The 55640-nt window shown below is 71.3% G+C and carries 50 protein-coding genes (2 of these 50 running past the window's edge); 32 read left to right on the top strand and 18 right to left on the bottom strand.

Annotated features, from left to right (window positions below; all coding sequences use genetic code 11):
• Positions 1–204, top strand: the 3' end of a protein-coding gene (locus ACIBU0_RS41995) for an amino acid permease (protein ID WP_398829558.1). It extends 1263 nt beyond the left edge of the window; 204 of the gene's 1467 nt are visible here — the last part of the coding sequence; its start codon lies beyond the left edge, outside the window; the stop codon is at positions 202–204.
• A gap of 63 nt (positions 205–267) precedes the next feature.
• On the opposite strand, the gene ACIBU0_RS41990 is transcribed toward ACIBU0_RS41995, so the two are convergent.
• Positions 268–2211 (bottom strand): serine/threonine-protein kinase, encoded by a 1944-nt coding sequence (locus tag ACIBU0_RS41990; RefSeq protein WP_398829555.1) that lies wholly within the window; start codon positions 2209–2211, stop codon positions 268–270.
• A 267-nt stretch (positions 2212–2478) separates the two neighbouring features.
• Here ACIBU0_RS41990 and ACIBU0_RS41985 point away from each other — a divergent pair, with 267 nt between their 5' ends.
• Positions 2479–3207, top strand: a complete 729-nt coding sequence (locus tag ACIBU0_RS41985) for a hypothetical protein (RefSeq protein WP_398829553.1) — start codon at positions 2479–2481, stop codon at positions 3205–3207.
• A gap of 101 nt (positions 3208–3308) precedes the next feature.
• Positions 3309–4601 (top strand): FAD-binding oxidoreductase, encoded by a 1293-nt coding sequence (locus ACIBU0_RS41980; protein WP_398829550.1) that lies wholly within the window; start codon positions 3309–3311, stop codon positions 4599–4601.
• Here the strand turns inward: ACIBU0_RS41980 and ACIBU0_RS41975 are convergent.
• Entirely contained in the window at positions 4591–5169 is a 579-nt protein-coding gene (locus tag ACIBU0_RS41975; RefSeq protein ID WP_398829548.1) for a biotin transporter BioY, read from the bottom strand. The two genes, ACIBU0_RS41980 and ACIBU0_RS41975, sit on opposite strands and share 11 nt — an antisense overlap.
• 427 nt (positions 5170–5596) lie before the next feature.
• Here ACIBU0_RS41975 and ACIBU0_RS41970 point away from each other — a divergent pair, with 427 nt between their 5' ends.
• The 7 genes from ACIBU0_RS41970 (at position 5597) to ACIBU0_RS41940 (ending at position 13567) form a co-directional block, all read left to right on the top strand.
• A complete protein-coding gene (locus ACIBU0_RS41970) occupies positions 5597–6808 on the top strand; it encodes an ROK family protein (RefSeq protein ID WP_398829545.1) in 1212 nt (403 codons plus the stop codon).
• Positions 6809–7017: 209 nt separating this feature from the next.
• The gene (locus ACIBU0_RS41965; protein ID WP_398829543.1) at positions 7018–8061 is read left to right on the top strand and encodes an ABC transporter substrate-binding protein; all 1044 of its coding nucleotides are present in this window, start codon (positions 7018–7020) and stop codon (positions 8059–8061) included.
• 5 nt (positions 8062–8066) lie between these two features.
• A complete protein-coding gene (locus tag ACIBU0_RS41960) occupies positions 8067–8906 on the top strand; it encodes an ABC transporter permease (protein WP_398829541.1) in 840 nt (279 codons plus the stop codon).
• Positions 8882–9616: an ABC transporter ATP-binding protein gene (locus ACIBU0_RS41955; RefSeq protein WP_398829538.1), complete on the top strand. Its 735-nt coding sequence runs from the start codon at positions 8882–8884 to the stop codon at positions 9614–9616. The genes ACIBU0_RS41960 and ACIBU0_RS41955 overlap by 25 nt, the downstream gene beginning before the upstream one ends.
• 184 nt (positions 9617–9800) lie before the next feature.
• Positions 9801–11153: an LLM class flavin-dependent oxidoreductase gene (locus tag ACIBU0_RS41950; RefSeq protein WP_398829536.1), complete on the top strand. Its 1353-nt coding sequence runs from the start codon at positions 9801–9803 to the stop codon at positions 11151–11153.
• Positions 11154–11165: 12 nt separating this feature from the next.
• On the top strand, positions 11166–12062 hold the full coding sequence (locus ACIBU0_RS41945; RefSeq protein ID WP_398829533.1) for a TauD/TfdA dioxygenase family protein: 897 nt from the start codon (positions 11166–11168) through the stop codon (positions 12060–12062).
• A gap of 113 nt (positions 12063–12175) precedes the next feature.
• Complete coding sequence (locus ACIBU0_RS41940; protein WP_398829531.1) at positions 12176–13567, top strand: amino acid permease; 1392 nt, start codon at positions 12176–12178, stop codon at positions 13565–13567.
• A 222-nt stretch (positions 13568–13789) separates the two neighbouring features.
• Here ACIBU0_RS41940 and ACIBU0_RS41935 read toward each other — a convergent pair whose 3' ends face one another.
• Both ACIBU0_RS41935 and ACIBU0_RS41930 read right to left on the bottom strand, forming a co-directional pair.
• Complete coding sequence (locus ACIBU0_RS41935; RefSeq protein WP_398829529.1) at positions 13790–14413, bottom strand: histidine phosphatase family protein; 624 nt, start codon at positions 14411–14413, stop codon at positions 13790–13792.
• On the bottom strand, positions 14410–15879 hold the full coding sequence (locus tag ACIBU0_RS41930) for an FGGY-family carbohydrate kinase (RefSeq protein ID WP_398829527.1): 1470 nt from the start codon (positions 15877–15879) through the stop codon (positions 14410–14412). The genes ACIBU0_RS41935 and ACIBU0_RS41930 overlap by 4 nt, the downstream gene beginning before the upstream one ends.
• Positions 15880–16177: 298 nt before the next feature.
• Between ACIBU0_RS41930 and ACIBU0_RS41925 the strand changes: the two genes are divergently transcribed.
• The 11 genes from ACIBU0_RS41925 to ACIBU0_RS41875 all read left to right on the top strand — a co-directional run bounded on the left by ACIBU0_RS41925 (position 16178) and on the right by ACIBU0_RS41875 (position 26567).
• Positions 16178–17599, top strand: a complete 1422-nt coding sequence (locus ACIBU0_RS41925; protein WP_398829525.1) for an ABC transporter substrate-binding protein — start codon at positions 16178–16180, stop codon at positions 17597–17599.
• Between the two features lie 4 nt (positions 17600–17603).
• Positions 17604–18491, top strand: coding sequence for a carbohydrate ABC transporter permease (locus tag ACIBU0_RS41920; RefSeq protein ID WP_398829523.1), 888 nt, complete (start codon positions 17604–17606; stop codon positions 18489–18491).
• On the top strand, positions 18488–19318 hold the full coding sequence (locus ACIBU0_RS41915; protein ID WP_398829521.1) for a carbohydrate ABC transporter permease: 831 nt from the start codon (positions 18488–18490) through the stop codon (positions 19316–19318). Before ACIBU0_RS41920 ends, ACIBU0_RS41915 begins: the two co-directional genes overlap by 4 nt.
• Complete coding sequence (locus tag ACIBU0_RS41910; RefSeq protein ID WP_398829518.1) at positions 19315–20415, top strand: ABC transporter ATP-binding protein; 1101 nt, start codon at positions 19315–19317, stop codon at positions 20413–20415. The genes ACIBU0_RS41915 and ACIBU0_RS41910 overlap by 4 nt, the downstream gene beginning before the upstream one ends.
• The gene (locus ACIBU0_RS41905; RefSeq protein ID WP_398829516.1) at positions 20412–21239 is read left to right on the top strand and encodes a DeoR/GlpR family DNA-binding transcription regulator; all 828 of its coding nucleotides are present in this window, start codon (positions 20412–20414) and stop codon (positions 21237–21239) included. Before ACIBU0_RS41910 ends, ACIBU0_RS41905 begins: the two co-directional genes overlap by 4 nt.
• Positions 21217–22302, top strand: coding sequence for an ABC transporter ATP-binding protein (locus ACIBU0_RS41900; protein WP_398829513.1), 1086 nt, complete (start codon positions 21217–21219; stop codon positions 22300–22302). The genes ACIBU0_RS41905 and ACIBU0_RS41900 overlap by 23 nt, the downstream gene beginning before the upstream one ends.
• On the top strand, positions 22299–23330 hold the full coding sequence (locus ACIBU0_RS41895; RefSeq protein ID WP_398829511.1) for a 2-hydroxyacid dehydrogenase: 1032 nt from the start codon (positions 22299–22301) through the stop codon (positions 23328–23330). Before ACIBU0_RS41900 ends, ACIBU0_RS41895 begins: the two co-directional genes overlap by 4 nt.
• Positions 23331–23502: 172 nt before the next feature.
• Entirely contained in the window at positions 23503–24927 is a 1425-nt protein-coding gene (locus ACIBU0_RS41890; RefSeq protein ID WP_398829508.1) for an FGGY family carbohydrate kinase, read from the top strand.
• 35 nt (positions 24928–24962) lie between these two features.
• A complete protein-coding gene (locus tag ACIBU0_RS41885) occupies positions 24963–26012 on the top strand; it encodes a glycerophosphodiester phosphodiesterase family protein (protein WP_398829506.1) in 1050 nt (349 codons plus the stop codon).
• Entirely contained in the window at positions 26012–26248 is a 237-nt protein-coding gene (locus tag ACIBU0_RS41880) for a hypothetical protein (protein WP_398829503.1), read from the top strand. Before ACIBU0_RS41885 ends, ACIBU0_RS41880 begins: the two co-directional genes overlap by 1 nt.
• Before the next feature lie 103 nt (positions 26249–26351).
• Positions 26352–26567 carry a hypothetical protein gene (locus tag ACIBU0_RS41875; protein ID WP_398829500.1) on the top strand — a complete coding sequence of 72 codons (216 nt, stop codon included), beginning with the start codon at positions 26352–26354 and terminating at the stop codon, positions 26565–26567.
• 2 nt (positions 26568–26569) lie between these two features.
• Here the strand turns inward: ACIBU0_RS41875 and ACIBU0_RS41870 are convergent, their stop codons facing one another.
• The gene (locus tag ACIBU0_RS41870) at positions 26570–27220 is read right to left on the bottom strand and encodes a DsbA family protein (protein ID WP_398829497.1); all 651 of its coding nucleotides are present in this window, start codon (positions 27218–27220) and stop codon (positions 26570–26572) included.
• Positions 27221–27339: 119 nt separating this feature from the next.
• On the opposite strand from ACIBU0_RS41870, the gene pepN (ACIBU0_RS41865) reads away from it, so the two are divergent.
• From pepN (ACIBU0_RS41865) to ACIBU0_RS41855, 3 genes are all read left to right on the top strand, one after another.
• Positions 27340–29925, top strand: a complete 2586-nt coding sequence (gene pepN / locus ACIBU0_RS41865; RefSeq protein ID WP_398829494.1) for an aminopeptidase N — start codon at positions 27340–27342, stop codon at positions 29923–29925.
• Between the two features lie 227 nt (positions 29926–30152).
• The gene (locus tag ACIBU0_RS41860; RefSeq protein ID WP_398829491.1) at positions 30153–31211 is read left to right on the top strand and encodes a hypothetical protein; all 1059 of its coding nucleotides are present in this window, start codon (positions 30153–30155) and stop codon (positions 31209–31211) included.
• 111 nt (positions 31212–31322) lie between these two features.
• Complete coding sequence (locus ACIBU0_RS41855) at positions 31323–31709, top strand: hypothetical protein (RefSeq protein ID WP_398829489.1); 387 nt, start codon at positions 31323–31325, stop codon at positions 31707–31709.
• Here the strand turns inward: ACIBU0_RS41855 and ACIBU0_RS41850 are convergent.
• The 3 genes from ACIBU0_RS41850 to ACIBU0_RS41840 form a co-directional block, all read right to left on the bottom strand.
• Positions 31697–32884 carry a serine hydrolase domain-containing protein gene (locus ACIBU0_RS41850; protein WP_398829487.1) on the bottom strand — a complete coding sequence of 396 codons (1188 nt, stop codon included), beginning with the start codon at positions 32882–32884 and terminating at the stop codon, positions 31697–31699. The two genes, ACIBU0_RS41855 and ACIBU0_RS41850, sit on opposite strands and share 13 nt — an antisense overlap.
• A 100-nt stretch (positions 32885–32984) precedes the next feature.
• Positions 32985–34760, bottom strand: coding sequence for a TIGR03767 family metallophosphoesterase (locus tag ACIBU0_RS41845; RefSeq protein ID WP_398829485.1), 1776 nt, complete (start codon positions 34758–34760; stop codon positions 32985–32987).
• 199 nt (positions 34761–34959) lie between these two features.
• Positions 34960–35430 (bottom strand): NUDIX hydrolase, encoded by a 471-nt coding sequence (locus tag ACIBU0_RS41840; protein ID WP_398829483.1) that lies wholly within the window; start codon positions 35428–35430, stop codon positions 34960–34962.
• A gap of 235 nt (positions 35431–35665) precedes the next feature.
• Here ACIBU0_RS41840 and ACIBU0_RS41835 point away from each other — a divergent pair, with 235 nt between their 5' ends.
• Entirely contained in the window at positions 35666–38938 is a 3273-nt protein-coding gene (locus tag ACIBU0_RS41835; RefSeq protein WP_398829480.1) for a S8 family serine peptidase, read from the top strand.
• A gap of 51 nt (positions 38939–38989) precedes the next feature.
• Here the strand turns inward: ACIBU0_RS41835 and ACIBU0_RS41830 are convergent, their stop codons facing one another.
• Together ACIBU0_RS41830 and ACIBU0_RS41825 are read right to left on the bottom strand one after the other, a co-directional pair.
• The gene (locus ACIBU0_RS41830; protein ID WP_398829477.1) at positions 38990–39751 is read right to left on the bottom strand and encodes a hypothetical protein; all 762 of its coding nucleotides are present in this window, start codon (positions 39749–39751) and stop codon (positions 38990–38992) included.
• 1 nt (position 39752) lies between these two features.
• On the bottom strand, positions 39753–40280 hold the full coding sequence (locus ACIBU0_RS41825; RefSeq protein WP_398829475.1) for an RNA polymerase sigma factor: 528 nt from the start codon (positions 40278–40280) through the stop codon (positions 39753–39755).
• Between the two features lie 315 nt (positions 40281–40595).
• On the opposite strand from ACIBU0_RS41825, the gene ACIBU0_RS41820 reads away from it, so the two are divergent.
• Entirely contained in the window at positions 40596–41612 is a 1017-nt protein-coding gene (locus ACIBU0_RS41820; protein ID WP_398829472.1) for an aspartate-semialdehyde dehydrogenase, read from the top strand.
• A 22-nt stretch (positions 41613–41634) separates the two neighbouring features.
• Here ACIBU0_RS41820 and ACIBU0_RS41815 read toward each other — a convergent pair whose 3' ends face one another.
• Complete coding sequence (locus ACIBU0_RS41815; RefSeq protein ID WP_398829470.1) at positions 41635–42105, bottom strand: DUF1203 domain-containing protein; 471 nt, start codon at positions 42103–42105, stop codon at positions 41635–41637.
• A 182-nt stretch (positions 42106–42287) separates the two neighbouring features.
• Between ACIBU0_RS41815 and pepN (ACIBU0_RS41810) the strand changes: the two genes are divergently transcribed.
• Positions 42288–44864, top strand: coding sequence for an aminopeptidase N (gene pepN, locus ACIBU0_RS41810; RefSeq protein ID WP_398829468.1), 2577 nt, complete (start codon positions 42288–42290; stop codon positions 44862–44864).
• A 586-nt stretch (positions 44865–45450) separates the two neighbouring features.
• Here pepN (ACIBU0_RS41810) and ACIBU0_RS41805 read toward each other — a convergent pair.
• The 3 genes from ACIBU0_RS41805 to ACIBU0_RS41795 are packed head-to-tail and all read right to left on the bottom strand — an operon-like array spanning position 45451 to position 48300.
• Positions 45451–46353 (bottom strand): LysR family transcriptional regulator, encoded by a 903-nt coding sequence (locus ACIBU0_RS41805; protein WP_398829465.1) that lies wholly within the window; start codon positions 46351–46353, stop codon positions 45451–45453.
• A 14-nt stretch (positions 46354–46367) separates the two neighbouring features.
• Complete coding sequence (locus tag ACIBU0_RS41800; RefSeq protein ID WP_398829463.1) at positions 46368–47285, bottom strand: DMT family transporter; 918 nt, start codon at positions 47283–47285, stop codon at positions 46368–46370.
• A gap of 37 nt (positions 47286–47322) precedes the next feature.
• Positions 47323–48300, bottom strand: a complete 978-nt coding sequence (locus ACIBU0_RS41795) for an EamA family transporter (RefSeq protein WP_398829461.1) — start codon at positions 48298–48300, stop codon at positions 47323–47325.
• Between the two features lie 106 nt (positions 48301–48406).
• Between ACIBU0_RS41795 and ACIBU0_RS41790 the strand changes: the two genes are divergently transcribed.
• The gene (locus ACIBU0_RS41790) at positions 48407–48919 is read left to right on the top strand and encodes a MarR family winged helix-turn-helix transcriptional regulator (RefSeq protein WP_398829458.1); all 513 of its coding nucleotides are present in this window, start codon (positions 48407–48409) and stop codon (positions 48917–48919) included.
• Positions 48920–48949: 30 nt separating this feature from the next.
• Here ACIBU0_RS41790 and ACIBU0_RS41785 read toward each other — a convergent pair whose 3' ends face one another.
• Complete coding sequence (locus tag ACIBU0_RS41785) at positions 48950–50416, bottom strand: FAD-dependent monooxygenase (protein ID WP_398829455.1); 1467 nt, start codon at positions 50414–50416, stop codon at positions 48950–48952.
• A 129-nt stretch (positions 50417–50545) separates the two neighbouring features.
• Between ACIBU0_RS41785 and ACIBU0_RS41780 the strand changes: the two genes are divergently transcribed.
• Positions 50546–51127: a TetR family transcriptional regulator gene (locus ACIBU0_RS41780; RefSeq protein WP_398829453.1), complete on the top strand. Its 582-nt coding sequence runs from the start codon at positions 50546–50548 to the stop codon at positions 51125–51127.
• 115 nt (positions 51128–51242) lie between these two features.
• Here ACIBU0_RS41780 and ACIBU0_RS41775 read toward each other — a convergent pair whose 3' ends face one another.
• The 3 genes from ACIBU0_RS41775 to ACIBU0_RS41765 form a co-directional block, all read right to left on the bottom strand.
• Positions 51243–51518 (bottom strand): hypothetical protein, encoded by a 276-nt coding sequence (locus ACIBU0_RS41775; protein WP_398829451.1) that lies wholly within the window; start codon positions 51516–51518, stop codon positions 51243–51245.
• A gap of 146 nt (positions 51519–51664) precedes the next feature.
• The gene (malQ, locus tag ACIBU0_RS41770) at positions 51665–53782 is read right to left on the bottom strand and encodes a 4-alpha-glucanotransferase (RefSeq protein ID WP_398829449.1); all 2118 of its coding nucleotides are present in this window, start codon (positions 53780–53782) and stop codon (positions 51665–51667) included.
• Positions 53783–54043 carry a hypothetical protein gene (locus ACIBU0_RS41765; protein ID WP_398829447.1) on the bottom strand — a complete coding sequence of 87 codons (261 nt, stop codon included), beginning with the start codon at positions 54041–54043 and terminating at the stop codon, positions 53783–53785.
• A 186-nt stretch (positions 54044–54229) separates the two neighbouring features.
• Here ACIBU0_RS41765 and ACIBU0_RS41760 point away from each other — a divergent pair, with 186 nt between their 5' ends.
• The 3 genes in view from ACIBU0_RS41760 to ACIBU0_RS41750 are tightly spaced (each overlapping or abutting the next) and all read left to right on the top strand, a layout consistent with a single transcriptional unit that may run on beyond the window.
• Positions 54230–54763, top strand: a complete 534-nt coding sequence (locus ACIBU0_RS41760) for a PadR family transcriptional regulator (RefSeq protein WP_398829444.1) — start codon at positions 54230–54232, stop codon at positions 54761–54763.
• Positions 54760–55458, top strand: a complete 699-nt coding sequence (locus ACIBU0_RS41755; protein ID WP_398829442.1) for an ABC transporter ATP-binding protein — start codon at positions 54760–54762, stop codon at positions 55456–55458. Before ACIBU0_RS41760 ends, ACIBU0_RS41755 begins: the two co-directional genes overlap by 4 nt.
• A protein-coding gene (locus ACIBU0_RS41750; protein ID WP_398829439.1) for an FtsX-like permease family protein crosses the window boundary here: on the top strand, positions 55455–55640 show its beginning. 1191 nt of this gene lie beyond the right edge of the window; the window shows 186 of its 1377 coding nt (coding positions 1–186); its start codon is at positions 55455–55457; the stop codon falls past the right edge of the window. The genes ACIBU0_RS41755 and ACIBU0_RS41750 overlap by 4 nt, the downstream gene beginning before the upstream one ends.

The raw sequence follows: 55640 nt of genomic DNA, 5'->3' as shown, positions 1-55640 counted from the left end.
ACGGCCGCGCTGATCGTGTTCGTCCTCGGCTACATGCTCACCGACACCGAGCACGACGGCCGCTCGACCGTGCTGCTGTCGCTGCTGGTGGCGGCGATCGTGCTGGTCATCGCCTTCGTGAAGGAGAAGGTCGTCGGCCGGCGCGCGACGCCGGTGGGAGCGGCCGCCCCCACCACGGCGCGTGACGAGGTCAAGACCGGCTGACATCGTCGATCGCTCGAGAGGGGCGGTGGGGTGCACACCCCGCCGCCCCTCTCTTCTGTCCTGTCACAACACCGTGAACGTGTCCTTGACCTTCTCGTAGATACCGAGGGCCTCGTCCTCCGTCTCCGGCCGGTACCACGTGTTGATCTGGTACGAGGTGCCGTCCACGGTGAAGCCCAGCAGCCGGGCGTGCCAGGGCTCGCCCTGGAGCGAGAAGGTGTACTCCCAGACCACCGCCGGGTGACTGCGGAACGTCGTCCGCTCCAGGCGGATCTTGCGGTACTGCTGCCCCTGCCGGGCGTTCTCCTCCGACTTCTGCCATGAGTCCATCAAGTCGTCGCGGGCCAGCGACGACTTGGCGGCGAGTTCCTGTGCGGCGTCCGGTGACGTGTAGTGCACCTCCGATCCCGTCTTGACGTCCCGCCGCCAGCCCTCGGGCGGCACCCACGCGAACCCGCCCGCCTCCCGGCGGGATCCGGGCGGCAGGGTCTGCGGTCTCGACGTGCCCTCGACCGTCGAGGACGGGCCGGGGCCCGGTGAGGACGCGGCCGAGGAGGACGGTGACGGCGAGGAACCGGCCTGTCTGTCCTCCGGCTTCCCGAAGTCGGTCGCGAGGACGACCGCCACGACAGCGCACGCGGCGCCGACACCGACGGCGGCGGCGATACGTCCCGTACGACGCCGCCCGCGCCGGGGTCCGGCCGGGACCGCGGGGCCGGGGAACTCGCCGGGCGACATGGACCCGTACGACCGGGAGCCACTGGGCATGAGCTCCGGCTCCGGGGTCGGCCGCCGCTCGGTCACCGCTTCGGCACGGGACAGGGAGACGCCGGGGCGGCGGGGGGCGGTGCCGTGGGAGCCGCGGGAAGGGGCGGCCGGGGTTTCGGAGCGGGCCACCGGGCGGGGTTCGGAGGCGAGTTCGGTGGAGGAGGAAGAGAAGGAAGGGGAGGCAGGCGAGGACGGGGAGGAAGGGGTGGGGACGGAGGTGGGGGCAGGGGCGGAGGGCGGTGAGGTGTGCGGTGGTATCGCGTCCTGTACGGGGTCCGGGCGGCGGGGGTCACGCGGAGTGGGGGGCGCCTCCAGGAGGGCGGGGGTGGGCCTCTCGGGGAGGGAGTCGGGTGCCGTCGTCGGTTCCGGGGGCGGCTCGGGCTGCGGCTCGGACTCGGGCTCCTGCTCCCGCTCCTCCACCTGCCCCGAGGGCTCCCCGACGCCTCGTCCGACCACCGGCATCGTCGGCGTGGGCTCCGGGAACGCCACCGGCTGCAGGGCCGTCTCCACATCGTCCAGGGCGGGGCGGGTGGACGGCTCCTTCTCCAGGAGAGCGGCGAGGAGGTCGCGCAACGGGCCTGCCGTCGGCGGCAGTTCGGGCTCCTCGTACAGGACGGCGTGCAGGGTCGCCAGGGTCGTGTCGCGGGAGAAAGGGGAGCGGCCGGCCAGGGCCGCGCTGAGGGTGGCGCCCAGGGACCAGATGTCGGAGGGCGGGCCCTGGGGGCGGCCGGAGATGCGCTCGGGGGCCATGTAGTCGGGTGAGCCGACCAGCATGCCGACCATGGTGAGGGCCTTCGCGTCCTGGATCGCCGCGATGCCGAAGTCCGTCAGGACCACCCGGCCGCGGCCGCCGGCCGCCTCCGACTCCACGAGGACGTTGCCCGGCTTGATGTCGCGGTGCAGGACACCGCGGGCGTGGACCTGGCGCAGTGCGGCCACCAGGCCCATGCCGATCCGGGCCGTTTCGCACGGGCCCAGGGGGCCCTCCTCCGCCATGATGCGTTCCAGGGAGCGGCCGGCCACCAACTCCATGACGATCCACAGGCGTTCGCCCTCGTCGACCACGTCGTAGACCCGGACGACGTTGGGGTGGTCGATCCGCGCCGTCGCCCGCGCCTCCCGCAGGGTGCGTTCGCGGCGTGTGCGGGTGTCCTCCGGGTCGAGGCCGTCGATGCGCATCTCCTTGACGGCGACCAGGCGGTCGAGCATTTCGTCGACGGCTCGCCACACGCGCCCCATTCCCCCCTGGCCGATACTCTCGACCAGTCGGTAGCGTCCCGTCACCAGTAAACCGGGAAGCCCGCCGCTCCTCGTGTTTCCCGCGGCTCCCGCATTTCCCGTGTTCTCCGCGTTCCCCGGCAATCCGCTGCACCCCCTCCGCCGTGCCTCAGACATCCCCGACTGAAACACAATGGTCACACTTCATGCCGTACCAGCATAGTGCGGAGAAATCTTGTGGTAGCTCTTCAAGTACTGCGAATTCAGGCGCAGGCAAGGGGGACGAACATGAGTTCTCGTCGCACGACGGCCATCGCGGGATCGCTGGTCGCGACATCCATCTCGGCAGTGATGATCCTTTCCTTCACCGCCAGTGCGGACGACCAGGGACCCGGCAGCAGCAAGGGGGGAAAGGTCATCGACGAGGCACCGGCAGGAGTGGAACTGACCACTGAACTGCCCGAAAAAATCTCGGTGGACAACAGTTCGGAAAAGGCCGACATCACTGCCACCGTCAAGAACGAAGGGACCAAGGACAGCGGGAAGATCCAGCTTTTGGTCGTCGGTTTCGACGGCCTCACGGTCAAAAACGTCGAGGGCTGCTCCGCGATTGCGAAAAACGGTCTTCCGGAGGGCTCGAACAGCGGTTTCTCCTGCCCCATCGACAATCTGCCGGCCGGCGAGTCGAAGTCGTACGCCGTCGACGCGACGTACGACCTGAGCAAGACCGGCAAGATCTGCCTTCCCGTCCAGACCGGTGACGGCAAGAAGACGTACTGGCAGCAGGGCCCGGTGCCGTTCGGTACGACGAACCCGTCGCCCGACGCCCCGGCCACCCCGCTGCTTCTCGGCACCGACAACAAGCCGGTCGCACCGGGCGCCGACGAGCTGCCCAAGACCGGTGTCGGCCGTGACGTCCTGCCGCTGGGCGCGGCCGGCGCGACGCTGATCGCGGCGGGCGCGGCAGGGCTGTGGTGGTCGCAGCTGCGGCGGCCGCGGCGGTCGCAGGAGGTCTGAGCACCACCGACCGGGGTGCGGGGCGGTCGCCGCGTCGCACCCCGGTACTTCGCCGGAAAACCTGACGGCACATGTCAGGTTATGCGGCCACCCTGGGAGTCATGAACAGCGAACGAGTCCTGAGCGACGAAGAGGAACTCGCCGGTTTCCAGACGGGTTTCGCCCAGCGCCCCGATGTCGTCTTCGCCGTCTCCTCGGCCGATGACGTGGTCGCCGCCGTGCGCCACGCGGCCGGCCGGGGCATGCCGATCGGCATCCACGCCACCGGTCACGGGCTGCCCGGACCGGTCGAGGGCGGTGCCGTCATCTCGACCCGGCCCATGGACGGCGTGAGTGTCGACCCCGTGGCCCGCACCGCCCGTGTGCAGGCGGGCGTGCGCTGGGGGCAGGTCGTGGCGGCCGCCGGGCCGTACGGGCTCGCGCCGCTCAACGGTTCGGCCCCGTCCGTCGGTGCCGTGTCGTACACACTGGGCGGCGGACTGGGCATCCTGGCCCGGCAGTTCGGGTACGCCGCCGATCACGTCCGCTCCCTCGACGTCGTCACGGCCGACGGCCGACTGCGCCATGTCACACCGGAATCCGAGGCCGACCTGTACTGGGCCCTCCTCGGTGGCGGCCACGCCTTCGGCGTCGTCACCGGGATGGAGATCGGCCTCGTCCCCGTCCGCACCCTCTACGGCGGCTCGCTCGCCTTCGACGGGCGGCAGGTCGATCCGGCGGCCGTACTGCGGGCGTACGAGGAGTGGACGCGGACCGTGCCGCACGGGCTGACCTCGTCCTTCGCCGCCGTACCGTATCCGGACATCCCGGCGCTGCCGCCGCACCTGCGCGGGCGTTACGTCATCTCCGTGCGGGTCGCTCACACGGGGCCCGACGGTGAGCGACTCGTCGCCCCGCTCCGGCAGATCGGGCCCGTGCTGTCCGACTCGCTGCGCGAGATGCCGTACGCCGAGAGCCACACCATCCACAGCGACCCGGACTTCCCGCACGCCTACTACGGGGACAGCGCGGTGCTGAGCGAGCTCGATGTCGACACGGTGGCCGGCGTGCTCGCCCGAACGGGGCCGGGCGCCGATGCGATGTGCGTCGTACAGATCAATCATCTGGGCGGGGCACTGGCCGAGCCGGCGCCGAACTCGGTGCCGTACCGCGAAGGGGCCTTCCTGCTGCGGTTGCTGGCCATGGGCGACCGGGAGCAGGCCCGGAAGGTCCTGGACCCCGCCTTCGCTCCGCTCGCTCCCGTCACGCTCGGCCGGGCGGTCAACTTCGCCTTCGGGGCCGGGGACCGGGGCGAGGGGCTGTACGACGCCGGGACGCGAAAGAGGCTCGCCGAGCTGAAGTCGCTCTACGACCCGGCGAACCTCTTCCGCAGGAACTACGGCGTCAGCGGTTGATCAGCTTCCAGGCGGTGGGCAGGGCGCCCATCGCCAGGGCCGCCTTGATGGCGTCACCGAGCAGGAACGGGGTGAGGCCGAGCGCGATCGCGTCGGACACCGAGAGGTCGAGGGCCAGGGCCAGGTAGGGGACGCCGACGGCGTAGATGAGCGCCTCGCCCAGCAGCATCGCGCCCGCCGTGCGCAGCGCGGTGCGGTCGGCGCCGCGGCGGGCCAGGGCGCCGACGACGGTGGAGGCGAGGATCATGCCGAGGACGTAGCCGAAGGACGGGGCCGTGGCACCGGAGGTGCCCTGCGCGAACCACGGCACCCCCGCGATGCCCGCCAGCGCGTACAGCGCGAGGGAGAGGAAGCCGCGGCCGGCGCCGAGGGCGGTGCCGACGAGCAGGACGGCCAGGGTCTGGCCGGTCACCGGCACCGGGGAGCCCGGCACGGGCACGGAGATCTGGGCCGCGAGGCCGGTGAGCGCGGCGCCGCCGAGGACGAGGGCCGCGTCCCGGACGCGGGAGGCGGGGATCAGGTCGGCGAGGACCTGTCCCGGACGGGCGGTGGCGGCAGCGGTGCTCATGGGGACTCCGCGGGTGAGGGGGCAGGTTGGGACACCGTGACGCTAACCCGGCGAGCTCTCGCCGATCTCCGTCGGCGCTCGACAAAGGGTGGAGCGACGGCTTGGTGGGCTCTGCACAAAGGGTGCCGGTTACACCGGATACGACGTGACACCGGTCACGGAGGCAGGGACGCTTCTCTCACGTCACGGCTGCCGGCCGGACTGTTGGATCTCTCCAAACGAATCCTAGTGGCCTGGTCGGATTCACCTTCTCTGCCCTACCCTTCGAGCATGGTCGCCCAGTCCCGGAACTTCTCGTCGCGTCGCCACGTCGACCTGCGACGCGTGGGCGCGGCCGCCTGTCGCCGCCCGGGGTGAGCCGGCCGGTCGGTACGGCTCGCCCGTTTCAGACGGCGCAGTGTCGGACCGGCTCCCGAGGAAGTTCCCCATGCCCCGTACCGCGGCACCCACCCTTTCGTCCTCTTCGTCGCCGATTCCCCGGATCGCCGACCCCGACCGGCGCCGGACCAGCGCCAGCGTCGTGCTGCGGTCCGTCCTCGAACACGGGCCGGTCGCGCGCAGCACCATCGCCCGGCTGACCGGGCTGTCACCGGCCTCGGTCACGGACTACTGCGCCCGCTTCACCGAGCTCGGGCTCATCCGGGAGGCCGCCGCGCCCCCGCGGTCCAAGGGCGTGGGACGGCCGCATGTGCCCGTCGACCTGGACGACTCACGGTTCGTGGTGGGCGGCGTGCATGTGGCCGTGCCGCACACCACGGTGGCGCTGCTCGATCTGCGCGGGCGCGTCGTCGCCGGGCGGGAGGTGAAGCACTCGGGCGCCACGGATGCGTACGGCGTCCTGGTCCGGGCCGCCGACGCGCTGGCCGCGCTGCTGGACGCGGCGCCCGGCAGCCGGCCGCTCGGCGTCGGCTTCGCCGCGGGCGGCTGGGTGGACCGGGACTCCGGGACGGTCGTCGAGCACCCGCTGCTGGGCTGGCGCGAGGTGCCGGTGCGGGAGGTGCTCGGCGCGCGCACCGGGCTGCCGGTCCATGTGGACGGGCACGCACGGGCGTTGGTGAACGCCGAGCGGCTGTTCGGGCGGGCCCGCGGCAGCCGGAGCGTGCTGCACCTCTTCGTCGGCAATGTGGTCGACGCGGCGTTCGCCACGCAAGACGAGGTGCACCACGGACCGCGCTCCCAGGCCGGCGCGATCGCCCATCTGCCGGTGCCGGGCGGTACGGAGCGGTGCGCGTGCGGGCGTACCGGCTGCCTGCAGGCCGAGTTGAGCGAGCGGACGTTGTGCCGGCGGGCGCGGGCGGCCGGGGTCATCGACGGGGTGAACCCGATGCACGTGATCATGGCGGCCGCCGCGGGCGATCCGCACGCCGTGCGGCTGCTGGTGGAACGGGCGGGTGCCGTCGGCCGTGCGGTACGGCTGCTCCTCGACGTGCTCAACCCGGAGACGGTGGTCGTGACGGAAGTGGGCGTCATGCACCGGGAGGACTGCCTGAGCGCTGTGCGCGCGGGCGTCGGGGACGAGCGTGCGCATGCCGTCGTGCCGACGAGTTTCCCGGATTCCGTGCTGGCGGTGGCAGGGGGTTCGGTGGCTCTGGACGTGCTGTTCCGGGATCCGCTGAGTGCGTCACCTGCGGCTATTTAATTCAGGAACTCGGAATGTTGACAGGAGTCGAGCGTGGCCGAGAACATCCTGGTCATGGACCCGCACACGAGCTGTCGCACCCTCTGTTGCTGACACGTTGCCGCGCATGAAGCGCGTGTTTCCGTCTGCGTGAGTTCTTTCTTTTCCGGCCTTCCCCCACCCGGAATTCCGCCTGCCTTTTTGCTCTTTTTCCTCTGGGGAGTCCTCCCATGCACCGTCGTCTCTTCCTCACCTCCCTCCTGGGCGCGTCCGCCGCCGTGACAGGCCTTGCCGGCTGTGCGAAGGGCAATGCGGCCGCCGACACCCAGGGTGCCGCCACCAAGCCACTCGCGGACAAGGTCCCGGCCGGAACCAGCCTGAAGATCGCCTCGTTCCAGAACACCCAGCAACTGCAGTTCAAACTGGCCGAGTTGGGCGAGCTGCCCTTCAAGGTCGGCGGCTGGCTGAACATCGGCGCCGGTCCGGATGTCATCAACGCCTTCCGTGCGGGGTCACTGGAGCTCGCCAACAACGCGGGCATCCCGCCGATCCAGGCGCACTACCAGGGCTTCGACGCGAAGATCGTCGCGATCAACATCACCCGCAAGCCCAACTACCTCTTCGCCACCAAGCCCGGCAGCGACATCCGGTCGGTCGAGGACTTCAAGGGCCGGAAGCTCGCCTTCTCGCAGGGCCAGGCGCAGGGCGTGGTGCTGCTGCGGGCGCTGAAGAAGGCGGGCCTGAAGTACGACGAGGTGGAGCTGGTGCCGCTGACCAGCAACCAGTTCCTCACCGCCCTGCAGTCGGGCCAGGTGGACATCGCGCCGCTCGGCAACACCCAGGCGCCCGCCTATCTGGCCCAGTACGAGGCCAAGGGCGCCCGCACCATCACCACCGACGTCGTCGACCTGCTCAACCTGCTGTGGGCGCCGGTCTCCGTGCTGAACGACCCCGCGAAGGCCGCCGCGGTCGCCGCGTACATCCCGTACTGGGCCAAGGGCCAGGTGTGGACGTACGAGAACCCCGACATCTGGAACGAGGAGTTCTACGTCAAGACCCAGAACCTGACCCCCGCGCAGGCGAAGTCCATCTCGGAGCTCGCCAACAAGCCGCTGTTCCCGCCCGGTTGGGACGAGGCCATCCAGTGGGAGCAGGAGACCGCGGATCTGCTCGCGGAGGGCGGTTTCGTGAAGAAGTTCGACGTCGGCGAGCTCTTCGACCACCGCTTCGAGGGCATCGCGGCGAAGTCCGTACCCGCGGAATACCGGAGGTGACGGCCATGACCACCACGGCTGTGAGTACTCCCCCGGTGGTTGCCGAACCGGACCACCGCGTCCGCAGGCGCCGCTCCCTCGCCCCGGGCAAACGCGTCCCCGCCGCCCGCCTCGCCGGCCCCGCCCTCCTGGTCGTCCTGTGGGCCGCGGCCTCCGCCGCCGGAGCCCTCGACCCCGGCGCGATCCCCGCGCCCTGGACCGTGCTGGAGACCGGCGCCGACCTGTGGACCGGCGGGACCCTGCCCGACGACATCCTGACCTCGCTGCAGCGTGCCGCGACCGGGTTCGCCCTCGGCCTCGCCGCCGGGATCGCCCTCGCGCTGACGTCCGGGCTGAGCCGGACCGGGGAGGCGCTGATCGACGGGACGGTGAACCTCAACCGGGCGATCCCCACCCTCGGTCTGATCCCGCTGTTCATCCTCTGGCTGGGCATCGGCGAGACCTTCAAGATCGCGATCATCGCCATCGTCGTCTACATCCCGATCTACCTCAACACGCACGCCGCGCTGTCCGGCATCGACAGCCGCTTCGTCGAACTCGCCGAGGTGCAGGGGCTGAACCGGTGGCAGTTCATCCGGCGGATCGTCGTCCCCGGCGCGCTGCCCGGCTTCTTCGTCGGACTGCGGCTGGGGGTGACCGGGTCCTGGCTGGGCCTGGTGGTGCTGGAGCAGATCAACGCCACCAGCGGACTCGGCTACATGATGTTCCAGGCCCAGAACTACGGCCAGACGGACGTCATCCTCGTCGGCCTCGTCGTCTACGGCGTCTTCGGCCTCGTCTCCGACAGCACGGTCCGCGTCATCGAACGGAGGGTGCTGTCGTGGCGCCGCACACTGAGCAACTGACCCGGCCCGCCGTCCAGCTGCGCGGTCTGACCCGCTCCTTCGACGGCCGTACGGTCCTCGACGGCATCGACCTCGACCTCCCCGCCGGGCAGTTCACCGCGCTGCTCGGGCACAGCGGATCCGGCAAGAGCACCCTGCTGCGGGCCGTCGCGGGGCTGGACCACGAGGTGGCCGGCAGCGGGCAGCTCAGTGCGCCGGACCGGGTGTCCGTGGTCTTCCAGGACTCGCGGCTGCTGCCGTGGCGCCGGGTCCTGGACAACGTACTGCTCGGTCTCGACGGCAAGGATGCGGCGCGGAAGGGGCGTGAGGCGCTCGCCGAGGTGGGGCTGGAGGGGCGTGAGCGGGCCTGGCCGAACGAGTTGTCGGGCGGGGAGGCGCAGCGGGCGGCGCTGGCTCGGTCGCTGGTGCGGGAGCCCGAACTGCTGCTGGCCGATGAGCCCTTCGGGGCGCTGGACGCCCTCACTCGGATCCGTATGCACGCCCTGCTGCGGGAGCTGTGGGAACGGCATCGGCCCTCGGTGCTGCTGGTCACCCATGACGTGGACGAGGCGATCGTGCTGGCCGACCGGGTGCTGGTGCTGGAGCGGGGGCGGATCGGGGTCGATCTGGCCATCGACCGGCCTCATCCGCGCTCGTACCGGGATCCGTTGCTCGGTGAGTACCGGGAGCGGTTGCTCGCCGCGTTGGGGGTGACCGAGGGCGTCGGGTGAACGCCGGGGTGGTTTCGCCCCCGCCGCCCCTACCCGTCCCATCCTCCAGGGGCTCCGCCCCTTCGACCCCGCTCCCTGGGGGCCTGCGGCCCCCAGACCCCCGCTTCGGCCCCGAAAGGGCCTCGTCCTCAAACGCCGGACCGGCTGAATCACGCCGACCGGCACTCGTCAGCAAAGGACCCCCATGCCCCGGCAACTCCACCTCAACGCCTTCCTCATGAACACCGGCCACCACGAAGCCTCCTGGCGCCTCCCCGAGAGCGACCCGTACGCCCACGTGGACCTGGCCCACTACGTCCGCCTGGCCCGCGTCGCCGAGCGCGGCACCTTCGACTCGCTCTTCCTCGCCGACGGCCCGCAGCTGTGGAGCAATCTGGCCCAGCGCCCCGCCGGCGCCCTGGAGCCGCTGACCCTGCTCACCGCGCTGGCGACGGCCACCGAGCACATCGGCCTCATCGCGACCGCCTCCACGTCCTACAACTCCCCCTACAACCTGGCCCGCAAGTTCGCCTCGCTGGACATCATCAGCGGCGGCCGGGCGGGCTGGAACATCGTCACCACCGCCGGTGCCGAGGCAGCCCGCAACTTCGGCCTGGACGCCGAGCCCGCGCACGCCGAGCGGTACGCACGCGCCGCCGAGTTCCTGGATGTCGCCCTCAAGCTCTGGGACAGCTGGGAGGACGACGCGATCGTCGGCGACAAGGCGGCCGGGGTGTGGGGCGACGACGCCAAGATCCATCCGCCGCGGCACCAGGGGACGTACTTCAGTGTCGAGGGTGCCCTCAATGTGCCCCGCTCGCCGCAGGGTTACCCGCTGCTCGTGCAGGCGGGCTCCAGCGAGGACGGCAAGGCGTTCGCGGCGCGGTACGCGGAGGCCGTGTTCACCGCGCAGCAGACGATCGAGGACGCGCGGGCCTTCTACGCCGACCTCAAGTCCCGGACCGCACAGGCCGGCCGCGACCCCGAGCACCTCAAGGTGCTGCCCGGCATCGTCCCGGTGATCGGCGCCACCGAGGCCGAGGCACGGGCGCAGGAGCAGCTGCTGGAGGACCACATCGTGCACGCGCACGGGGTGGCCAACCTTGAGCGGCTTCTACAGCTTCCCGCCGGAAGCCTGGAGTTGGACGCCCCGCTCCCTGCCGACCTTCCGCCCGAGGACGCCATCGAGGGCGCCAAGAGCCGCTACACGCTCATCGTCGAACTCGCCCGGCGCGAGCGTCTCACCGTCCGGCAGCTGATCGGCCGGCTCGGCGGCGGGCGCGGTCATCTCACCTTCGCCGGGACCCCCGAGCAGGTCGCCGACGCGATCGAGACGTGGTTCACGCAAGGTGCCGCCGACGGCTTCAACATCATGCCGGCCGTGCTGCCGTCCGGCCTGGAGGCCTTCGTCGAGCACGTCGTCCCGATCCTGCGCACCCGGGGCCTGCTCCGCAGCGAGTACGGCGCCCGCCGGACCCTGCGGGAGCGGTACGGCCTCCCGCGCCCCGCCAACCAGTACCTCACCCACCTCACCCCTCCCGCACCCGCCCTCGTCTGAAAGGAACCGCACATGTCCGGTATCGAGATCCGCAAGGTCACCGCGCACATCGGCGCCCGCGTCCTGGGTGTCGACATCTCCCGGCCCCTCGACGAGGAGACCGTCGCCGCCCTCCGTGAGGCCCTCAACGTCCACAAGGCCCTGGTCTTCGACGACGTGAACCTGGACGACGCCGGCCAGCAGGCCTTCGTCCGTCACTTCGGTGACCTCACCACCGCCCATCCGACGGTGTCCTCCGTCGACGGTGTCCCCAACGTCCTCCCCGTCGACAGCGAGCGGGGCCGCGCCGCCAACCACTGGCACACCGACGTCACGTTCGTGCTCAGCCCGCCGCAGGCCACCAGTCTGCGCAGCATCACCGTCCCGCCGTACGGCGGCGAGACCCTGATCGCCAGCTCGGCGGCCGCCTACCGCAACCTTCCCGAGCCGCTCCGGCAGTTCGCCGACACGCTGTGGGCGGAGCACACCAACGACTACGACTACGCCGTACCGGACGAGGAGGTCGACGAGGAACAGGCCGCCCAGCGCGCCCAGTTCACGTCGATCAAGTACCGCACGGTGCACCCGGTGGTCCGCGTCCACCCCCTGACCGGCGAACGCGGGCTGTTCATCGGCGGCTTCGCGCAGCGGATCGTGGGACTGTCGCCGGGCGAGTCCCGCAAGATCCTCGACCTGCTCCAGGCGTATGTGACCCGGCCGGAGAACGTGCTGCGGCACCGCTGGTCGGAGAACCAGCTGGTCCTCTTCGACAACCGCATCACCCAGCACTACGCCATCGACAACTACGACGGTCTGCCGCGCCGTCTGCACCGGGTGACCGTCGCCGGTGACGTGCCGGTCGGCATCGAGGGCAAGGAGAGCTACTCGATCGAGGGCGACGCCTCGCACTACACCTCCGTAGCGGCGTAGTCACCGGCTGTGCCGGGCGCGTCCGCATAGTGGGCAGCCTCTCCTTCTGACCGGAGAGGCTGCCCAGACTGTGGGCGTTTTTGCCCATCTCACGCATTGGACGAGCCGCGCCCATGCCCAGCACCCCCACGGTCGAGACGCCGCCACAAGCGGACGACGCCACTTTGTCCCACAGCCTCAAGCAGCGCCATCTGTCGATGATCGCCCTCGGCGGTGTCATCGGCGCGGGCCTGTTCGTCGGATCCGGCGCGGGTATCGCCGCCGCCGGCCCGTCGATCGTCGTCGCCTACGTCCTCTCCGGTCTCCTCGTGATGCTGGTGATGCGGATGCTGGGCGAGATGTCCGCGGCCCACCCGTCGTCGGGCTCCTTCTCCGCGCACGCCGAGCGGGCGATCGGCCCCTGGGCGGGCTTCACCGCGGGCTGGTCCTTCTGGGTGCTGCTGTGCACGGCCGTCGGCCTGGAGGGCATCGGAGCCGCGAAGATCGTCACCACCTGGCTGCCGCACACGCCGGAGTGGGCGTGGGTGGCCCTGTTCATGGTCGTGTTCTGCGGCGCGAACCTGGCCGCGGTGAAGAACTTCGGCGAGTTCGAGTTCTGGTTCGCGGCGCTGAAGGTCGGCGCGATCAGCCTGTTCCTCGTCCTGGGCGGCCTGGCCGTCGCCGGTGTCCTGCCGGGCACGGACGCGCCGGGCACCGCGAACCTCACCGGCGCGGGCGGTTTCCTCCCCCACGGCAGCGAGGGGCTGATCATCGGCCTGCTCGCCTCGGTCTTCGCCTACGGCGGCATGGAGACCGTCACCATCGCGGCGGCCGAGTCGGAGAACCCGGTCAAGGGTGTGGCGAGCGCGGTCCGCACGGCCATGTGGCGCATCGCCCTCTTCTACATCGGCTCGATGGCGGTCGTCGTCACCCTGATCCCCTGGGACTCGAAGGAGATCGTCGAGAAGGGCCCGTACGTCGCCACCCTCGACCACCTGGGCATCCCGGGCGCCGGCCAGCTGATGAACGTGGTCGTGCTGGTGGCCCTGCTCTCCGCCATGAACGCCAACATCTACGGCTCCTCGCGCATCGCCTACTCGCTCGTCCAGCGCGGACAGGGCCCGAAGGGCCTCGGCCGGGTGTCGGGCGGCGTCCCGCGCATCGCCGTCCTGGCGTCCTCGGTGTTCGGCTTCGTGTGCGTGGTGCTCAGCTACTGGCGGCCGGACGACGTCTTCCCCTGGCTGCTGAACATGATCGGCGCGGTGATCCTCGTCGTCTGGATCTTCATCGCGGTCTCCCAGCTGCGGCTGCGCGGGCGACTGGAGCGTGAGGCGCCGGAGAAGCTGGTCGTGCGCATGTGGGCCTTCCCGGTGCTGACCTGGGTCGCGCTCGCGGGCATGGCGGCGATCTTCGTCCTGATGGCCCGGGAGCCGGACACGCGCGTGCAGCTGTACTCGACGGGCGGGATGACGCTGTTCCTGGCGGCGGTCGGATACGCCTGGCAGCGGACGCGCGCCAAGAGCTGACACCCGCGCGCCACCCGCGCGTCGCCTGCGACGGAACCGAAGCCCCCCGTGTGATGCACACGGGGGGCTTTTTGCTGCTAGTTTGTTATTGCGAGCTAGTCGCAATAAGCACCAAGAGCCTCCTGCCTCGTGATCGTCTTCTCACCCTTCACGAACGGCAGGCGGAGGGAAGGAAGCCCCCGCGAGGACCTGACTCGCGGGGGCTTCCCGCCCTCGACGGCGCTACGGCGCATCCGGCTCGCACGGCACGTTGAGGGAGAGGAGCGCGGCGGATCCGTCGGTGTTCACGCCCAGTTCGCTGATCGCCACGTTGCGCAGCCCCGGGAACACCCTGCGGTACTCCCCCGCCGGGATCGACAGCAGCGTGCACAGCACCAGCCGGAACAGGGTGTTGTGGGCGACGACCAGGACGCGCCCGCCGGGATGGGCCGCGGCGATGCGGCGCAGGGCGGCGGCCCCCCGATCGGCGGCGGCGGCAGGGCCCTCCGCCCGCGGGAACGGGTGGGCCACCGGGTCGGTGCGGAACGCCTCCGCGGCCGCCGGGTCCTCGGCCGCGAACTCCGCGAGCGTACGGCCCTCCAGCACCCCGAAGTCGCATTCGCGCAGGCCCGGTTCGCGGTGCGGGGCGATACCGAGGGCCCGGCAGGCGGGGTCGGCGGTGGCGACGGCACGGGAGAGGGGCGAGGTCCAGATCGCGTCGACCGGGTGGGCGGCGGCCCAGCGCCCGAGGGCCTCGGCCTGGGCGCGGCCGGTGTCGGTGAGGGGCACGTCGCTGACGCCGGCGTAGCGGTTCTCGGCGTGCCAGATCGTCTGCCCGTGCCGGGCCAGCAGCAGCGTCGTCCTCATGAAGCCGAAGTATCCCTGTCCAGGCGGGCGTGTGCGTGCGCCGCGACCGGGGGTGGCAGCCAGCCCCGGGTGGTCAGTTCGTCGATCAGACGGGCGTACGGCTCGGCGAAGCGGCTGGTGCGGTCGGGGCGGGGTTCGACGGTCGCGCCGATGCGGACCATGCCCTCCGCGGCGTCCGGCAGACGGGGTGCCGCACCCGCGCCGTACGCCGCCAGCGCCGCCATTCCCAGGGCCGGTTCCGTCTGCTGCGGTACGCGGGCCGGGCGGCCCAGGATGTCGGTGCGCAGCTGGTTCCAGTACGGGCTGCGGGCGGCGCCGCCCGTGAAGGTGAGGGGGCCGTCGAGGGGGGCGCCGAGGTGGTGCAGGTAGTCCAGGCACAGGCGTTCGGTGAAGGCGACGCCCTGGAGGAGCGCGGCCCACAGGTCGGCGTCCGACTCCGGTTCGCCCAGCAGCAGCGCGGAGGCGTCCGGGGCCAGGAACGGGAAGCGCTCCCCGGGGGAGACGAGGGGGTAGGTGATCGCGCCGGACGGCTCGTAGGCGGCGGCCAACTCGTCCATGGCCGCCGGATCGGCACCCGCGAACGCCGCCGTCAGCACGCCCGCGCCCACACTGGACGCCCCGCCCGGCAGCCAGCTCCCGTCCGGCGCCCGGTGGTTGTAGACCACGCCCGTCGGATCCCGCACCGGGGTCGGCGACGCGCCCTTGAGGACCAGCGTGGTGCCGAGCACCGAGTTCCAGGAGCCGGGGCGCAGGGCGGCGGAGGCGATCTGGGCCGCGCAGCCGTCGGTCATCCCGGCGATGACGGGGGTGCCGACGGGGATGCCGGTGGCCTCGGCGGCGGTCGGGGAGACCTCGCCGAGCCGGCTGCCGGGGCGTACGACGTCGGGGATCGCCGTATCGGGCAGGCCCAGCCGGGACAGCATCGACGGCCAGGCGTCGCGCTCCAGGTCGTAGCCGGTCTTGAGGGCGTGGCTGGAGTCGGCCGGGGGCAGCTCGCCGGTGAGGAGGGAGACGATGAGGTCCGGCTGATGGGTGACCCGCCCCGGCCCGTAGGCCTCGGTCAGCCACAGGGCCTTCGGCAGGGCCCAGGTGTCCTGCACCGCGAGGCCCGCCATACGTGCCCGCGCCCCCTGCGCCGTCGCGCGCCCGTCGTCGTACATCAGGGCGGGGCTCATCGGCCGCCCCGCCCCGTCCGTCAGCAGCACGGTCCCGGACGTCCCGCACACCGCGAGTCCGCCGACCCGCACCCGCGAACGCCCGTGCAGCGCGACCCGGGACGCCGCGCACAGCCCGTCCCACCACTCGGCCGGATCCTGCTCGTGCCGCGCCCCGTCCCGCCGCCCGGCCAGCGGGGCCGAGCCGCTGCCGAGGACCGTGCCGTCGCCCGTCACCAGCAGCACGCGGACGCTCTGGGTACCCAGGTCGACCCCGACCCAGGCCTCGTCCCCCACACGCTCATCCGCCATCCGGAACCTCCTGCTTTTTGGGTCATTCGCCTCCGGGGCGCTCTCAGCCGGTGTCGAGACCGCGACCGTGCTCAGCCCTTCGGGCCTGCGCGCGCTCGCGCCCTCGACACCGGCGCGCCCCTCCGGCTCACTCCCGCATATCGCGATCCGATCCGTGAACTTCTCACTCTGCACCGAGATTTTCGCTTGCGCGAGGGATTGACGGCCAACTTCCGCCGTTCCACCCTCTGTTAACGAGTCGACTCGCCGTGTTAACCGAGCTCCGAGCACCTGACCGAACCCCACGTGGAGGTCACGGATGGACACGCACGTGCACGACCGCCGCCGCTTCCTCGCCCTCACCGCCGCGGCCGCCGCGACCCCGCTGCTCGCGGCCTGCGGTGCCGGGTTCGGCGGTGACGACGACAAGAGCAACGGCTCGGCGGCGGACGACGTCACCGGTTCCTTCGACTGGAGACGGGAGAAGGGCACCACCGTCAAGGCGCTGCTGAACAAGCACCCGTACACGGACGCCCTGATAGCCGACCTGAAGTCGTTCACCGAGAAGACCGGCATCGAGGTCGAGTACGACGTCTTCCCCGAGGACAACTACTTCGACAAGCTCACCGTGGACCTGTCCAGCGGACGCGCCTCGTACGACGTCTTCATGCTCGGCGCCTACATGGTCTGGCAGTACGGCCCGCCCGGCTGGCTGGAGGACCTCGGCCCCTGGATGCGCAACTCCTCGGCCACCGGCGCCGAATGGGACCAGGCCGACTTCTTCCCGAACCTCCTCCAGGCCGACCAGTGGTCGCTGAAGGCGGGCGCCCCGCTCGGGCAGGGCGGGCAGTACGCGCTGCCGTGGGGCTGGGAGACGAACGTCGTCGCCTACAACACGGACGTCTTCGAGCGGCTCGGGCTGAGGCCCGCGGAGACCTTCGACGAGCTGCGTGAACTCGCGGGGACGATCAAGCGCAAAGCCCCCGGCGCCGGTTTCGACGGCATGTACGGGATCGCCGTACGGGGATCGCGTAGCTGGGCGACGATCCACCCGGGCTTCATGACGATGTACGCCCGCAACGGGCTGAAGGACTTCACAGTCGAGGGCGGGAAGCTCACACCCGCCATGAACACCCCGGAGGCGATCGCCTTCACCGAGGACTGGGCCGGCATGATCAAGCAGGGCGGGCCGCCGTCCTGGACGTCGTACACCTGGTACCAGTGCTCCAGCGACCTCGGCGCGAAGAAGGCCGGGATGCTGTTCGACGCGGACACGGCCGCCTACTTCCAGGCGGTGGAGGGGGCGAGTCCCGCCTCGGGGAAGATCGCCTTCCATCCCGGGCCGAAGGGACCGGACGGGTCGCTCGCCACCAACATGTGGATCTGGTCGCTCGGCATGAACGCCAAGAGCAAGAAGAAGAGCGCCAGTTGGCTGTTCCTGCAGTGGGCGACCAGCAAGGAGCACCTGCGCAGGAGCGCGATCACGCACAACCACATCGACCCGGTGCGCAGGTCGATCGCCGACGACGCCGCCTACAAGGACAAGATGAAGCACCTGCCGGGCTTCATCGAGACCTTCGAGACGGTCGTCGACCAGACGAAGATCCAGTTCACCCCGCAGGCGCAGTTCTTCGACGCGACCACCAGCTGGGCCGCCGCCCTCCAGGAGATCTACGGCGGCAAGGGCGCCGAGTCGGTCCTCGACGGGCTGGCGGGCGACCTCGCCGACAAGGTGGGCTAGCGCGATGGGGTGGCGGCTCACTCTGCGCCCGTACGTCCTGATCGTCCCCGCCCTGCTGCTGACGTGCGGGATCCTCTACCCGTTCGGACTCGGCCTGTACTACACGCTGTTCGACTTCTCGGCGAGCAAGCCGCAGCCGGACATGGTGCGGTTCGAGAACTACGAGACGGTCTTCACGCAGGATGCCTTCTGGAACTCGGCCTGGGTGACCACGCTGTACGCGGTCGGGGCCGCCGCCGTGGAGACCGTGCTCGGAGTCGCCGTCGCCCTGCTGCTGCACCGGTCGACGATCGTCGGGCGGGTGCTGGAGAAGATCCTGATCCTGCCGCTGATGATCGCGCCGGTGATCGCGGCGATCATCTGGAAGCTGATGCTCCAGCCGTCGGTCGGGGTCGTCAACCACCTGCTCAGACCCTTCGGGCTCGGCGGAGTCCAGTGGACGGACACCCCGACCGGCGCGCTGCTGTCGTCGATCGCGGTGGACGTCTGGGTCTACACCCCCTTCGTGGCGATCCTCGCCCTCGCCGGGCTGCGCTCGCTGCCCACCTCCCCCTTCGAGGCGGCGGCCGTCGACGGGGCCGGCTGGTGGTACACCTTCCGGCGGCTGACGCTGCCGATGCTGTGGCCGTACGTCCTGGTCGCGGTGATCTTCCGGTTCATGGACTCGCTGAAGGTGTTCGACATCATCTACGCCCTGACGGAGGGCGGTCCCGGCGACTCGACCGTCGTCCTGCAGATCCGCGCCTACCTGGAGGCGATCCGCTTCCAGCGGTACTCGTTCGGGATCAGCTACACGATCGTGCTGTGGGCCGTGGTGTACCTGGCCGCGATGGTGCTGGTGAAGCACCTCGGCAAGATCCAGCGGAAGGCCGCGGAGGTGGCTGCCAAGTGACCCTGCGCAAACGCCTGCTGGGCTGGCTGGCGGACGCCGCCCTGATCCTCTACTTCGTCTTCGCGCTGTTCCCCATCGCCTGGATGGTGATCCTTTCGCTGAAGCCGACCAACCAGCTCTTCTCCACCTACTTCTCCTTCTCCCCCACCCTGGACGGCTACCGCACGGTCCTCGGCGACAGCGAGGGCATCCCCTTCGTCCGCTTCTTCGTCAACAGCCTGATCGTGTCGCTGGGCGCGGTGGCCCTGTCGCTGCTCGTCGGCCTTCCGGCGGCGTACGCCTCGGCGCGCTGGCGGTTCAAGGGCTCCGAGAACCTGATGTTCACGCTGCTGTCGTTCCGGTTCGCGCCCGAACTGACCGTGATCATCCCGCTGTTCGTGCTCTACCAGAAGCTGGGCCTGTTCGACACGTACGTCGGCATGGTCTGGGTGCTCCAGCTCGTCACGCTCCCCCTCATCGTGTGGATCATGCGCTCGTACTTCGCCGACCTCACTCCCGAGCTGGAGCAGGCGGCGCTGCTGGACGGCTACACCCGCACACAGGCCTTCGTGAAGGTGGCCCTCCCGCTGGTGAAGCCGGGCGTGGCGGCCGTGTCCCTGCTGGCCTTCATCTTCGCCTGGAACAACTTCGTCTTCCCCCTCATCCTCACCTCCAACGAGGCCCAGACCGTGACCGTCGGCGCCCTGTCCTTCCTCGGCGGCGACCGCCCCAAGTACAACCTCACGGCCGCGGCGGCGCTCGTCTCCGTCGTACCGCCGCTGCTGCTCGCCCTCACGATCCAGCGGTATCTGGTGCGGGGCCTGTCGTTCGGGGCGGTGAAGTCATGAGCACGGCCATCGCGCTGCGCGGCATCAGCAAGTCATACGGACGGACGACGGCCCTCGACGGTCTCGAACTGGACGTGGCCGAGGGCGAGTTCTTCTGCCTGCTGGGCCCGTCCGGCGCGGGCAAGACGACCACCCTCAAGACCGTCGCCGGGCTCGAACAGCCCGACGCCGGCACAGTGGAACTCGACGGCAGGGACATGCGCGGCGTCGAGCCGTACGACCGCGGCGTGGCCATGTGCTTCGAGAGCTACGCCCTGTACCCGCACAAGTCGGCCTACGACAACCTCGCCTCACCGCTCCGCTCCCCCCGCCACCGCCTCCCCGCCGCGCAGGCACGGGAGCGGATCGGTGAGATCGCCGAACTCCTCGGCATCTCCGGCCTGCTGGACCGCCCCGTCGGCCGGCTCTCCAACGGCCAGCGGCAGCGTGTCGCCCTCGGCCGCGTCCTGGTCCGCCCCGCCCGCGCCTTCCTCCTCGACGAGCCGCTCTCCCACCTCGACGCCAAACTGCGCCAGCAGATGCGGGCCGAGCTGAAGGCGATCGGGGCGGTCCGGCACACGACCACGCTCTACGTCACCCACGACTCCGTCGAGGCCCTCGCTCTCGGCGACCGGATCGGCGTCATCCGGGGCGGCCGGATCGTGCAGACGGGCACACGGGAGGAGATCTGGTACCGGCCCTACGACACGGAGGTGGCCCGGGCCTTCGGGCGTCCCCGGATCAACCTGCTGCCGGGGTCCGTCACAAACGACGGCGGCTTCCGCTCCGCGGACGGCAGGATCGACCTGCCGGTCACAGCCGGGGCGGCGCCCGGCACCGACGTCCTGATCGGCGTCCGCCCCCGCGATCTCACCCTCGGCGAGGGCGGCCCCGGACACGAGCTCACCGGCACGGTCTACGTCACCGAGGTGCTCGGCCGGTCCGTCGAGGTCACCGTCCGGCTCGGCGAGCAGCACGTGTCGCTGGTCGCTCCGCGCGGCGACGCGGCCGGTCTTCGGCCCGACGATCCGGTACGCGTGCGGGTCCGGCCTGAGAACCTGCTGTTGTTCGAGGCCGACCGGCCGCAGCGCCCAGGACGACGGATCGAGACACCATGAACGCCGGCAACAGCACCCCGCAACAGGGCCCCGCCGCCCGTCAGGCCGCCATGGCCGAGCAGGTCCTCGCCGACGGTTCGGCGACGGCCGCCGAGCTCGCCGAGCGGTTCGGGGTGAGCCTGATGACCATCCACCGGGACCTCGACGAGCTCGAACGGCAGGGCATCGTGAGGAAGTTCCGGGGCGGGGTGACGGCACAGCCCTCCGGCGTCTTCGAGTCCAACGTCCAGTACCGGCTGAAGACCATGCGCGCGGAGAAGGCCGCCGTCGCCGACCGCGCCCTGAAGCTCATAGAGCCCGGCATGGCGATCATGCTGGACGACTCGACCTCCACCCTGGAGATAGCCCGCAGACTGCGCCTCGGCGAGGTCACCCCCCTCACGGTCGTCACCAACTTCCTGGAGGCGATCAACGTCCTCTCCGACCAGCGCGGCATCCACCTCATGGCCCTCGGCGGCGACTACGACCCCCTCCACTCCTCCTTCCTCGGCGTGTCCTGCGTCGAGGCGATAGAGCAGCTGCGCGTGGACGTCTGCTTCGCTTCGACCTCGGCCGTGCGCGGCGGCTACGCCTACCACCAGGAGCAGCACATCGTGTCGGTGAAGCGGGCCATGCTCGACGCGGCCGCCCGCAACATCCTGCTGATCGACCACACCAAGCTCGCCCGGGTCGCCCTGCACCGCGTGGTCCCCCTCTCCCGCTTCGACCTGCTCCTCGTGGACGACGGGGCGTCGGCGGAGGCACTGCGCGACCTGGACGAGCACAAGGTCCGTTATGAGGTTTGCTCGACGAAGGGCAGCGATGACCGAGCTGGAGCTACGTGATCTGCGCAAGACCTATGCGGTGCGGGGCCGCCCGGCGGTGGACGCCGTACGCGGCATCGACCTGACTCTGCGCTCCGGCGAGCTGATGGGCCTCCTCGGCCCGTCGGGCTGCGGCAAGTCGACGACCCTGCGGATGATCGCCGGGCTGGAGACGGTGACCGGCGGGGACATCCTCGTGGACGGCACGTCGGTGACCGGACGCCCGGCCCAGCAGCGCAACATCGGGGTCGCCTTCGAGAACTATGCCCTCTATCCGCCGCTGACGGTGGCGGAGAACCTGGCGTTCGGCCTGAAGGCACGGAAACGGTCCGTCCGCGGGGACGTGTCCCGCAAGGTCGAGGACATCGCCGAACGCGTCGACCTCACGGGCATCCTCGACGCCCGCCCGGCCGGCCTGTCCAGCGGCCAGAAACAACGCGTCTCCCTCGCCCGAGCCCTGATCCGCGAGCCGGACGTGCTGTTGCTGGACGAGCCCCTCTCCCACCTGGACGCGGCCCAGCGCGACACGACCCGCCGCGAACTCAAACGCATCCAGCGCGACCTGGGCCACACCACCATCCTGGTCACCCACGACCAGGAGGAGGCCCTCTCCCTGGCCGACCGGATCGCCGTGATGAAGGACGGCGTGATCCAGCAGCTCGGCACCCCGTACGAGATCTACGACAGCCCGGCCAACGTCTTCGTGGCGGACTTCGTCGGCGAACCGGCGATCAACCTCCTCCCCGGCGTGACGACCGACGACGGCCACGCCCGCCTGTCGGACACGGCACGCGTGCCCCTACCGGTGCCGTTGGCCTCCGGCCGGAAGGTAACGGTCGGCATCCGCCCCGAGGACCTGGCCCTGACCCTGACCGGCGACGACGGCCTGCCCGCCCGCGTCGTGGCCCACGAACCCCTCCTCGAAGCGGGCATCGCGACCCTCGCCCTGCCCGGCGTCGAACGCCCCCTCGTCGTCCTCACCGCCCCCGAGGTACGCCTCGCCCACGACGACCGCGTCCACGTCACCGCCGACCCTCACCTCACCCATGTCTTCGACGCCGAGACGGGAGACTCCCTCCGATGACCAACGGGAACCCTGTACGTGTGGTGGCCGCGGGCGACCACTTCATCCTTCCGTCACTCATCAGAGAGGCGCTCGAGCCCGAACTCGACGCCGATGTACAGGAATTGACCCTCGGCTGGCCCTTGCAGCCCTTCGGCCCGGTGGCCGAGGTGACGGAGGCGAGCGACGCCGAGGACGAGCTGATCGACGCTCTCGCCGGCGCGCAGGTGCTGGTCACCCAGATGGGCCCGGTGACGGAACGCGTCCTCGACGCCTGCCCGGACCTCCGCCTGGTCGTCGTCTGCCGGGGCGGCCCCGTGAACGTCAACCTGGACGCGGCCAAACGGCACGACGTCCGCGTCTGCTACGCCCCCGGCCGCAACGCCGCCGCCACGGCAGAGTTCACCATCGGCCTCATGCTGGCGGCCCTGCGCCGCATCCCCCAGGCCCACGACCTCCTGGCGCGGCAGGGGAGTTGGGAGGGGGCGACCTACTACACGTACGAGCACAGCGGCCTGGAACTGGAGGACCTGCCGGTCGGACTGGTCGGCTACGGGGCGGTGGGCAGCCGCGTCGCCCGCGTCCTGTGCGCCTTCGGGGCACGGGTGATGGTCTACGACCCGTACGTCCACCACCACGAGATCCACGGCCTGCGGATGCCGTCACTGGACCAACTCCTCCGCGAATCAAGGCTGATCACACTGCACGCCCGCCTCACCGCCGAGACCCGGGGCCTGATCGGGGCGCGGGAACTGGCCCTGCTGCCACCCGGCGCGGTCGTGGTGAACGCGGCGCGCGGCCCCCTCCTTGACGAGGGTGCGCTGTGCGACGCGCTGGAGAGCGGGCAGGTGTCGGCGGCGGCACTGGACACGTACGAGACGGAGCCGGTGCCGCCCGGTTCACGCCTGTTCGGCCTCGGCGACCGCGTGGTCCTCACTCCCCACCTGGGCGGGGCGTCCCGCGCGGTGGCGGAGAAGGCGGCGGCGATCGCGGCGGCGGAGGTGGGCCGCTGGGCACGGGGCGAGCCGCTCGCGCACTGCCTGACCTGAGCGCCCGCGGACCGGCCAAGAGCCCCCCGACGCCGGTGGGCCCCACCCATGCCGGGTGACGGCCCACCAACCTCACTGGGCATGTGGCGCCCCGAAGGCGACCGAGCCAAACATTCGGCACGCCGGCCGCAAAAAGCACCGCACAGCCGACCGAGCCAAAGAGGTGGGTGGAATGTACGTCGGTATCGATGTAGGCACGTCCACGGTGAAGGCCGCAGCTTTCCACGACACCGGCCGCGAACTGGCCGTGGCGTCCCGTCCGGTGAGCCTCACCCTGCACGGCGGCGTCGTGGAGCAGGACATGGACGAGGTGTACGGCGCGGTGGTCGCCGTACTGCGCGAGGTCACCGCACGCGTCCCGGAACCGGTGGAACTGGCCGGGCTCACCGGGCAGGGCGACGGGGTGTGGCTGGTGGACGCCGAGGGACGGCCCGTGCGGGCGGCCGCCTCCTGGATGGACGGCCGGGCTCACGAACCGGTCGACCGCTGGCTGGCGGACGGCACGTTCGAGACGGTGTTCCGGCGCACGGGCAGCGCGATGTTCCCGGGCTGTCCGGGCCCGCTCCTCGCCTGGCTGGACCGCCACGAGCCGAAGGCCCTCGATGCCGCGACCGCCGCCCTGTACTGCAAGGACATGGTGTTCCAGCGGCTGACGGGGTCGGCCCCGACGACGGATGTGTCGGACGCGTCGATGCCCTTCCTGGACCCGCGTACACGCACGTACGACAACCGGGTCGTGGAGCTGCTCGGCCTGACCCACCGCCGCCGCCTCCTCGCCCCCGTCAGCGACCCCCTCGCCACGGCGCGGACCCGCGGCGAGGGGCTCCCGGCCGGAACACCGATCGCCGACGGCCCGTACGACCTGCCCGCCTGCGCGCTCGGCGCCGGAGTGACCTCCCCCGGCGACGGTCTGCTCATCGTCGGCACCTGTCTGGCCAGCCTGGTCGCGACGACCGACCTGGACCTCACCGGCGAACCGGCCGGCCTGTACATCAACACGGACCGCCCCGGCCACTGGCTGCGGGCGATGCCCGCGATGGTCGGTACGGCGGCGCTGGACTGGGTGCTGTCGACGACGGGCGTCCAGCACGACGAGGTCGACGGCCTGCTGGCGGAGACGCCCGCCGGGGCGAACGGCGTCCGCGTGCTCCCGTACTTCGCGCCCTCCGGCGAGCGCGCCCCCTTCGTCGAACCCCGGCTGCGCGCCGAACTCACCGGCGTCTCCCTGGAGTCCACCCCCGCCGACCTGATCCGGGCGACCTGCGAGGGCATCGGCTATGCGGCCCGGCACTGTCTTCAGGCGGCGGGGCTGACCGGGACGCTGGCGGTCTGCGGTGGCGGTACCCGCAGTCCGGCCTGGATGCGGCTGCTCGCCGACGTGCTCGGGCGTCCTCTGCGGGTCGTCGAGGGCGAGGTGGGCGCCCGGGGCGCGGTGCTGGCCGCGGCTGAGCGGTACGGGGTGTCGCTGGACGCGGAGGCCTGGACGCGGCCGACGGCGGTGGTCGAGCCGGACGAGGGGCGGGCGGCGTACTACACGCGGGGGTACGAGGAGCATCTGGCCCGGCTACGGGAGGCGCGCACCCGGATCCGCACCTGAAGAGCCGTAAAACCCCTACCGGGAAAGGGAGTTGCATGCACCCGAGTCGTAGATCCCTCCTGCTCGCGGCCGCCGCCACCCCGGCGGCCGCCGCCGTGTCCGCGGCTGCCGCCGAGGGGGCCGGCGGGCCGCGTCGTCCGCTCGTCATCGGTCATCGCGGCGCGGCCGGCTGGCGCCCGGAGCACACGGCGGCCTCGTACACGTACGCCGTGCAGACCGGCGCCGACTGGATCGAACCGGACCTGGTGCCGACGAAGGACCACGTCCTCGTCGTGCGGCACGAGAACGAGATCTCGCAGACGACGGACGTGGCCCGGCACCCGGAGTTCGCCGGGCGCCGTACCACGAAGACGGTGGACGGCCGGCAGGTCACCGGCTGGTTCACCGAGGACTTCACGCTGGCGGAGCTGAGGACGCTGCGCGCGGTGGAGCGGCTGCCGCTGGTCCGCAACCGCAACACGGTCTTCGACGGCCGGGAGCGGATCCTCACCTTCCAGGAAGTGGTGGACCTGGCGCGCAGGCTGTCCAGGACCTACGGCCGTACGATCGCGGTCTTCCCGGAGACCAAGCATCCGACGTACTTCCGCTCGATCGGCCTGCCGCTGGAGCCGAAGCTGGCGGAGGCGATCCGCCGGGGCCGGCTCGGCCCGCGCGAGTGTGTCGTGCAGTCCTTCGAGCCGACGAGCCTGCAGCGCATGACGGATCTGGGCGTACCGCTGTGGCAGGCGCTGGGGACCACGGGTGGGCCGTACGACCTGGTCTCGTCCGGTGATCCGACGACGTACGGGGACATGATGACCCCGGCGGGGCTGGCGCGGATCGCCGCGTACGCGGACTGGATCGGGCCGGACAAGTCGTCGGTCGCCGCTACGTCCCTCGTCGCGGACGCGCATGCGGCGGGGCTGCGGATCGGGCCGTACACCTTCCGGGCGGAGAACCAGTTCCTGCCGGCGGACTTGCGCCGGGGCAGCGGAGCGAACGATTTCGGGGACGCGTTCGCGGAGTACGCGCTGTACTACGGGCTCGGGGTGGATGCTGTGGTGACGGATTTCCCGGATCTGGCGGTGATCGCGAGGAGGGGTTGATGGCCACACGCACACTGCACTGCCCGACCTGTGGCGGCATGCAGGTCTTCCGGCTCCTGGACGCCGAGGAGAGGGCGGCGGTCCGCGAGGAGAAGAAGGATCCCCGGTACTACGTGGACAACCTCTGGCGCTGCACGGCCAAGGGCTGTCTGACGTACTACCCCCACCTCAGGAAACGCGACCGCGGACTCCTCCCGGAGAGGTTCCGCGCGGAGGAGACCGCGGCCGAGGCGTGACGTCCGGAATCCGCCCCGGCAGGACGGATTCCGGGCTGATGCCACGGGCCCGCGCGGACCTACGCTCCCCCAGTCATGGGATTGCTCACGGCGTGGGGGTCGGATGGTGGCCAAGCGATGCCCGAACTGCGGCGACCGGATGGAGGACTTCAGCCCGGTCACCGAGGAGGAGTGGCAGCAGGTGAAGGGCCAGATACCGAAGCACGTCCGCAAGGCGGCCGTGCTGCGCTGCACCAATGGGGACTGCAGGCGAGTCCAGCAGCGAGGCAACCGCCATGTCGGCGGCAACCTCCCCGAGCCGGAGTCCGATTCCGATTAGCCCTACAGGTTGCTGAAGTCCGGCCCCTTGGTCCGGGTGCGCTTGATCTCGTAGAAGCCCGGCACGGAGGCCACGGCGAGGGTGCCGTCCCACAGCTTCGCGGCGTCCTCGCCCTTGGGGGCCGGGGTGACGACCGGGCCGAAGAAGGCGATCTGCTCGCCGTCGGCGCCGGGGACGGCGATGACCGGGGTGCCGACCTCCTGGCCGACCTTGTCGATGCCCTCCTTGTGGGAGGCGCGCAGCTGCGGCTCGTACGGGGTGCCGTCCCAGTGCTCCATGAGGGACTCCGGCAGGCCGACGTCCTTCAGGGCGGCGGCGACCGTGTCCTTCTCGGGGCCCTCGCCCTGGTTGTGGATGCGGGTGCCGAGCGCGGTGTAGAGGTCGCCGAGGACGTCGGCGCCGTGCTCCTCCTGGGCGGCGATGACGACCCGGACGGGGCCCCAGGCCTTCTTCTCGAGCAGCTCGCGGTACTGCTCGGGCAGCTCGTCGAGCTTGTCCTCGTTCAGGACGGCGAGGCTCATCAGATGCCAGCGGACCTCGATGTCGCGGACCTTCTCCACTTCCAGCACCCACCGGGAGGTCATCCAGGCCCACGGGCACAGCGGGTCGAACCAGAAGTCGACGGGCGTCTTGGCAGAAGCGGTCTCGGACATGGTTCTCCTAAGGAAAGAGGTCTCTTTGAGCGCGCAACAACAAGCGTCGCCGCCCCATTCCCTCCATGGCAGGATCAGTGCTGTCCGCATACTGAACACCACCCGAGGGAGTGCCGCCCGTGCCCGGTGAGAATCTGTCCCGCGACGAGGCCCGGGAGCGGGCCGCCCTGCTGTCCGTCGACGGGTACGACGTGTCCCTCGACGTGCGTTCCGCCGTCGGCGACGCGGACTCGGAGAGCGGGGCGCCGCGCACCTTCCGTTCGGTCACCACGATCCGCTTCCGGTGCGCCGAACCCGGCGCCACCAGCTTCGCGGACCTGATCGCGCCGAGTGTGACGGCCGTCTCCCTCAACGGCAAGGACCTGGATCCGAGCGAGGTCTTCGACGGCGCGCGGATCACCCTGGAGGACCTGGCCGCCGACAACGAGCTCGTCGTCGACGCCCAGTGCGCCTACTCCCGCACCGGCGAGGGCCTGCACCGCTTCGTCGACCCCGAGGACGGCGAGGTGTACCTGTACACCCAGTACGAGCCGGCCGACTCCCGCCGCGTCTTCGCGAACTTCGAGCAGCCGGACCTCAAGGCCCCGTTCCGCTTCGAGGTGCGGGCACCCGAGGGGTGGACGGTGTGGAGCAACGGGGCCGGTGAACGCACGGACGGGGTCTGGCGGTTCGCGGAGACGAAGCCGATCTCGACGTACATCACGTGTGTCGTGGCGGGGCCGTACCACTACGTCACGGACTCCTACTCGCGCACCTTCGCCGACGGCACGACGCTTCGGATCCCCCTCGGCGCGATGTGCCGCAAGGGCCTGGCCCCGTACTTCGACGCCGACGACGTCTTCCTGGTCACCAAGCAGGGCCTGGACTTCTTCCACGACCACTTCGACTACCCGTACCCCTTCGGGAAGTACGACCAGGCGTTCGTGCCCGAGTACAACCTCGGCGCGATGGAGAACCCGGGGATGGTCACCTTCCGGGAGGAGTTCATCTTCCGCGGCAAGGTGACGCGGGCGTCGTACGAGGGCCGGGCGAACGTCGTCCTGCACGAGATGGCGCACATGTGGTTCGGCGACCTGGTCACCATGGTGTGGTGGGACGACCTGTGGCTGAAGGAGTCCTTCGCGGACTTCATGGGCACCTTCGCGAACGTCGGCGCGACCCGCTTCAAGGACGCCTGGATCACCTTCGCCAACCGCCGCAAGGCGTGGGCGTACCGCGCCGACCAGCTGCCCTCCACGCACCCGATCACGGCGGACATCCGTGACCTGCAGGACGCGAAGCTGAACTTCGACGGCATCACCTACGCCAAGGGCGCGTCCGTGCTGAAGCAGCTCGTGGCGTACGTCGGCCAGGACGCGTTCCTGGAGGGCGCGCGGCGCTACTTCAAGCGGCACGCGTACGGCAACACGCAGCTCGGCGATCTGCTGTCGGTGCTGGAGGAGACCAGCGGCCGGGACATGGGGGCGTGGGCGCGGGCGTGGCTGCAGACGGCGGGCGTGAACGCGCTGACCCCGCAGGTGCTGCTGGACGCCGAGGGCCGGATCGACGAGTTGGCGGTGGTGCAGGAGGCCGCCGAGTCGCACCCCGAGCTGCGTCCGCACCGGGTGGCGGTGGGTCTGTACCGGCGGGGCGCGGACGGGGCCCTGGAGCGGTACACGCGGGCCGAGGTGGATGTCGACGGTCCGCGGACGGTCGTGGCGGAGCTGGCGGGTGCCGAGGCGCCGGAGCTGGTGCTGGTCAACGACGACGACCTGACGTACTGCAAGACCCGTTTCGACGAGACGTCGCTGGCGACGCTGCGTGCGGCTCTCGGCGACATGACGGACCCGCTGGCGCGGGCGCTGTGCTGGTCGGCGCTGTGGAACATGACGCGGGACGCGCTGCTGCCGGCGCGGGAATTCGTCGGCCTGGTGCTGAAGTTCGCGGGCCGGGAGTCCGACATCGGCGTGCTGCAGATGCTGCAGGCGTGGGCCGAGTCGGCGCTGACGTACTACGCGGCGCCGGAGTGGCGGGAAGAGGGCTCGCGGCTGCTCACGCAGGGCGCGACGGCCCAGCTGTACGCCGCTGAGCACGGCAGCGAGCACCAGCTGGCGTGGGCACGGTTCTTCGCCCGGGTGTCCGATGAGCCGGGCTTCCGGCTGCTGACGGACCTGCTCGACGGTGCGGCGACGGTCGACGGACTCGAGGTCGACCAGGAGCTGCGCTGGGTGTTCCTGGACACGCTGGCCGCGCACGGCGTCGTAGGGGAGAAGGAGCTGGCCGCCGAGCTGGCCCGGGACGACACGGCGTCCGGCAAGCGCCACCAGGTGCGCTGTCTCGCCGCGCGGCCGTCGGCGGCGGTGAAGGCGCAGGCGTGGGCACAGATCGTGGAGTCCGACGCGCTGTCCAACGCCCTGGTGGAGGCCACCATCGCGGGCTTCGGTCAGCCGTCGCAGCGCGAGCTGCTCGCGCCGTACACCGAGAAGTACTTCGCGGCCATCGAGCGGGTGTGGGCCGAGCGGTCGATCCAGATCGGCATGCACGTGGTCCAGGGCCTGTTCCCGTCGCTCCAGCAGTCGCAGGCCACCTTGGACGCGACGGACGCGTGGCTCGCCGCCCACGAGGACGCGGCACCGGCCCTGCGCCGTCTGGTGCTGGAGGCGCGGGACGATCTGGCGCGGGGGCTGCGGGGGCAGGCGTGCGACCGGGCGGGCGTGGCGTCCTGAGCGGCGTCAACCGCACGAGACCTATGGCCAACGGTCTGGGCACTGCGTGACCGTTACGGAATTCAGGCAATAGCAGCCGTAACCCCTGGTCCAACCCGAACGGACCAGGGGTTTTCCGTGCCTTCTCGGCATCCGAACATCCGTCCTTTAGTGCCAGGTTGTCCGCTTTTGTCGACGAGCGTGTAACAGCGGTTAATCGGCGGACGGGACGCGGGAACCTCCGGGTCATGAACCACAACACCCCGGTCCCCCCGCTCTCCCCCCGCCCCCTGCGCCATCTCTCCGAGGTGCACCGGCGTGTCATGACGGCCGCGCAGCTGAAGTCGCACGGCATCCCGGCCGCCGAGATGAACGACCAGTGCCGCCCCGGCGGCCCCTGGCAGCAGATCCTCCCCGGCGTCTTCCTGCTCCACCCCGGCCCGCCGACCAGCGAGGAGCGCCTGCACGCGGTGCTGATGTACGCGGCGCGGGAACGGTCGCCGGGCGTGCCGGCCCAGCCGAACGCGGACGAGCCGCACGCCCCCGCCTACCCGGAGGCGGTGATCACGGGCCTCGCGGCGCTGACCCTGCACGGCTTCTCGGCCACGCCGCCGCTCACCGCCCTGGACACGATCGACGTCCTGGTCCCCCGGCTGCGCCGGCTGCGCTCCACCGGCTGCGTCCGCATCCTGCGCACCTCCGCGCTGCCCGCCCCGCAGCAGGTGACGGGCCTCCCGGTGGCCCCGGTCCCGCGCGCCCTGGCCGACGCGGTGGCCGAGCTGACGGACGCGGGCGCCGTACGCCGGCTGCTGACGGAAGCGGTCCGCGGCGGCCACTGCGAACCGGCGTCGGTGGTGCGGGAGCTGAGCCAGGCGAAGCTGCTGAGCCACCCGCATGTGGTGGACGCGGTGGACTCCCTGCTCGCCGAGGGCCGCGCGATCGCGGAGGACCGCCTGTACGAGATGGTCCACGCCCACGGCCTGCCCGACCCTGTCTGGAACGTCGACCTGCGCCTGCCCGGCGGTCCCCACCTCGGCGGCCTGGACGCGTACTGGCCGGAGCAGGCGGTGGCGGTGGAGCTGGACACCCGGGCGCCCCGGCAGGGCCATCGGCAGGACGACGACGCGCTGTGGTCGGAGTACGCCCGCAAGCGGGAGCACCTGGAGCGCCTGGGCATCACGGTCGTCTACATCACCCCGAAGAAGCTCCGGGACGCGATGGAGCAGCAGGCGGCGGTGGTCCGTACGGCGCTGATGGCGGCGGCGGACCGCGATCCGGCCGCGTATGTCGTGGTGCTGCCCCGGTAGTGACGGACCGGGACGCGCAGCGCCAGGAGGGGAGAGGAGGGGCCGCCCGGGCCGTGCACCGGGTGGCCCCTCCTCGTGTCGTCGGCCGGGGCAGGCCCTAGGTTGGGCCGGATGAGATTCCGAGGCGTGCTCCTGGCGCTCTTCCTGCTGCCCCTCGCCTGGGGCCTGATCACCCTCGCGAGCGGCCGGGCGGTCTCCGTCGCCCCCAAGTGCCCCGGGCTGCAGTTGGACGAGGTGGGTGAGGAGCATCCCGGCCGGATGCGGCCCGGCTTCACCTGCGCCGTGGGCTACGACACCGCCACCGGCCGGTCGACGGGCACGCGGACGTACGAGCAGCAGAAGTACGCCCAGGAGCAGGAGCGCGACGGCCGCTACCTGCGGGGTGCGGGCTACGTGACCTACAGCGCGGTGGGGCTGGCGGTCCTCGCCGCGAACGGACGGTCCGGCCTGCCATGGCGGCCCCGCAGGAGGCGTGAAGCCGCGGGTCAGCCGATGTGAGGCGGTACGGACATGCCGCCGCTCCTCCCGCCCGTGCCGCAGAACTCGGCGTCGATCACCGCGTCGGTGTCCCCCGTCCAGTCCCCGTTGAAGTTGAAGGCCAGGGAGTGGCGGCCGTCGGCCGTCGTCACCGCCTCCGACGTCGAGCCGTGGATGCCGCCGCCGTGGCCCCAGACCGTGACGCCGCAGCTCAGCTCGCGCTCGATCAGGCCGAGGCCGTAGCGCGCGTTCGGGATGTCGTCGACCTTGACCGTGGTCTTCATCTCGGAGAGCTGCTTCGCCGGGAGGAGCCTGCCCTTGAGCAGGGCCGAGTAGAAGCGGTTCAGGTCGGCGGAGTCGGAGATCATGTCGCCCGAGCCGGTGGCCAGGGTCGGGTTGAGTTCGGTGACGTCGTACGTCGGTCCCGTGGCCGTCCGGGCGAGCTTGCCGTAGGCGCGGCTGCTCGGTTTCGGCAGCTTCGGGTAGGTGCCGGGGACGAGCGTGGCGTGCAGGTGCAGAGGCTCGATGACGCGCCGGCGGATCTCGTCGCCGTACGCGTTGCCCGTGACGCTCTCGATGACCATGACGGCCAGGGTGTAGTTGGTGTTCGAGTAGTTCCAGGACGTGCCCGGGGCGAAGTCCGGCTTGTGCCCCATGGCGACGCGGACGAGTTCCTCGGGGGTCGCCGTGTCGTAGCGGTGCTCGAAGAAGCCTTCCTTCGAGAACGCCTTGTTGATGAAGTCTTCGTCCGCCGTGTAGTTGAAGATGCCGCTGGTGTGGTTGAGGAGTTGGCGCAGCGTGATCTTACTGCCGTCGTGGCCGTTGCCCTCGACGACGCCCGGCAGCCACCTGTCCACGGTGTCGTCCAGCGACAGCCGCCCCTCGGCCTCCAGCTGCAGCAGCACGGTGGCCACGAAGGTCTTGGTGATGCTGCCCACCCGGTAGCGGTCCTGCGTCGAACGCGGCTTGCCGGTCCTGAGGTTGCCGACGCCCGCCGTCGCCGACCAGGTGCCGTGACCGTCCTTCGCGGTCGCCGTCACGCCGGGCACGCCGGCCTCGACCGCGGCCTCCATGGCGGTGCGGGTCGCCCCGTGACCGGACCTGCCGGGCGCGGCGACCGCGGGCGCGGCGAGGGCCACGGACACGGCCACCGCCGCCGCCACCACCAGGGTCGTGCGTGTCGTACGTACGCTCATGTCTCTCCCCGTTCTCCTGCGCTCGTGTCGAGCGCGGTCGGCGGGAGAGACCGGGCGCTTGCTGCGAAGGTTGAAGCGGGGGACGCCGGTTGAGTGCGTTTCAGCCCTTCTTCAGCACCAGTTCCGTGTTGCGGTCCTTGCGGTCGCCCGCCAGGGTCGTGCGGGCGCCGGGGGCGTTGAAGGACAGCTCCCGGTAGAGCGCGGCCATGCCGGTCTGGGAGAGGTCCGTGAAGTCCGTGCGGTGCGGGGCCGAGGACTCGATCAGCGTGGTGAACAGGGAGATCGTGCCGTCGTGGTTGTCCACCACCTCGATGATCCGGGCGAGTTGGGGGAAGTCGACGTGGGAGGCGGTGGAGATCTCCCAGAAGGAGCCGCCGCCGGAGCCGGAGCGCGGCGTGATGACGTTCCTGTGGATGTGGCCGTTCACCCAGGCGAGGACGTTGCGGTGCCGGGCGAGGAGCTCCACCACCTCGGCGCCGCCCACACGCCGCTCGTTCGGGCGGGCCGGGTCGCGGCGGAGGTTGTCCATCGTCTCGCTGGTGTGATGGCTGAAGACGATCGCGTACGCGTCCTTGTTCTCCCGCAGCGTCCGGTCCAGCCACGTGAACTGGGCCGCACCGATGGACCCTTCGTAGTGCCCGCCCGCGTCGGTGGTGTCGAGGCTGATGCCGATGACGTCGTCGGCGATGCGGAAGCTGTAGTACTGGGTGCCGGCGTCCAGGTTGGCCGTCGAGTAGCCGTGGCCGACCGGGCCGTGGCCGCGGTGGGCCGGGTTCAGGTGGGCCTGCACGTACTCGCGGGGCGTGAACGGGGCCCGGCTCTCGTCCGGCGTGACCGAGCGCATCGAGCGGGCGTGGGCCTTGAGGAAGTCCTTGAAGACGGTGCCTCGCGGGTCCTTGTCCTGCTTGAGGGAGTCCTGGAGCCTCTTGGCGTCCGCCGCGGACACGCTCATCAGCTTCTTGCCGCCGACGGCGAGGTCGGTGAGGTAGGAGTCGCTGTGCGAGGCGTAGGTGCCCAGCGGCATGGCGTCGTGGTTGCCCACCGTCGAGTACCAGGGGATGTTCAGGCCGGGGCTGCGCAGTTCACGGATCGCGGCGGCGAGGAAGCCCTCGATGTGCGGGAAGCCGAGCTGCTTGTCGGCGTCGCGGATGCTGTCGTCGGCCTGCCAGTACAGCTTGAGGCCGCTGTTCTGGACACCCTCGTAACTCCGCGGGTCACCGGTGTTCGGGGTGACGCGGCCGCCGCTCATCACCGTCAGGAACCACTCCAGCTCGGACTTGGCGTTGTTGTCCGTGTTGTCGCCGGTGGTCATGGCGAAGTGCAGCGGGGCACCGGTCACGGGGGCGCCCCGCAGCGCGTTGATCCGTTCGACCAGCGCCACCGCGCCGGGCACGGTCAGCGCCTCGTGCGGCCGCCAGGCGTGCACGTCCGTCGAGCGCAGGTACTCCAGCCGCAGCGGGTGCTGGGCGTCGATCAGGTGCAGATCGGTGAGCTGGACGAACGCGGCGAGCGCGGTACGCCGCCTGTCGCGCCCCGCCTTGGCCGACGCCAGGTTCTCGCGGACGACCCGCCGCCAGCCGGGGCCGTCACCGAGCCGGCGGTAGCCGGAATCGCCGCGCGGGGTGGCGACGTTCGCGAGGGTGGTGCCCCGGGTGTACGGCGCGAGGGCGACCGGCAGGTTCCGGGAGGCGCCGACGGGCGCTTCGGCGGCGGCGTCCGACGCGCTCGCGGGGTCCGTGGTCGTGGCGGCCTGGCTGTCGGTGGGCCGCAGGGCGTAGCCGACGCCCGCGGAGAGGGTCACCGCTCCGGTGGCGGCGAGCAGGGTACGGCGGTGGATCCCCAGCGCGGAGCTGGCGACAGAGCGTATGCGCGACATGGCGCGATCTCCCCGAGTGCGAACGCGTCGGCAGTGGTCGCGGGCTGTCGCTGCCGCGAACGGCCCGCTCACTGTGGATCGTTGGCACCCGGGGTGACCTGCGCATGAACATGACCGCAACGCGCAGCGCCGATCACCGTACGTGGATCTTGGACTACCTTCCGCGTCCACGGCCGCTCCGCGAACGGCCGTGGGACGGTCACTCCGTGTTCATCTTCGGGGGTAGTGAAGCCTTTCCGGCCGCCGGTCGTTCCCGCCACAGCGCCAGACCCTTGTCGACCATCGGGACCGTGGTCAGCGCGGTCACGTCGTCGAGCGGGTGCCAGGCGGCCATGTCCGTGGAGCCGTTGGTCTCGAACCGGAGCTCGCCGCCGGTGATCCGGGCCTCGTAGACGAGTCGTACGCCGTGGTGGTCGACGGTCCGGCCGAAGCGGCTCGGGAAGGTGCGATGGAAGGAGTCGATGCCGAGCAGACCGGTGGGTTCGACGAGATAGCCGGTCTCCTCCTCCACCTCCCGCACGACCGTGTCGTAGGGATCCTCACCGTGCTCCATGCCGCCGCCCGGCAGGACCCACTCGAAGCCGCCGCGGGGCGCCGGGGAGCGGGCGAGGAGGAGTTGTCCGTCACGTACGCAAATGGCGTAGGCCGCCACCCTCAAGTTCTTCCGCACGTAGGGACGTTAAGCGGCCGACACGGAATCGGCAGCCGAATATTCGGCTTACGGACGACTTGCCCCATTCACCCCCTCTCACCGCCTCTCACCCCAAATGCATCGCGGGTTTTCCCCATCCATCCATTTCGATTCGGTCAACTCTTCCCAAACATCCTTCCCTTGCATAAAGCTGAGCGGTCGTCCGGGATCACATTCCGGACGACCCCTGCTCCTTTACCAACAAGGGATGCCGATGACCCTCACCCCCCAGCGCGAGCCGAAGCCGGGCGCGAGACGTTCGGCCCGCATAGCCGTGGCCGCCGGTCTCGTCGCCGCGCTCTCCGCGGCCGGGCCGATACCCATGGCCATGGCCGTGGACCCCGCGCCGGCCGCGGCGGACCCGAGCGTCAAGTCCGCGCACGACAAGCTCGGTTCGGACGACGCCGACCTGCTCGCCGAGGCCAAGGCCGACGGCGACAAGAACGTCACGATGATGATCGCGACCGCGCCCGGCCAGACCGAGAAGGTCGCCGAGCAGCTGGACGCGGTCGGCTCTGTGGGCCGTACCTACGACAAGGTCGGCTACGTCCGGGCGACCGTCCCCACGGGCAAGGCGGACTCGGCCATCGCCGCCGCCGCGAAGCTCTCCTCGGTGCACGGCATCGACCTGCGCGAGGAGATACCCCTGGACGACCCCGCCGTCGACACGCAGAAGTCGACGGCCGCGGCGACCTCGTACGCCGCCCCCAACAAGAAGACCCCGGCCGAGAACCCGTACAACCCGTCCTTCGAGACGGGCGCCGTCGACTTCGTGGACGACCACCCGAAGGCGGACGGCCGCGGCATCACCATCGGCATCCTCGACTCCGGCGTCGACCTCGGTCACCCGGCACTGCAGAAGACCACCACCGGTGAGCGGAAGATCGTCGACTGGGTCACCGCCACCGACCCGGTCAACGACCAGGACGCCACCTGGCGGCGGATGAACAACCCGGTCACCGGCCCGACCTTCACCATCGCGGGTGCGACCTGGCAGGCTCCCGCGGGCGGCTACCAGTTCAACCTGTTCCGCGAGTCGGCCACCACCGGCGGTGACGCCAAGGGCGACGCCAACCGCGACGGCGACACCACCGACGTCTGGGGCGTCCTCTACGACGCGGCCGCCGGCACGGTCCGGGTCGACCTGAACAACAACCACGACTTCACCGACGACGAGGCGATGAAGCCGTACAAGGACGGCTTCCAGGTCGGATACTTCGGTACCGACAACCCGGCGACCGACGTCGCCGAGCGTCAGCCGTTCGTCGTCGAGATCCGCAAGGACGTCGTCTTCAACGCCGCCGGTGACAAGTCCGACTACGTCAACATCGGCGTCATCGAGTCCGAGCACGGCACCCACGTCGCCGGCATCACCGCCGCCAACGGCCTGTTCGGCGGCGAGATGAACGGCGCGGCCCCCGGCGCGAAGATCGTCTCCTCGCGCGCCTGCACCTGGACCGGCGGCTGCACCAACGTCGCGCTCACCGAGGGCATGATCGACCTCGTCGTCAACCGCGGCGTCGACATCGTCAACATGTCCATCGGCGGTCTCCCGGCGCTGAACGACGGCAACAACGCCCGCTCCGAGCTGTACACGCGCCTGATCGACACCTACGGCGTCCAGCTCGTCATCTCGGCCGGCAACTCCGGCCCCGGCGCCAACACCATCGGCGACCCGGGCCTCGCGAACAAGGTCATCTCGGTCGGCGCGTCCATCTCCAAGGAGACCTGGGCCTCCAACTACGGCTCCGTCGTGGAGAAGAAGTACGCGATGATGCCGTTCTCCTCGCGCGGCCCGCGTGAGGACGGCGGCTTCACGCCGACCCTGGTCGCCCCCGGCGCCGCGATCAACACCACCCAGACCTGGCTGCCGGGCGCCCCGGTCGCCGAGGCGGGCTACTCCCTGCCGGCCGGCTACTCCATGCTCCAGGGCACCTCGATGGCGTCCCCGCAGGCGACGGGCGCGTCCGCGCTGTTGCTGAGCGCCGCCAAGCAGAAGGGCATCGCCCTCACCCCGGCGAAGCTGCGCACCGCGCTCACCTCGACGGCCGACCACATCAAGGGTGTGCAGGCGTACGAGGAGGGTGCCGGCCTCATCGACATCGAGGACGCCTGGGACTCGATCCGCGACGGCGCCACCGCCCACGAGTACACGGTGAAGGCGCCGGTCGACACCGCGATCGACCAGTTCCTCAAGACCCCGGGCTTCGGCACGGGCATCTACGACCGTGAGGGCGGCCTGAAGGCCGGGCAGAAGAAGACGTACGACGTCACGATCACGCGTACGTCCGGCCCGGACAAGGCGATCCGGCACGAGCTGGACCTGGAGAACAACGCCGGTGACACCTTCCGGATCGTCGGCGACGACGAGATCAGCCTCGGCCTGAACAAGCCGGTCACCGTCAAGATCGCCGCCAAGCCGTACTCGGCGGGCCTCAAGAGCGCGATCCTGGAGGTCGACGACCCGCGCACCGAGGGCGTCGACCAGCAGATCCTCAACACGGTCGTGGTCTCCGCGCCGCTCAAGTACACGTACTCGGCGTCCGGTTCGGTGCAGCGCAACAGCACCAAGTCGTACTTCGTGACCGTGCCCGAGGGCGCGAAGTCGCTCCAGGTCGCGATCGGCGGCCTGAAGGGCAAGAGCCAGACCCGGTTCATCGCCATCCACCCGTACGGCACTCCGGTCGACGTCACCAGCACGCCGAACTGCTACAACAACTACCTCGACGGCAACGGCTGCAAGCCGGACGTGCGCGCGTACGCCGACCCGCAGCCCGGCGTCTGGGAGATCGAGGTCGAGTCGCGCCGTACGTCGCCGCTGCTCGACAACCCCTACAAGCTGGACGTCGCCGTCCTGGGCGCGGCCTTCGACCCGGAGACCGTGACCGTTCCCGAGGCCAAGGTCGGCACGCCGGCCACCGCTTCCTGGAAGGTGACCAACAAGTACGCCGCCCTCGACGGCAAGCTGGCCGGCGGCCCGCTCGGCTCGTCGAAGACCACGCGTCCGACGATCGCCCAGGGCGCCACGCAGACCACCACGGTCGACGTGCCCGAGGGCGCCTCGTCGCTCGACGTCACCATCGGCAACGTCTCCGACGCGGCCGCGGACCTCGACCTGGTGGTGAAGGACGCGTCCGGCACCCAGGTCGGCAGCTCCGCCGACGGTGACTCCGAGGAGTCGGTCAAGATCGCGAACCCGGCCGCCGGGACGTACAGCATCGAGGTCGTCGGCTACTCGGTGCCGGGCGGCTCGACCGCGTACGACTACCTGGACGTCTTCTACTCCGCCTCGCTCGGCACCGTCACGGTGGACGAGTCGGCGCCGGTGAAGCTCGGCACGGGTGACTCGGCCACGGTCACCGGCAGCATCACCACCAAGGCGGCCGCTCCGGAGGGCCGCGAGTTCTTCGGTCAGGTCCGCCTGGTGAACACGCGCGGCACGGTCGCGGGCGTGGGCAACGTGAAGATCGAGAAGGTCACGCCGTAGTCGTCGGTACGGCTGTGAGGGCGGGCGTCCCCTGGGGGCGCCCGCCCTTCCTCATTCGCAGCTCGGCTGGCGCGAGTCGGTCGGCGCGGCGGTGATCCAGGCACGTTCGGGGGCGATGTCCCGCTCGCCGACGAACCAGACGTCCGGTACGGCACTGTGCCGGGGGATGCCGACCAGGACGTGTTCGCCCTTGTGGAGGGTGTCCTGCTCCATCAGGAAGGTCACCTTCTCGTCGCCGCTCTTCTTCTCGTCGTCGCTCTTCGGCGGCTTCTCCGGCTTCTCCGGCCGGTAGAAACGGGTCACGCTCAGGGTGATCCGTTCCTGTCCCGTGCCGGGCAACGGCTCCACGGAGGTGACGTCGCCCTCGGCGACCAGCCGGGCGCAGGCGAGGTAGCGGGGGCTGCCGAAGGCGGCGCCCGAATCCTGCTTGGAACTCGCCGCGTCAGCGCTGCCTCCCGAGGCCAGACCGCCGTCCCCGGCCTGCGCCACCAGCCAGCCCAGACCGGCCACCACGGAGGCGACGGCCGCCACCGCGAGGGTGCCGAAGGCGAGGGTGAACGCACGCCGCCGGACGCGGGAGGGCCGTCGTACGGGAGCCGGTTCGGGAGCTGGTGCCGATGCCGGCGCCGGTGGCTCGCCGAGCGCCCGCCCGATGATCCCCAGCTGTTCCCGAAGCAGTGCCACATCGGCGGCCGCCGCCCGGTGCTCGGTCATGAAGGCGGCGTCCGCGCGCGCCTCGTCGGTGAGCGGCTCGTCGGTGATCGCGGCCATCAGCGCGTCGACGCCGGTGCGGTCTTCGTTCTCGGCGGTCATGTCACACCACCTCGTCCTCGTGCAGGCGGGCGCGCAGGGCCCGTACCGCCGTGTGCAGCCTGCTCTTGACCGTGCCCTCCGGAATGCCCAGCTCCTCGGCGATCCCGCGGACCGGCAGGTCGGCGTAGAAGCGCAGGACGAGGACCTGACGCTGGGCGTCGGGCAGTTCGTCCAGGCCCTGGGAGACGGCGAGGGAGAGCAGGCTGGTCTCCTCGCCGGAGGGGTGTTCCGTCTGCCGCAGCGCGGCGAGCCGCTCGCCGAGGCGCTCCTGGCGCTTCTTGGCCCGGTGCCAGTCCATGGCGAGGTTGGAGGCGACGACCGCCGCCCACGCCGACACGTCCCGCGGCGCCTCACGGCCGCTCGCCGTCCGCTCCAGCAGCCGCAGACGTACCTGCTGTACCCCGTCCAGCAGGTCCGCCTGCGGCACTCCGCCGAGCGCGAGCACCGCCCGCACCCTGCGCTCCTGGGCCGCGTCCAGGGGATCCCCGTGATCGTCCTCCTGGACGCGGCGGGCCTTTCTGCGCAGCACAAGCCACCCCCTCACCGCGTTTCTTCTACGACGCCGCAGCGCACGGAAACGTTCGACCGGGTCACCGGGAGTTTCCGCGAACACCGCGAGGCGTACGTCACACCGTCGCGCGTCGCAGCACAGCTTGCGGCGCGGGCGCCCCATAGGGTGAATTTCTGCAGCTCAGAGCCGGTGTGCACGGGAGTTCCGGAGGCGCCCGGCGGGTCGGTGTGTTCCAGCCCTCGGGCATGGAGCGCAAAGAATTGGACAGGCGGACCGGGGTCGGCCGCATGATGGAAAGGCCGCAGACATGCAAGAACGGGTAAAGGAGTCGCCGTGAGGGTCGGAATCGTCGGAGCCACCGGTCAGGTCGGCACGGTCATGCGTAGGATCCTCACGGAGCGCGACTTCCCGCTCACCGAGCTGCGCCTGTTCGCCTCGGCCCGCTCGGCGGGGACGGTCCTGGACGGCGTGACGGTCGAGGACGCGGCGACGGCCGACTACACCGGCCTGGACATCGTCCTGTTCTCGGCGGGCGGCTCCACGTCGAAGGCGCTGGCGCCGAAGGTCGCCTCCCAGGGCGCCGTGGTGATCGACAACTCCTCGGCCTGGCGCCGCGACCCCGAGGTCCCGCTGGTCGTCTCCGAGGTGAACCCGCACGCGATCGCCGACCGCCCCAAGGGCATCATCGCCAACCCGAACTGCACGACGATGGCCGCGATGCCGGTCCTGAAGCCGCTGCACGCCGAGGCGGGCCTCCAGGCGCTGGTCGTCGCCACCTACCAGGCGGTGTCCGGTTCGGGTCTCGCCGGCGTCGACGAGCTGTTCGAGCAGATCAAGAAGGTCGGCGACGACGCGCCCAAGCTGACCCACGACGGCTCGGCGGCGGAGTTCCCCGCGCCGAACAAGTACGTCGCGCCGATCGCGTACAACGTCCTGCCGATGGCCGGCTCCCTCGTCGACGACGGTCTGAACGAGACGGACGAGGAGCAGAAGCTCCGCCACGAGTCCCGCAAGATCCTGGAGATCCCCGCGTTGAAGGTCTCCGGCACCTGTGTGCGCGTCCCGGTCTTCTCCGGCCACTCCCTCCAGGTCAACGCCCGCTTCGCCCGCCCGATCAGCGTGGAGCGCGCCAAGGAACTGCTGGCCGGCGCCCCCGGCGTGGCCCTCACCGACGTCCCGACCCCGCTGCAGGCGGCCGGCCAGGACCCGTCGTACGTCGGCCGCATCCGCACCGACGAGACGGTCGAGCACGGCCTCGCCCTGTTCGTCTCCAACGACAACCTCCGCAAGGGCGCCGCGCTGAACGCGGTGCAGATCGCGGAGCTGGTGGCGGCTGAGCTGAAGGGCTAGAAGCCCCCGGACAAAGCAGGGCCTAGGCCCTGCGGACCTCGTAGAGGAAGCAGCCGTACTCGACGGCCCGGACGTGGACGAGCGCCACGGCCGGGTCGTCGAACGCGTTCCGGAGGGCTTCGCCGTCGGGAGCGTCGACGAGCTGTCCGCCCAGGATGTGTCCGTCGGCGGAATAGCGGCGGACGATCCGGTGGGCGTTCGCGAACGGGCGGCCGTCCCCGTCCGGTCCCGTGCACTCCTCGGCGTGGATGAAGACGGGGCCCTGTTCGTCGTAGGCACCGGGGTCCACGCCGGTCTCGGCCGCCCAGCGGCGCAGGGGCGCGTAGGACACGAGCGCGATCCGCTCCCCCGGGCCGCTGTGGCGCAGGCAGCACCTCAGCGGCGCCCCGCCCTCCTCGTCGGTGAACGGGGACAGGGGGCGGCCCGCGTCGTCGGCGGTGCGCAGCTCCCTCAGAACCGACGGTGCGATGGGGCGTGCGGTGTACGTCGTCATGGCCCCCACACTCGCGCCCGCGGGCCCGGACCGCTGGCGGAATCCGGACGTCGCGTCCCGCCCGGTAGAGGGGTATCCCCATGAATTGCCCCCGGCATCCCCGCGCGAAGCCGCACTCGTCGCCTGATCCCGATGTCCCGTGGAAGGATGACCGAACCCACACATATCGAGGAGATGACCGCGTGCCTGGCACAAACCTGACTCGCGAAGAGGCGCAGCAGCGGGCCGAGCTGCTCACCGTTGACTCGTACGAGATCGATCTCGACCTCTCCGGCGCGCAGGAGGGCGGCACCTACCGGTCCGTCACCACGGTGCGCTTCGACGTCACCGAGAACGGCGCCGACTCCTTCATCGACCTCGTGGCCCCGACCGTCCACGAGGTGACTCTCAACGGCGACCCGCTCGACGCGAGCGAGGTCTTCGCGGACTCCCGGATCGCCCTGCCCGGCCTGCTTGAGGGCCGCAACGTCCTGCGGGTCGTCGCCGACTGCGCGTACACCAACACCGGCGAGGGCCTGCACCGCTTCGTCGACCCGGTCGACCAGCAGGCCTACCTCTACACCCAGTTCGAGGTCCCGGACGCCCGCCGCGTCTTCGCGTCCTTCGAACAGCCCGACCTGAAGGCCACCTTCCAGTTCACCGTGAAGGCCCCGGAAGGCTGGACGGTCATTTCCAACTCGCCCACACCGGAGCCCAAGGACAACGTCTGGTCCTTCGAGCCGACGCCGCGCATCTCGACGTACATCACCGCGCTCATCGTCGGCCCGTACCACTCCGTGCACAGCGTCTACGAGAAGGACGGCCAGTCGGTCCCGCTGGGCATCTACTGCCGGCCGTCGCTCGCCGAGTACCTCGACTCGGACGCGATCTTCGAGGTGACGCGGCAGGGCTTCGACTGGTTCCAGGAGAAGTTCGACTACGCGTACCCGTTCAAGAAGTACGACCAGCTGTTCGTGCCGGAGTTCAACGCGGGCGCGATGGAGAACGCGGGCGCGGTGACCATCCGCGACCAGTACGTCTTCCGGTCCAAGGTGACGAGCGCGGCCTACGAGACGCGCTCCGAGACCATCCTGCACGAGCTGGCCCACATGTGGTTCGGCGACCTGGTCACCATGGAGTGGTGGAACGACCTGTGGCTGAACGAGTCGTTCGCCACCTACACCTCCATCGCCTGCCAGGCGCACGCCCCCGAGTCGCGCTGGCCGCACGCGTGGACCACGTTCGCCAACCAGATGAAGACGTGGGCGTACCGGCAGGACCAGCTGCCGTCGACGCACCCGATCATGGCGGAGATCCGCGACCTGGACGACGTGCTCGTCAACTTCGACGGCATCACCTACGCCAAGGGCGCCTCCGTCCTCAAGCAGCTGGTGTCGTACGTCGGCATGGACGAGTTCTTCCGGGGCGTCCAGGCGTACTTCAAGCGCCACGCGTACGGCAACACCCGCCTGTCCGACCTGCTGGGCGCCCTGGAGGAGACGTCCGGCCGGGACCTGAAGACCTGGTCGAAGGCGTGGCTGGAGACGGCGGGCATCAACATCCTGCGCCCGGAGATCGAGACGGACGGTTCCGGTGTGATCACGTCGTTCGCGATCCGCCAGGAGGCCCCGGCGCTGCCGGCGGGTGCGAAGGGCGAGCCGACGCTGCGCCCGCACCGCATCGCGGTGGGCCTGTACAACCTGGACGGCGACAGCGGCAAGCTGGTGCGCGACGAGCGCATCGAGCTCGACGTGGACGGTGAACTGACCGCCCTGCCGCAGCTGTCGGGCAAGCGCCGCCCGGACGTGATCCTCCTCAACGACGACGACCTGTCGTACGCGAAGGTCCGCCTGGACGAGGAGTCCCTGGCCTTCGTCACGGACCACCTCGGCGACTTCGAGGCATCGCTCCCCCGGGCCCTGTGCTGGGCGTCCTCCTGGGACATGACGCGGGACGCCGAACTCGCCACCCGCGACTACCTCTCGCTGGTCCTGTCGGGCATCGGGAAGGAGTCCGACATCGGTGTCGTGCAGTCGCTGCAGCGCCAGGTGAAGCTGGCGATCGAGCTGTACGCCGCCCCGGCCGCCCGCGAGGCCCTGCTGACCCGCTGGACGGACGCCACGCTGGCCCACCTGCGCTCGGCGGAGGCGGGCAGCGACCACCAGCTGGCGTGGGCGCGGGCGTTCGCGGCGACGGCCCGTACGCCGGAGCAGCTGGACCTTCTGGAGGCCCTGCTGGACGGCTCCCAGACGATCGAGGGCCTGGTCGTCGACACGGAGCTGCGCTGGGCGTTCGTGCAGCGCCTGGCGGCCGTGGGCCGGTTCGACGAGGCGGAGATCGCGGGCGAGTACGAGCGGGACAGGACGGCGGCCGGCGAGCGCCACGCCGCCACGGCCCGCGCCGCCCGCCCGACCGAGGAGGCGAAGGCGGAGGCCTGGTCGTCGGTCATCGACTCCGACAAGCTCCCCAACGCCCTCCAGGAAGCGGTCATCACCGGTTTCGTCCAGACCGACCAGCGTGAGCTGCTGGCCCCCTACACGGACAAGTTCTTCGAGGTGGTCAAGGGCATCTGGGAGTCCCGCTCCCACGAGATCGCCCAGCAGATCGCGATCGGCCTGTACCCGACGGTCCAGGTCTCCGAGGAGACCCTGACCAAGACGGACACCTGGCTCACCTCCGCAGAACCCAACGCGGCCCTGCGCCGCCTGATCTCCGAGTCCCGCGCGGGCGTCGAACGGGCCCTCAAGGCCCAGGCAGCGGACGCGGCGGCGGAGCAGTAACGCTCGTCGTACGTACGTCGCAGAGGGCGCCCGGCACTGCCCGGGCGCCCTTTCGCCTGCCCGCGCGACCCGCGGGGCGTGCTCGCCGCGCCTGCGGATTGCCCTCGCCCAGCCTCTCCCTGCTCGCCCAGCCTGCGGACACGTACTCGCCGACCCTGCCGGTTGCACTCGCCCGGCCCACGAGACGTACTCGCCCATCCTGCGGTTGCGCCCGCCCAGCCCACCGGTTGACCGCGGGTTGTGCCCACCCAGCCCACTGGCGCTCACCCAGCCTCTTGCGCCCGCCCAGCCCACGTGTTGCCCTCGCCCGGCCCGATCTGCTCGCCCAGCCTGCGGACACGTACTCGCCGAGCCTGCCGGTTGCACTCGCCCGGCCCACGAGACGTACTCGCCCATCCTGCGGTTGCGCCCGCCCAGCCCGCGGTTGCGCTGCGCCCGCCCAGCCCACGCGTTGCCCTCGCCCGGCCCGATCTGCTCGCCCAGCCTGCGGGCAGTCGTGCCGTTGGGGCGGCGCGGGTGGGCGCAGGCGGCACCCCGTCGCGCCGGGCTGCGCACCCACCCGCCCCGCTTCCACGCCGGGCCACCATCAAGCGAGCCGCGCAGCAGCAGCGCCCAGAGCCGACAGCACCCGTCCCACCGCGACCTTCGCCTCGCTCCCCCTCCGCACGGCCGCCACCACGTGCCGCACCGGCCGGTCCGCTCCGAGTTCCCGCATCACGACCCCGCCTCTGGCCACCGCAGCCATCCGGGGCACCAGCGCCACACCCATCCCCGCCTCCACCATCGCCAGAATCGCCGTCCACCCGGCCGCCGAATGCCCCTGCCGGGGACTGAACCCGGCCGCCTCACACGCCCCGCGGGTGATGTCCGACCACGGCCCACTCCCGCCGAAGATCCATTCCTCGCCGGCGAGATCCGCCAGCCGCAGCCCCGCAATCTCCGCCAGACGATGCCCCTGAGGCAGCGCGACATCCAGCGGATCCGCGAGCAGCGGCACCCGGGTGAAGCGCGCGTCCCCCACGGCCGGCGCCTGCGCCGCGAGTGACAGCGCGAGGTCCACCTCCCCGGCCGCCAGCAGCTCGTACGCCTCCCCGGCCTCGGCCTCCCGCACCCGTACGACCACCCCGGGATGCGCCGCGCGCAGCGCCCCCACGGCGGGTACGACCAGCGCGGGCACGGCCGTGGAGAAGGCCCCCACCCGCACCTCCCCGACCTCGCCGTGCACATACGCCGCCAACTCCGCGTCGGCCCGCTCCAGTTGCTCGAACACGGCTTCGGCATGCCGCAGCACCAGCCGTGCCGCGTCCGTCAGCCGCACCCGCCGCCCCTGCGCCTCCAGCAACGGCACCCCGACCTGCTTCGCGAGATTGGTCAGCTGCTGCGACACGGCCGACGGCGTCATCCGCAGCGCCTCGGCCGTCGCGGTCACCGTCCCCCGTTCGCGCAACGTCCGCAGGATCTGCAGCTTCCGGATGTCCCACTCGACCATGGCGGCAACCTACGTCACCGCCGCGACGCCGCCCCCAGCACGACTCCGCCCAGGATCAGCGCCATGCACAGGACCTGGCCCCAGCCGGTCGTCTCGCCGAGGACGGCCCACGACAGCAGGGACACGCACACCGGCTGGAGGTAGTAGACGACCCCGGCACGACTCGGCCCGACGAGTGCGATCGCCCGGTTCCAGGCGAAGAAGGCGACGGCGGAGGAGGCGACTCCCACGTAGAGGATCGGCAGGACCGTGCCGGGCGCCGGAGCGAACCCGCCCTGCACCGCCAGACTCACCCCCTGCGCGGGCAGCAGCAGGGCCGTCCCCAGCAGGAACGTGGTGAACAGGAAGGCCGTACCGCCCAGTTCGGCCGGCCTCCGCCGCAGCAGACCGCTGTACGACGCGAAGCAGCAGGCCGCCGCCACCATCCACAGATCCCCCGCCGAGCGACGGGCCCCGCCCGCGCCTCCCCCGATCAACAGCACGACGCCCGCGCAGGCCGTCAGCAGACCAACCACCCGACGCGCCCCCAGCCGCACCCCCGCGGCCCGCTCGAACCCCGCCATCAGAACCGGCGCAGCGGCCATGATCATGCCCATGTTGGCGGCGGGCGTGGTCCGCCCGGCCTGGTTGACGAGGGTGTTGTAGACGGCGACGCCGAGGAGCGAGGCGACGGTCACGAAGCCGAGGTGACGGCGGATCAGCTTCCGTTGCCGCCAGGCCTGCCGCGCCCCGAACGGGGCCACCGCGACCAGCGCCACCAGCCATCTCCAGAACGCCTGCTGCACCGGCGGCACGCTGTCGTGCAGCGCCCGGGAGGTGACGAAGCTGCCGGACCAGACGACGGTGGCGAGGGCGGCGAGCGCGATGCCGAGGGCGGCCGTCCGGGCGGGGCGGTAGGTCGGGGCGGCTGTCCTGGGGAGGACGACGGTCACGGAGATCCTTTCGCTGGGGTCGGTGATCGGGCTCGATCTACCGTCGCAGCGCCGGACTCGTCACGTCCATCGAATCTTTTCGACCATTTGCTTCAGCAGAACTGAACGATGTGCCGCCCTTCCTACCCGTCCGGCCCGCCCGGTCCGGTCGGTCCGCCCGGCCCGCCCCGATCTGCCCGACGACCGTCGCCCCGAACGCGAGCGCCATGCCCGTCAGCTGCAACGGGGTCAGCGCCTGCCCGAGCGCCGCCCAGCCGACCACCGCCGCCGTCAGCGGCGACAGCGGAGCGAGGAAGGTGACCTGGGTGGCGGTGAGGCGGCCGATGCCGCGGAACCAGAGCCAGTACGCGACCGCCGTGTTCGCCAGGGCCAAGTAGAGGTAGCCGGCGGCCGCCCGGCCGTCGAGCGCGGGGGGTGCGCCCTCGACCAGGAGGGCTAGCGGGGCGATGAGCAGTCCGCCGGCCGTCAGCTGCCAGCCGGTGAGGGCGAGCGGACCGACACCGTCCGGGCGTCCCCAGCGCTTGGTCAGGACGGTGCCGGCGGACATGGCCGCCGTGGAGGCCAGGGCAGCCAGCAGGCCGACGAGGTCGAGCGCCCCGGCCGCCTTGAGCACGACCAGGCTGACGCCGAGCGCCGCCACGACCCCGGTGAGCACGGTGCGCACCGTCGGTCGCTGCCCCAGCAGCAGCGCCGAGAGGCCCACGACGAACAGCGGACCGACCGAGCCGACGACGGCCGCCATGCCTCCGGGCAGCCGGTACGCGGAGAGGAAGAGCAGCGGGAAGAAGGCGCCGATGTTCAACGCGCCCAGGACCGCCGACTTCCACCACCAGGCGCCGCGCGGCAGCACGCGGGCCACGGCGAGCAGCAGCAGGCCGGCGGGGAGGGCGCGCAGCAGGCCCGTGAAGAGTGGGCGGTCAGGCGGGAGGAACTCCGTGGTGACGGCGTAAGTGGTGCCCCAGGAGATGGGGGCGAGGGCGGTGAGGAGGGTCAGGGCGGCGCGGTTCGCGGCCATGGCAGACACCCTTCGAAGTAGGTCGATGGAAAGTAGCTTAGCGCTAAGCAACTTTCCGTCAAGCCACTTTCTTGCGGCCGAGCATCCCGCGATCGATACTCGGACCATGAGCGAACCCCCGCAGCGCAAGGACGCCGTCGACGCGATCATCGATCAGTGGGCAGTCGTGCGGCCCGACCTCGACACGAAGGCCATGGAGGTCTTCGGCCGGATCTACCGCCTCACCCGCACGGTGGGCGACCGCATGGACCGGGCGTACGCGCCCTACGGCATCACCCGCGGCGAGTTCGACGTCCTCGCGACCCTGCGCCGCTCCGGTGAGCCCTACACACTCTCGCCCCGGCAGCTCTCGGCGACGCTGATGCTCACCACCGGAGGCATGACCGGGCGCCTCGACAAACTGGAACGGGCCGGCCTGCTGCGCCGCTCCCCCGACCCGCACGACCGCCGCGGCCTTCAAGTCACGCTCACGGAGAAGGGCTTGACCCTCATCGACCAGGCCGTCGCCGCCGGGCTCGCCGTCCAGACGGAGGCGCTGTCCGCCCTGGACGCCGAACAGGCCGGCCAACTGGCCGACCTGTTGCGGGAGTTGCTGGCGGGGACTGCCGAACCCCGGTAAGGGGCGCCCCGGCAAGGGGCTTCGCGCCCCTCACCCCAGATGGGCGGCGACCGCCCGCTCCACCGCCGCCGCGTCCGCGTCGTCCGCCGCCCACGCCACGTATCCGTCGGGCCGCACCAGCACGGTCGTACGGCGGTCACCGGCCCAGCGCTCCACGGTCAGCCGGTCCTTGCGGGCGCCCTGCGCCTCGTACGCCGCCGGGGCCTTCGGCGTGATCAGCACGAACCGTCCGCCGCGCAAGGCCTCGTAGAGGCGGCCGCTCTCCAGGGCGACGTCGGGGACGCGGGTGCCGGCCAGACGGTGGGAGCCGCGGGGAGCGGGGTAGGCGTAGCCGATGCCCGAGATCTGGGCCAGGGCCTTGGCCTGGACGGGCGGGGCCACATTGACGAAGGCGGAGACGAGGGCGCGTACGGCACGCAGCGCCGGGCTCTGCGCACGGGCCAGCCGGACCAGGCCGCCGCTGCTGCGCAGCACGGCCTTGCCGACGGGGTGGCGCTCGGCCTGGTAGGTGTCCAGGAGGCCCTCGGGCGCCCAGCCCTGCACGGCCGCGGCGAGCTTCCAGCCGAGGTTGGCCGCGTCCTGGAGGCCGGTGTTCATGCCCTGCCCGCCGGCCGGCGAGTGCACGTGCGCGGCGTCACCCGCGAGGAAGACCCGCCCGACCCGGTACTCGGGCGCCTGGCGCTCGTCACTGTGGAAGCGGGAGAGCCAGCGCGCGTCGTGCATGCCGTAGTCGGTGGCCAGGGCGCGGCGGGTGACCTGCTTGACCTCGTCGAGGTCGAGCGGGGCGTCGTCGGGGACCTCATGGCGGCGGTTCCAGCCCATGACGCGGTACCAGCCGTCACCGAAGGAGGCGATCATCGCGAAGGAGTCACCCTCGCCGTTGACGGTGAGCACGCTCTCGGGCCGCTCGGCGAGCCGGACGTCCGCGAGGAACAGGGACTTGATGACCGAGACGCCGGGGAAGGGCAGGCCGAGCGCCCGGCGCACGGCGCTGCGGTGGCCGTCCGCCCCGACGACGTAGGCGGCGCGGCGCGTGACGACCGCCCCGTCCGGGCCGCGCACATCGAGGTCGACGCCGCTGTCGTCCTGCCGCAGCCCCACGACCTCGTTCTCGAAGAGGAACTCGACGCCGAGCTCACGCGCCCGCCGCTCCAGCAGCCGCTCGACCTCGTACTGCGGAGTGATGAGCAGGAAGGGGAAGCGGGACGGCAGCGTGCCCAGGTCGAGGGAGAGGCGGCGGAAGAGGCGCAGTTCGGTGATGGTGCTGCCGGTGGCGAGGAGGTCGTCGGCCAGGCCTCGGGCGTCGAGCTGCTCCAGGGTGCGGGCGTGGACGCCGAAGGCGCGGGAGAGGTTGCTGATCTCGTGGGGGCGCTTCTCGACGAGGGTGACGGGGACACCGGCGGCGGCCAGGTCGCCGACCAGGAGGAGGCCGGTGGGGCCGGAGCCGATGACGATCACGGGGCGGGTGCCACTGCTGCTGGTTCCGGTGCCGTTCATGGGGGCCTCCTCAGTGCCAACGCCCGTTTGCCAACAGTTGCTGGCCAACGCCTGTTGGTCAACGCTTGTTGGCAAACATAGGCTCAGACCATCAGACATGTCAACAGTTGTTGGCCTACACTCGTTGGCATGACATCCGGCAAGCCCCCCACCCCACCGCGCCGCTCCGAGGCCACGCGCACCGCGATCCTCGACGCCGCCCGCGAGCGCTTCGCGACCGACGGGTACGAGCGCGCCACCATCCGCGCCATCGCCAAGGACGCGAACATCGATCCGTCGATGGTGATGCGCTATTACGGCAACAAGGAGGGCCTGTTCGCGGCGGCCGTCGCCATCGATCTGCGACTGCCGGACCCGGCGGCCCTCACCCGGGACGACGTCGGCCGGGCGCTCGTGACGCACTTCCTGGCCATGTGGGAGAAGAACGAGGTGCTCACGGCCCTGCTCAGGGTCGGCGTGACCAACCAGGCCGGGGCCGACCGCATGCGGGGCGTCTTCGGGGACCAGCTGCTGCCCGTCGCCCGCCGGGTGTGCCCCGATCCCGAGCAGGCCCCGGCCCGGGCGGCGCTGGTGTCGGCGCAGCTCCTGGGGCTGGCGCTCACGCGCTACGTCCTGCGGTTTCCGCCCGCCGTGGACCTGGCGGCCGAGGAGGTCGTGGCATGGCTGGCACCCACGGTGCAGCGGTATCTGACGGCGCCCTATCCGGCGTGAAAGTCACCCGTGAACGCACCAAGGGCGCCGGCCTCGTCGTCCGTACCGCGGATGCGCGTACGGACGACGGAGCCGGCGCCCTCGAAAGTGCGCGGCGGACTCGAAGAGTCTCGTGTCAGGCCTTCACGTCGGCCTTGGTGCGGATGTTGGAGCTGGTCGTGTCCTTCTGCTTGTGGGACTTGTCCAGGACCATGACCAGGCCCGCGATGACCGCGAACAGCGCCAGGGGGGCCAGGACGAACTGGCCCAGCGTCTCGATGACGCTCAGGCCCTGACCGGGGTCGTCGCCGTCGTCACGCGCGAGCGCGAGCGCAGGGGACGACATGAGCAGCATCATCAGCGTCGTACCGGCGGCCAGGGCGCCGGCGCGCAGGGCGTTCTTCTTGTCCACGGGGCCAAAAGTACCGAACCCCTCCGGGGGGCGCGCGTCCGGGGGTGTCTTGGAAGGGCACCCGGCATTGCCGTCGCCGCCCCTGGGGGCTGCGCCCCCAGACCCAGCTTCGGCCCGAAGGGCCTCGTCCTCAAAAGCCGGACGGGCTAGAAGTGCCGACCGGCGTCCCCCCGCAGCACCTCCACCAACGCCCGTACCCTCGGCGAAGCCGCCAGCTCCTCCAGCGTCACCGCCCTCCCCTCCGCGTCCGCGATCGGCAGCCGCCAGTTCGGATACTGGTCCCAGGTGCCGGGAAGGTTCTGCGGCCGGCGGTCGCCCACGCCGTCCGGGAGCCAGATACCGACCATGCGGGCCGGGGTGTGCAGCAGGAAGCGGTGGACCGCCTGGATCTCGGCCTCCTCCTCACCGGTGCCGTGGCCGCCGCCCGTGCCGTGCAGCAGGCCGAGCCGGGACAGCAGCTCCAGCCACTCGCGCGTGTCCGCCGCCGCGTCCGCCCGCTCCTGCTCCAGAGGCCGTGTCAACAGGCCCAGGCTGTCGCGGAGTTCGATGTGTTCGCCGGTGAGGCGGGCCGCGGTGGGCGGCAGGTCGTGGGTGGTGGCGGTGGCGAGGCAGTCGGCGCGCCAGGACTCCGGCGGCAGGGGGCGGCCGTCCCCGTCCCAGTCCCGTTCGAACCACAGCACCGAGGTGCCGAGCACACCCCGCGAGCGCAGCGTCTCGCGCACCCCCGGTTCCACCGTGCCGAGGTCCTCGCCTATCACCACCGCCCCGGCCCGGGAGGCCTCCAGCACGAGGATCGCGAGCATGGCCTCGGCGTCGTAACGGACGTACGTCCCCTCCGTCGGCGCCTGCCCCTGCGGCACCCACCACAGCCGGAACAGCCCCATGACGTGGTCGATGCGCAGGGCGCCCGCGTACCGGAACAGGGCCCGCAGCAGGCGGCGGTACGGCGTGTAGCCCGACTCCGCCAGCCGGTCCGGGCGCCAGGGCGGCAGCCCCCAGTCCTGGCCGCGCGCGTTGAAGGCGTCCGGCGGTGCGCCCACCGACATCCCGGCCGCGAAGTAGTCCTGCTGCGCCCAGGCGTCCGCGCCCCCGGGGTGCACCCCGACCGCGAGGTCGTGCACGATCCCGACCGGCATCCCCGCCTCCCGCGCGGCCCGCTGGGCGGCGGTCAGCTGGGTGTCGGTGAGCCAGGCGAGACGGCAGTGGAAGTCGACCCGGTCCATCAACTGACCCCGCGCGCGGGCGGTTTCCGGCGACCGCGGATCCCGCAGCCCCTCCGGCCACCGGAGCCAGTCCGAGCCGTGCACCTCGGCCAGCGCGCACCACGTGGCGTGGTCCTCCAGCGCCCGGCCCTCGCGCGCGAGGAAGTCGGCGTACGCGGCGCTCCGCCCCGGCCCGAGCGGCACCTCACGCACCAGCTCCAGCGCCTCGCGCTTGGCCTCCCACACCGCGTCGCGGTCGATCAGCTCCCCCTTCTCCAGCACCGCTTCCCGCAGCCGTCCGGCCCGCTCCAGCAGTCCCCGCACGCGCTCGCGGTCCTCGACGTGGGCGAACTCGGGGACGTCCTCGACGCGCAGGTGCACGGGGTCGGGGAAGCGGCGGGAGGACGGGCGGTAGGGGGAAGGGTCGGTCGGTGCTCCGGGTACGGCCGCGTGCAGCGGGTTGACCTGGACGAATCCGGCGCCGAGCGCCCGGCCGGCCCAGGCGGCGAGTTCGGCGAGGTCGCCGAGGTCGCCCATGCCCCAGGAGCGGCGGGACAGGAGGGAGTAGAGCTGGACGAGGAGGCCGTACGAGCGTGCCGTGGGCGTGGGCAGCCGGGGCGGGGCGACGACCAGGTGGCTGGTCGCGGTACGGCCGTCGGGGGCGGTCGCCGTCAAGCGGTGGACGCCGGGCGGGAGCCGGTCGGCGGCGGCGCGGGTCTCGCCCTGTTCGGTCTCGATGTGCAGCCGGGTACCGGCCGGCAGTGACGGCAGCGGGGCCGGCGCCTCGGGTTCGGTGCCGCTCCAGCACACCACCGTCGGCGGCAGCAGTCGTTCTCGCAGCTGCCGTTCCCGCGCGGTGAGCGCGGCGCGGACGGCGGCGGGCGTACCGGTGTCGACGTCGAGGGCGGCCAGGGCGAGCGTGAGCGCGGGGGCGGAGGCCGTGACCGTACGGTCCGCGGACGGCTGGTAGGAGGTGGCGACGCCGTGCAGCTCGGCGAGCCGGGACAGGTCGTCGGAGGGGAGTTCCTGGTCTGGGGTGCCGGCCGGCCGCTGTGCTGTCATCTACGGCCTCGGGAAATCCATGTCCATGTCCATACCGGTGTCCATACCCATGTCCGTGCCGGTGTCCCAGGCGGTCGCCTCACTGGTCAGCGGCACGGCGTCGGCGAGCGGCGGCTCGCTGGTGAGCGGCTCGGTGTCGGGCAGGGGCGGTTCGCTGGTGAGGGGGGCTTCGGCGCACGCGCCCTCGGCGCTGAAGACGCAGTCGTGCATCTCCGGCTCGATGGGCGCCTCAGGTTTGAACAGGACCGACGCTGTGGCCACGGGGGTCTCCTTTGCGAGTGCGGCGTGCGGGTTATCGCAGCCCTACCCAGCGGGCGCGCGGGCAGACGTACGGAACGGAACAACGTGCCTGTCGTCACATTCTGTTCCGCGCCTTCTGTTGCGCCGCAAGGTTTTCTCCCAGACCACTATTCACTCAGTACATGTACTCAGTACATAATGATCGCCATGAGCACCCGCCACATCCTGTTGGGGCTGCTCGCCGGGGGGCCGAGCCATGGCTACGACCTCAAGCGACGCCACGACGAACGTTTCCCACAGGCCCGTCCGCTGGCCTACGGGCAGGTCTACACGACCTTGCAGCGCCTGGTCCGCGACGGCCTCGCCGAGGTCGAGGGCACCGACTCGGACGGCGGCCCGGAGCGGACGACGTACCGCTCCACCAAGGAGGGGGCGCGAGAACTGGCCGCGTGGGCCGGGGAGATCGCGCCGCCCGCGCCGTTCGTGACGAACGAGATCTTCGCCAAGGTCGTCGTCTCGATCCTGTCGGGCGGCGACCCGGAGGCCTACCTGCGGGCCCAGCGCGCCGCCCACATGGAACGGATGCGGGAGCTCACGGCGGTCAAGACCGCGCGGGGCGCCGATCTCGCGACGGTGCTCTCGGCGGACTACGCCCTCAACCACCTCGACGCCGACCTCCGCTGGATGACGACCACGGCGGCCCGGCTCACCACCCTGACCGCGGAGGTCGACACAGCATGAGCGACAAGGGGGGAGGCGCGGTGCCGCTGCTGGCGGCCCGTGACCTCGTGAAGGCGCACGGCAGAACGCAGGCCCTGCGCGGCGCCTCCGTCGAGCTGCGCGCCGGCGAGATCCTCGCCGTCACCGGCACGAGCGGCAGCGGAAAGTCCACGCTGCTGCACTGTCTGGCCGGCATCGTCCGCCCGGACACCGGCTCGGTGACCTACGGCGGACAGCGGCTCGACCAGCTGCCCGAGAAGCGGCTGAGCGAGCTGCGGCGCACGGAGTTCGGCGTGGTCTTCCAGTTCGGGCAGCTGATCCCCGAGCTGACGGCCCTCGACAACGTGGCGCTGCCGCTGCTGCTCGCGGGCGCCCGCCGCCAGGAGGCGCAGGCGACGGCCGGTGAGTGGCTGGAGCGGTTCGGGGTGCGCGGGCAGGAGGGTCTGCGGCCCGGCGAGATGAGCGGCGGCCAGGCCCAGCGGGTGGCGCTGGCCCGGGCCCTGATCACCGGACCGAAGGTCGTCTTCGCGGACGAACCGACCGGGGCGCTGGACTCGCTGGCGAGCGAGCAGGTGATGACGGCCCTGGTGCACACGGCCCGCGAGTCGGGCACGGCGGTGCTGCTGATCACGCACGACGCGCAGGTGGCGGCGTATGCGGACCGCGAGGTGCGGCTGGCCGACGGGACCGTGACGCCGCTGGGGGTGGCGGCATGAGGAGCGAGTCGCGCGGCGGCACGAGGATCACCGCCGACCTCCGGCTGGCCTGGCTGCTCACCCGCGGATCGGACCGGCGCGAGTGGTGGCGGGTGACGCTCACCGCGGTCGGGGCGGCCCTCGCGACCGGCATCGGGCTGGCGGTCGCCACCGTCGTCCCGATGGAGGGGCAGTACTCGGTG

This window comes from Streptomyces sp. NPDC049627, assembly GCF_044465645.1.
Classification (GTDB): Bacteria; Actinomycetota; Actinomycetes; order Streptomycetales; family Streptomycetaceae; genus Streptomyces.
The sequence above is the reverse complement of the archived record's forward strand: the minus strand, read 5'-3'. Positions and strand labels throughout refer to the sequence as shown.

What these genes read in the sequence shown, in the direction of transcription:
- ACIBU0_RS41990 (WP_398829555.1), bottom strand. Translation starts at nt 2,211, where the DNA reads ATGGGGCGCGTGTGGCGAGCCGTCGACGAAATGCTCGACCGCCTGGTC.
- ACIBU0_RS41985 (WP_398829553.1), top strand. Translation starts at nt 2,479, where the DNA reads ATGAGTTCTCGTCGCACGACGGCCATCGCGGGATCGCTGGTCGCGACA.
- ACIBU0_RS41980 (WP_398829550.1), top strand. Translation starts at nt 3,309, where the DNA reads ATGAACAGCGAACGAGTCCTGAGCGACGAAGAGGAACTCGCCGGTTTC.
- ACIBU0_RS41975 (WP_398829548.1), bottom strand. Translation starts at nt 5,169, where the DNA reads ATGAGCACCGCTGCCGCCACCGCCCGTCCGGGACAGGTCCTCGCCGAC.
- ACIBU0_RS41970 (WP_398829545.1), top strand. Translation starts at nt 5,597, where the DNA reads ATGCCCCGTACCGCGGCACCCACCCTTTCGTCCTCTTCGTCGCCGATT.
- ACIBU0_RS41965 (WP_398829543.1), top strand. Translation starts at nt 7,018, where the DNA reads ATGCACCGTCGTCTCTTCCTCACCTCCCTCCTGGGCGCGTCCGCCGCC.
- ACIBU0_RS41960 (WP_398829541.1), top strand. Translation starts at nt 8,067, where the DNA reads ATGACCACCACGGCTGTGAGTACTCCCCCGGTGGTTGCCGAACCGGAC.
- ACIBU0_RS41950 (WP_398829536.1), top strand. Translation starts at nt 9,801, where the DNA reads ATGCCCCGGCAACTCCACCTCAACGCCTTCCTCATGAACACCGGCCAC.
- ACIBU0_RS41945 (WP_398829533.1), top strand. Translation starts at nt 11,166, where the DNA reads ATGTCCGGTATCGAGATCCGCAAGGTCACCGCGCACATCGGCGCCCGC.
- ACIBU0_RS41940 (WP_398829531.1), top strand. Translation starts at nt 12,176, where the DNA reads ATGCCCAGCACCCCCACGGTCGAGACGCCGCCACAAGCGGACGACGCC.
- ACIBU0_RS41935 (WP_398829529.1), bottom strand. Translation starts at nt 14,413, where the DNA reads ATGAGGACGACGCTGCTGCTGGCCCGGCACGGGCAGACGATCTGGCAC.
- ACIBU0_RS41930 (WP_398829527.1), bottom strand. Translation starts at nt 15,879, where the DNA reads ATGGCGGATGAGCGTGTGGGGGACGAGGCCTGGGTCGGGGTCGACCTG.
- ACIBU0_RS41925 (WP_398829525.1), top strand. Translation starts at nt 16,178, where the DNA reads ATGGACACGCACGTGCACGACCGCCGCCGCTTCCTCGCCCTCACCGCC.
- ACIBU0_RS41920 (WP_398829523.1), top strand. Translation starts at nt 17,604, where the DNA reads ATGGGGTGGCGGCTCACTCTGCGCCCGTACGTCCTGATCGTCCCCGCC.
- ACIBU0_RS41910 (WP_398829518.1), top strand. Translation starts at nt 19,315, where the DNA reads ATGAGCACGGCCATCGCGCTGCGCGGCATCAGCAAGTCATACGGACGG.
- ACIBU0_RS41905 (WP_398829516.1), top strand. Translation starts at nt 20,412, where the DNA reads ATGAACGCCGGCAACAGCACCCCGCAACAGGGCCCCGCCGCCCGTCAG.
- ACIBU0_RS41900 (WP_398829513.1), top strand. Translation starts at nt 21,217, where the DNA reads ATGACCGAGCTGGAGCTACGTGATCTGCGCAAGACCTATGCGGTGCGG.
- ACIBU0_RS41895 (WP_398829511.1), top strand. Translation starts at nt 22,299, where the DNA reads ATGACCAACGGGAACCCTGTACGTGTGGTGGCCGCGGGCGACCACTTC.
- ACIBU0_RS41890 (WP_398829508.1), top strand. Translation starts at nt 23,503, where the DNA reads ATGTACGTCGGTATCGATGTAGGCACGTCCACGGTGAAGGCCGCAGCT.
- ACIBU0_RS41885 (WP_398829506.1), top strand. Translation starts at nt 24,963, where the DNA reads ATGCACCCGAGTCGTAGATCCCTCCTGCTCGCGGCCGCCGCCACCCCG.
- ACIBU0_RS41880 (WP_398829503.1), top strand. Translation starts at nt 26,012, where the DNA reads ATGGCCACACGCACACTGCACTGCCCGACCTGTGGCGGCATGCAGGTC.
- ACIBU0_RS41875 (WP_398829500.1), top strand. Translation starts at nt 26,352, where the DNA reads ATGGTGGCCAAGCGATGCCCGAACTGCGGCGACCGGATGGAGGACTTC.
- ACIBU0_RS41870 (WP_398829497.1), bottom strand. Translation starts at nt 27,220, where the DNA reads ATGTCCGAGACCGCTTCTGCCAAGACGCCCGTCGACTTCTGGTTCGAC.
- ACIBU0_RS41860 (WP_398829491.1), top strand. Translation starts at nt 30,153, where the DNA reads ATGAACCACAACACCCCGGTCCCCCCGCTCTCCCCCCGCCCCCTGCGC.
- ACIBU0_RS41855 (WP_398829489.1), top strand. Translation starts at nt 31,323, where the DNA reads ATGAGATTCCGAGGCGTGCTCCTGGCGCTCTTCCTGCTGCCCCTCGCC.
- ACIBU0_RS41850 (WP_398829487.1), bottom strand. Translation starts at nt 32,884, where the DNA reads ATGAGCGTACGTACGACACGCACGACCCTGGTGGTGGCGGCGGCGGTG.
- ACIBU0_RS41845 (WP_398829485.1), bottom strand. Translation starts at nt 34,760, where the DNA reads ATGTCGCGCATACGCTCTGTCGCCAGCTCCGCGCTGGGGATCCACCGC.
- ACIBU0_RS41835 (WP_398829480.1), top strand. Translation starts at nt 35,666, where the DNA reads ATGACCCTCACCCCCCAGCGCGAGCCGAAGCCGGGCGCGAGACGTTCG.
- ACIBU0_RS41830 (WP_398829477.1), bottom strand. Translation starts at nt 39,751, where the DNA reads ATGACCGCCGAGAACGAAGACCGCACCGGCGTCGACGCGCTGATGGCC.
- ACIBU0_RS41815 (WP_398829470.1), bottom strand. Translation starts at nt 42,105, where the DNA reads ATGACGACGTACACCGCACGCCCCATCGCACCGTCGGTTCTGAGGGAG.
- ACIBU0_RS41805 (WP_398829465.1), bottom strand. Translation starts at nt 46,353, where the DNA reads ATGGTCGAGTGGGACATCCGGAAGCTGCAGATCCTGCGGACGTTGCGC.
- ACIBU0_RS41795 (WP_398829461.1), bottom strand. Translation starts at nt 48,300, where the DNA reads ATGGCCGCGAACCGCGCCGCCCTGACCCTCCTCACCGCCCTCGCCCCC.
- ACIBU0_RS41790 (WP_398829458.1), top strand. Translation starts at nt 48,407, where the DNA reads ATGAGCGAACCCCCGCAGCGCAAGGACGCCGTCGACGCGATCATCGAT.
- ACIBU0_RS41785 (WP_398829455.1), bottom strand. Translation starts at nt 50,416, where the DNA reads ATGAACGGCACCGGAACCAGCAGCAGTGGCACCCGCCCCGTGATCGTC.
- ACIBU0_RS41780 (WP_398829453.1), top strand. Translation starts at nt 50,546, where the DNA reads ATGACATCCGGCAAGCCCCCCACCCCACCGCGCCGCTCCGAGGCCACG.
- malQ (WP_398829449.1), bottom strand. Translation starts at nt 53,782, where the DNA reads ATGACAGCACAGCGGCCGGCCGGCACCCCAGACCAGGAACTCCCCTCC.
- ACIBU0_RS41760 (WP_398829444.1), top strand. Translation starts at nt 54,230, where the DNA reads ATGAGCACCCGCCACATCCTGTTGGGGCTGCTCGCCGGGGGGCCGAGC.
- ACIBU0_RS41755 (WP_398829442.1), top strand. Translation starts at nt 54,760, where the DNA reads ATGAGCGACAAGGGGGGAGGCGCGGTGCCGCTGCTGGCGGCCCGTGAC.